The 55,538-nt window shown below is 70.7% G+C and carries 56 protein-coding genes and 2 tRNA genes (1 of these 58 running past the window's edge); 35 read left to right on the top strand and 23 right to left on the bottom strand.

All coding sequences use genetic code 11. From position 1 onward, the window contains the following. On the top strand, nt 1-472 hold the final stretch of the coding sequence (locus tag FDA94_RS20125; protein ID WP_137248622.1) for an ATP-binding protein. The gene continues 2,768 nt to the left of window position 1, outside the view; the window shows 472 of its 3,240 coding nt (coding positions 2,769-3,240); its start codon lies off the left edge, out of view; its stop codon occupies nt 470-472. Here FDA94_RS20125 and FDA94_RS20120 read toward each other — a convergent pair. Beyond that, nucleotides 459-1,076 (bottom strand): hemerythrin domain-containing protein, encoded by a 618-nt coding sequence (locus tag FDA94_RS20120; protein WP_137248621.1) that lies wholly within the window; start codon nt 1,074-1,076, stop codon nt 459-461. The genes FDA94_RS20125 and FDA94_RS20120 overlap by 14 nt on opposite strands. Before the next feature lie 171 nt (nt 1,077-1,247). On the opposite strand from FDA94_RS20120, the gene FDA94_RS20115 reads away from it, so the two are divergent. The 10 genes from FDA94_RS20115 to FDA94_RS20070 all read left to right on the top strand — a co-directional run bounded on the left by FDA94_RS20115 (nt 1,248) and on the right by FDA94_RS20070 (nt 6,767). Next, nucleotides 1,248-1,412, top strand: a complete 165-nt coding sequence (locus FDA94_RS20115; RefSeq protein ID WP_246060051.1) for a transposase — start codon at nt 1,248-1,250, stop codon at nt 1,410-1,412. Nucleotides 1,413-1,465: 53 nt separating this feature from the next. Beyond that, a complete protein-coding gene (locus tag FDA94_RS20110) occupies nt 1,466-1,903 on the top strand; it encodes a hypothetical protein (protein WP_137248619.1) in 438 nt (145 codons plus the stop codon). 81 nt (nt 1,904-1,984) lie between these two features. After that, nucleotides 1,985-2,060, top strand: a tRNA-Thr gene (locus tag FDA94_RS20105). A 191-nt stretch (nt 2,061-2,251) separates the two neighbouring features. Continuing rightward, nucleotides 2,252-2,325 (top strand) — tRNA-Met (locus FDA94_RS20100). A gap of 75 nt (nt 2,326-2,400) precedes the next feature. Then, on the top strand, nt 2,401-2,565 hold the full coding sequence (gene rpmG / locus FDA94_RS20095; RefSeq protein WP_030921771.1) for a 50S ribosomal protein L33: 165 nt from the start codon (nt 2,401-2,403) through the stop codon (nt 2,563-2,565). A gap of 418 nt (nt 2,566-2,983) precedes the next feature. Next, complete coding sequence (locus FDA94_RS20090; protein ID WP_137248618.1) at nt 2,984-3,433, top strand: MaoC family dehydratase N-terminal domain-containing protein; 450 nt, start codon at nt 2,984-2,986, stop codon at nt 3,431-3,433. Between the two features lie 2 nt (nt 3,434-3,435). After that, on the top strand, nt 3,436-3,864 hold the full coding sequence (locus tag FDA94_RS20085) for a MaoC family dehydratase (RefSeq protein WP_137248617.1): 429 nt from the start codon (nt 3,436-3,438) through the stop codon (nt 3,862-3,864). A gap of 20 nt (nt 3,865-3,884) precedes the next feature. Then, nucleotides 3,885-4,955: a glycosyltransferase family 2 protein gene (locus FDA94_RS20080; RefSeq protein WP_137248616.1), complete on the top strand. Its 1,071-nt coding sequence runs from the start codon at nt 3,885-3,887 to the stop codon at nt 4,953-4,955. A 10-nt stretch (nt 4,956-4,965) separates the two neighbouring features. Then, a complete protein-coding gene (locus tag FDA94_RS20075) occupies nt 4,966-5,994 on the top strand; it encodes a UDP-N-acetylmuramate dehydrogenase (RefSeq protein ID WP_137248615.1) in 1,029 nt (342 codons plus the stop codon). A 200-nt stretch (nt 5,995-6,194) separates the two neighbouring features. Further along, nucleotides 6,195-6,767: a TMEM165/GDT1 family protein gene (locus FDA94_RS20070; protein WP_137248614.1), complete on the top strand. Its 573-nt coding sequence runs from the start codon at nt 6,195-6,197 to the stop codon at nt 6,765-6,767. Here the strand turns inward: FDA94_RS20070 and FDA94_RS20065 are convergent. Continuing rightward, nucleotides 6,760-9,606, bottom strand: a complete 2,847-nt coding sequence (locus FDA94_RS20065; protein WP_246060050.1) for an ATP-binding protein — start codon at nt 9,604-9,606, stop codon at nt 6,760-6,762. The two genes, FDA94_RS20070 and FDA94_RS20065, sit on opposite strands and share 8 nt — an antisense overlap. A 102-nt stretch (nt 9,607-9,708) precedes the next feature. Then, a complete protein-coding gene (locus tag FDA94_RS39320; RefSeq protein ID WP_157520055.1) occupies nt 9,709-9,867 on the bottom strand; it encodes a hypothetical protein in 159 nt (52 codons plus the stop codon). Between the two features lie 219 nt (nt 9,868-10,086). Between FDA94_RS39320 and deoC the strand changes: the two genes are divergently transcribed. Genes deoC through FDA94_RS20050 form a run of 3 tightly spaced genes read left to right on the top strand, consistent with a single transcriptional unit; the run spans nt 10,087 to nt 13,305 of the window. Further along, complete coding sequence (gene deoC / locus FDA94_RS20060; RefSeq protein WP_137248612.1) at nt 10,087-11,016, top strand: deoxyribose-phosphate aldolase; 930 nt, start codon at nt 10,087-10,089, stop codon at nt 11,014-11,016. 1 nt (nt 11,017) lies between these two features. Further along, the gene (locus FDA94_RS20055; RefSeq protein WP_137248611.1) at nt 11,018-12,445 is read left to right on the top strand and encodes an aldehyde dehydrogenase family protein; all 1,428 of its coding nucleotides are present in this window, start codon (nt 11,018-11,020) and stop codon (nt 12,443-12,445) included. Next, nucleotides 12,442-13,305 (top strand): aldehyde dehydrogenase family protein, encoded by an 864-nt coding sequence (locus FDA94_RS20050; RefSeq protein ID WP_137248610.1) that lies wholly within the window; start codon nt 12,442-12,444, stop codon nt 13,303-13,305. The genes FDA94_RS20055 and FDA94_RS20050 overlap by 4 nt, the downstream gene beginning before the upstream one ends. 62 nt (nt 13,306-13,367) lie before the next feature. Here FDA94_RS20050 and FDA94_RS20045 read toward each other — a convergent pair whose 3' ends face one another. The 11 genes from FDA94_RS20045 to FDA94_RS19995 form a co-directional block, all read right to left on the bottom strand. Next, on the bottom strand, nt 13,368-14,678 hold the full coding sequence (locus FDA94_RS20045; protein ID WP_137248609.1) for an amidase: 1,311 nt from the start codon (nt 14,676-14,678) through the stop codon (nt 13,368-13,370). A 57-nt stretch (nt 14,679-14,735) separates the two neighbouring features. Continuing rightward, nucleotides 14,736-14,918, bottom strand: coding sequence for a type II toxin-antitoxin system antitoxin (locus FDA94_RS20040; protein ID WP_062338348.1), 183 nt, complete (start codon nt 14,916-14,918; stop codon nt 14,736-14,738). Next, complete coding sequence (locus tag FDA94_RS20035) at nt 14,911-15,762, bottom strand: SPFH domain-containing protein (RefSeq protein ID WP_137248608.1); 852 nt, start codon at nt 15,760-15,762, stop codon at nt 14,911-14,913. Before FDA94_RS20035 ends, FDA94_RS20040 begins: the two co-directional genes overlap by 8 nt. A gap of 31 nt (nt 15,763-15,793) precedes the next feature. Next, nucleotides 15,794-16,087, bottom strand: a complete 294-nt coding sequence (locus FDA94_RS20030; protein ID WP_137248607.1) for a hypothetical protein — start codon at nt 16,085-16,087, stop codon at nt 15,794-15,796. A 65-nt stretch (nt 16,088-16,152) separates the two neighbouring features. Further along, on the bottom strand, nt 16,153-17,064 hold the full coding sequence (locus FDA94_RS20025) for an SCO4651 family lipoprotein (protein ID WP_137248606.1): 912 nt from the start codon (nt 17,062-17,064) through the stop codon (nt 16,153-16,155). A gap of 136 nt (nt 17,065-17,200) precedes the next feature. After that, nucleotides 17,201-19,546, bottom strand: a complete 2,346-nt coding sequence (gene hrpB, locus FDA94_RS20020; RefSeq protein ID WP_246060049.1) for an ATP-dependent helicase HrpB — start codon at nt 19,544-19,546, stop codon at nt 17,201-17,203. Nucleotides 19,547-19,556: 10 nt separating this feature from the next. Beyond that, the gene (gene rho / locus FDA94_RS20015; protein WP_137248604.1) at nt 19,557-20,618 is read right to left on the bottom strand and encodes a transcription termination factor Rho; all 1,062 of its coding nucleotides are present in this window, start codon (nt 20,616-20,618) and stop codon (nt 19,557-19,559) included. Between the two features lie 163 nt (nt 20,619-20,781). After that, nucleotides 20,782-21,606 (bottom strand): helix-turn-helix domain-containing protein, encoded by an 825-nt coding sequence (locus FDA94_RS20010; RefSeq protein WP_212735406.1) that lies wholly within the window; start codon nt 21,604-21,606, stop codon nt 20,782-20,784. 57 nt (nt 21,607-21,663) lie between these two features. Further along, nucleotides 21,664-23,034, bottom strand: a complete 1,371-nt coding sequence (locus FDA94_RS20005) for a sensor histidine kinase (RefSeq protein WP_137248602.1) — start codon at nt 23,032-23,034, stop codon at nt 21,664-21,666. A 65-nt stretch (nt 23,035-23,099) separates the two neighbouring features. After that, complete coding sequence (locus FDA94_RS20000) at nt 23,100-23,678, bottom strand: LURP-one-related family protein (RefSeq protein WP_212735405.1); 579 nt, start codon at nt 23,676-23,678, stop codon at nt 23,100-23,102. 34 nt (nt 23,679-23,712) lie between these two features. Then, a complete protein-coding gene (locus tag FDA94_RS19995; protein WP_137248601.1) occupies nt 23,713-24,303 on the bottom strand; it encodes a TetR/AcrR family transcriptional regulator in 591 nt (196 codons plus the stop codon). A 72-nt stretch (nt 24,304-24,375) separates the two neighbouring features. Between FDA94_RS19995 and FDA94_RS19990 the strand changes: the two genes are divergently transcribed. Further along, nucleotides 24,376-25,284 carry a hypothetical protein gene (locus tag FDA94_RS19990; RefSeq protein ID WP_137248600.1) on the top strand — a complete coding sequence of 303 codons (909 nt, stop codon included), beginning with the start codon at nt 24,376-24,378 and terminating at the stop codon, nt 25,282-25,284. A 2-nt stretch (nt 25,285-25,286) separates the two neighbouring features. Then, nucleotides 25,287-26,264 carry a lysylphosphatidylglycerol synthase transmembrane domain-containing protein gene (locus FDA94_RS19985; RefSeq protein WP_246060056.1) on the top strand — a complete coding sequence of 326 codons (978 nt, stop codon included), beginning with the start codon at nt 25,287-25,289 and terminating at the stop codon, nt 26,262-26,264. Here FDA94_RS19985 and FDA94_RS19980 read toward each other — a convergent pair. Then, nucleotides 26,261-26,803 carry a TetR/AcrR family transcriptional regulator gene (locus FDA94_RS19980; RefSeq protein WP_246060048.1) on the bottom strand — a complete coding sequence of 181 codons (543 nt, stop codon included), beginning with the start codon at nt 26,801-26,803 and terminating at the stop codon, nt 26,261-26,263. The two genes, FDA94_RS19985 and FDA94_RS19980, sit on opposite strands and share 4 nt — an antisense overlap. An 80-nt stretch (nt 26,804-26,883) precedes the next feature. On the opposite strand from FDA94_RS19980, the gene FDA94_RS19975 reads away from it, so the two are divergent. The 3 genes from FDA94_RS19975 to lipB all read left to right on the top strand — a co-directional run bounded on the left by FDA94_RS19975 (nt 26,884) and on the right by lipB (nt 28,229). After that, nucleotides 26,884-27,297 carry a nuclear transport factor 2 family protein gene (locus tag FDA94_RS19975; protein ID WP_137248597.1) on the top strand — a complete coding sequence of 138 codons (414 nt, stop codon included), beginning with the start codon at nt 26,884-26,886 and terminating at the stop codon, nt 27,295-27,297. 86 nt (nt 27,298-27,383) lie between these two features. Next, nucleotides 27,384-27,578, top strand: a complete 195-nt coding sequence (locus tag FDA94_RS19970) for a PspC domain-containing protein (protein WP_137248596.1) — start codon at nt 27,384-27,386, stop codon at nt 27,576-27,578. 15 nt (nt 27,579-27,593) lie between these two features. Further along, nucleotides 27,594-28,229, top strand: coding sequence for a lipoyl(octanoyl) transferase LipB (lipB, locus tag FDA94_RS19965; protein WP_137248595.1), 636 nt, complete (start codon nt 27,594-27,596; stop codon nt 28,227-28,229). 4 nt (nt 28,230-28,233) lie between these two features. Here the strand turns inward: lipB and FDA94_RS19960 are convergent, their stop codons facing one another. Then, nucleotides 28,234-29,757, bottom strand: a complete 1,524-nt coding sequence (locus tag FDA94_RS19960; protein WP_137248594.1) for an amino acid permease — start codon at nt 29,755-29,757, stop codon at nt 28,234-28,236. Between the two features lie 30 nt (nt 29,758-29,787). Further along, complete coding sequence (locus FDA94_RS19955; RefSeq protein ID WP_137248593.1) at nt 29,788-30,693, bottom strand: protein kinase family protein; 906 nt, start codon at nt 30,691-30,693, stop codon at nt 29,788-29,790. Nucleotides 30,694-30,765: 72 nt separating this feature from the next. Here FDA94_RS19955 and FDA94_RS19950 point away from each other — a divergent pair, with 72 nt between their 5' ends. Continuing rightward, nucleotides 30,766-33,105: a GcvT family protein gene (locus tag FDA94_RS19950; protein ID WP_137248592.1), complete on the top strand. Its 2,340-nt coding sequence runs from the start codon at nt 30,766-30,768 to the stop codon at nt 33,103-33,105. Here the strand turns inward: FDA94_RS19950 and FDA94_RS19945 are convergent. Together FDA94_RS19945 and FDA94_RS19940 are read right to left on the bottom strand one after the other, a co-directional pair. Continuing rightward, a complete protein-coding gene (locus FDA94_RS19945; protein ID WP_137248591.1) occupies nt 33,088-33,963 on the bottom strand; it encodes a sugar kinase in 876 nt (291 codons plus the stop codon). The two genes, FDA94_RS19950 and FDA94_RS19945, sit on opposite strands and share 18 nt — an antisense overlap. 112 nt (nt 33,964-34,075) lie before the next feature. Further along, nucleotides 34,076-34,459 (bottom strand): hypothetical protein, encoded by a 384-nt coding sequence (locus tag FDA94_RS19940; protein WP_170991033.1) that lies wholly within the window; start codon nt 34,457-34,459, stop codon nt 34,076-34,078. 181 nt (nt 34,460-34,640) lie between these two features. On the opposite strand from FDA94_RS19940, the gene FDA94_RS19935 reads away from it, so the two are divergent. The 7 genes from FDA94_RS19935 to FDA94_RS19905 all read left to right on the top strand — a co-directional run bounded on the left by FDA94_RS19935 (nt 34,641) and on the right by FDA94_RS19905 (nt 41,444). Further along, nucleotides 34,641-34,844 (top strand): hypothetical protein, encoded by a 204-nt coding sequence (locus tag FDA94_RS19935; RefSeq protein ID WP_137248589.1) that lies wholly within the window; start codon nt 34,641-34,643, stop codon nt 34,842-34,844. Nucleotides 34,845-35,424: 580 nt separating this feature from the next. After that, entirely contained in the window at nt 35,425-36,732 is a 1,308-nt protein-coding gene (locus FDA94_RS19930; protein WP_137248588.1) for an ABC transporter substrate-binding protein, read from the top strand. Nucleotides 36,733-36,788: 56 nt separating this feature from the next. Continuing rightward, nucleotides 36,789-37,754 carry a carbohydrate ABC transporter permease gene (locus FDA94_RS19925; RefSeq protein WP_137248587.1) on the top strand — a complete coding sequence of 322 codons (966 nt, stop codon included), beginning with the start codon at nt 36,789-36,791 and terminating at the stop codon, nt 37,752-37,754. Beyond that, nucleotides 37,751-38,575, top strand: coding sequence for a carbohydrate ABC transporter permease (locus tag FDA94_RS19920; protein ID WP_137248586.1), 825 nt, complete (start codon nt 37,751-37,753; stop codon nt 38,573-38,575). Before FDA94_RS19925 ends, FDA94_RS19920 begins: the two co-directional genes overlap by 4 nt. Continuing rightward, nucleotides 38,572-39,945: a GH1 family beta-glucosidase gene (locus tag FDA94_RS19915; protein ID WP_137248585.1), complete on the top strand. Its 1,374-nt coding sequence runs from the start codon at nt 38,572-38,574 to the stop codon at nt 39,943-39,945. The genes FDA94_RS19920 and FDA94_RS19915 overlap by 4 nt, the downstream gene beginning before the upstream one ends. Next, complete coding sequence (locus FDA94_RS19910; protein WP_030456966.1) at nt 39,942-40,937, top strand: LacI family DNA-binding transcriptional regulator; 996 nt, start codon at nt 39,942-39,944, stop codon at nt 40,935-40,937. The genes FDA94_RS19915 and FDA94_RS19910 overlap by 4 nt, the downstream gene beginning before the upstream one ends. 105 nt (nt 40,938-41,042) lie before the next feature. Continuing rightward, nucleotides 41,043-41,444, top strand: a complete 402-nt coding sequence (locus FDA94_RS19905) for a hypothetical protein (protein ID WP_137248584.1) — start codon at nt 41,043-41,045, stop codon at nt 41,442-41,444. On the opposite strand, the gene FDA94_RS19900 is transcribed toward FDA94_RS19905, so the two are convergent. Continuing rightward, entirely contained in the window at nt 41,433-41,846 is a 414-nt protein-coding gene (locus FDA94_RS19900) for a CoA-binding protein (protein ID WP_137248583.1), read from the bottom strand. The two genes, FDA94_RS19905 and FDA94_RS19900, sit on opposite strands and share 12 nt — an antisense overlap. Nucleotides 41,847-42,006: 160 nt before the next feature. Between FDA94_RS19900 and lanKC the strand changes: the two genes are divergently transcribed. The 5 genes from lanKC to FDA94_RS19875 all read left to right on the top strand — a co-directional run bounded on the left by lanKC (nt 42,007) and on the right by FDA94_RS19875 (nt 49,955). Continuing rightward, entirely contained in the window at nt 42,007-44,517 is a 2,511-nt protein-coding gene (lanKC, locus tag FDA94_RS19895; protein WP_137248582.1) for a class III lanthionine synthetase LanKC, read from the top strand. 63 nt (nt 44,518-44,580) lie between these two features. Next, nucleotides 44,581-44,730 (top strand): SapB/AmfS family lanthipeptide, encoded by a 150-nt coding sequence (locus FDA94_RS19890; protein ID WP_137248581.1) that lies wholly within the window; start codon nt 44,581-44,583, stop codon nt 44,728-44,730. A gap of 88 nt (nt 44,731-44,818) precedes the next feature. Beyond that, entirely contained in the window at nt 44,819-46,423 is a 1,605-nt protein-coding gene (locus FDA94_RS19885) for an ABC transporter transmembrane domain-containing protein (RefSeq protein ID WP_137248580.1), read from the top strand. Further along, nucleotides 46,420-48,063 carry an ATP-binding cassette domain-containing protein gene (locus FDA94_RS19880; protein WP_246060047.1) on the top strand — a complete coding sequence of 548 codons (1,644 nt, stop codon included), beginning with the start codon at nt 46,420-46,422 and terminating at the stop codon, nt 48,061-48,063. Before FDA94_RS19885 ends, FDA94_RS19880 begins: the two co-directional genes overlap by 4 nt. Further along, nucleotides 48,060-49,955, top strand: a complete 1,896-nt coding sequence (locus FDA94_RS19875; RefSeq protein WP_137248579.1) for a prolyl oligopeptidase family serine peptidase — start codon at nt 48,060-48,062, stop codon at nt 49,953-49,955. Before FDA94_RS19880 ends, FDA94_RS19875 begins: the two co-directional genes overlap by 4 nt. Before the next feature lie 3 nt (nt 49,956-49,958). Here FDA94_RS19875 and FDA94_RS19870 read toward each other — a convergent pair whose 3' ends face one another. Beyond that, nucleotides 49,959-50,423, bottom strand: a complete 465-nt coding sequence (locus tag FDA94_RS19870; protein WP_137248578.1) for an ATP-binding protein — start codon at nt 50,421-50,423, stop codon at nt 49,959-49,961. Nucleotides 50,424-50,536: 113 nt separating this feature from the next. On the opposite strand from FDA94_RS19870, the gene FDA94_RS19865 reads away from it, so the two are divergent. After that, nucleotides 50,537-51,340, top strand: a complete 804-nt coding sequence (locus tag FDA94_RS19865; protein ID WP_137248577.1) for a PIG-L family deacetylase — start codon at nt 50,537-50,539, stop codon at nt 51,338-51,340. Beyond that, complete coding sequence (locus tag FDA94_RS19860) at nt 51,337-52,521, top strand: epoxide hydrolase family protein (protein ID WP_137248576.1); 1,185 nt, start codon at nt 51,337-51,339, stop codon at nt 52,519-52,521. Before FDA94_RS19865 ends, FDA94_RS19860 begins: the two co-directional genes overlap by 4 nt. On the opposite strand, the gene FDA94_RS19855 is transcribed toward FDA94_RS19860, so the two are convergent. Together FDA94_RS19855 and FDA94_RS19850 are read right to left on the bottom strand one after the other, a co-directional pair. Beyond that, on the bottom strand, nt 52,502-53,698 hold the full coding sequence (locus FDA94_RS19855) for an RNA polymerase sigma factor (RefSeq protein ID WP_281286602.1): 1,197 nt from the start codon (nt 53,696-53,698) through the stop codon (nt 52,502-52,504). The two genes, FDA94_RS19860 and FDA94_RS19855, sit on opposite strands and share 20 nt — an antisense overlap. Nucleotides 53,699-53,702: 4 nt before the next feature. Continuing rightward, on the bottom strand, nt 53,703-54,050 hold the full coding sequence (locus tag FDA94_RS19850; protein ID WP_137248575.1) for a YciI family protein: 348 nt from the start codon (nt 54,048-54,050) through the stop codon (nt 53,703-53,705). A gap of 110 nt (nt 54,051-54,160) precedes the next feature. On the opposite strand from FDA94_RS19850, the gene FDA94_RS19845 reads away from it, so the two are divergent. Continuing rightward, nucleotides 54,161-55,538 (top strand): nSTAND1 domain-containing NTPase (locus FDA94_RS19845; protein WP_484083252.1); only part of this gene is annotated, 1,378 nt, incomplete at its 3' end.

Here is a 55,538-nt window from a genome sequence, read left to right as displayed (position 1 = left end):
GGCCCGGCTGGCCATCGGGATCACCCGCGGCGACATCGGCACGCTCATGGACGAGTACGAGGCCGTCTGGAAGGACCTGGACACCGTCCACGAGATCTACTCGCGGGCGCTGGTGGCAGCCGGGCGGATCGAGGAGGCCCGGGCCCGCTGGCGGCCCGACGAGCTGCCCTTCCCGGGCGTCTACCAGTCGCTCGTGCTGACGATGCGGGCGCAGACCGCCATGGCCCTCGACCACAGCGAGGGCGTCCGGCAGACGTACGCGCAGCTGACGCCGCTGGCCGGTGAGATGGCGGGGCTGGCCAGCGGCTCGATCACCCACGGGCCGGTCGACCACTTCCTCGGCGAGCTGGCCCGCTACCTGGGCGACGAGACGGCCGCGCGGAGCCACTACGCGGCCGCCGTCGAGGTCGCCGAGAGGGTCGGGTCGGCGTTCTGGGCGGACAAGGCACGGGAGGCGCTCACCCGAAGATGAGCCGCTGCCGCCGCCGGTGACCGGGGCGCAGCAGGGCCAGCATCAGGGCGACCACGGGGCCGCCCATCTTCCTGATGCGCGCCATCTCCTCGGGGGTGGCGTACTGGCCGATCCAGCACAGGTCGAAGCGGATGTCGCCGCCCTTGCGGATCTTCGTCTCGGCGTCGGCCCAGTCCTTCTCGGTGACGTACTGGAGGACGACCGGGAAGATCCGCCGCTCCTCCTCCTCGATGTGCTCGTCGAGGAGCTCCGAGAGGCGCTTCAGGGCCAGGTGGAGGGGTTTGGCGTCGCCGCCGGCGGCGAAGGCGTTCGCGGCGGCGTCGGCCTCGTTCAGCAGCGGGTCGAGCAGCGAATGGTCCTCGGTCAGGTCGGACAGGTCGGCCGCGGCGCCCGCCGACCGCTCGATCAGCGGCCACACGATCTCGTCCTCGCGCGTGTGGTGCTGGTGGATGGTGTGGGTGATCCGGCCCACGAAGTGGGCGATCGCCTTCGCCCGCGTGGGCGTGGTGGCGGCGAGGTGCTCGGTGAGGGCGACCAGACGGTGCAGGTCGCCGCGCATGGCCCGGTGGATGATCCGGATGCCGGTCAGATCGGGGGTCGTCATGCCTCCGACGATGCGCCCCGGTACTTAGCGGAGACCTGGGGTCGACTTGGTGTGGCCGGTGGGGCGAAAAGCGAGACGCGGACGGCCGAAGGCCGGTCGTGGCTCGCGTTGCGAATCTGCCCAAAGTGACGGTGTGGGGCGCTAGTTTGTCGGGCTATGAGGAGTCGATGGGTGGGGCCCGACGGCTACGCGATCGTGCCCGGGTTGTTCGGTGACCGTCAAGTGCTCCGCGTCGAACGGCATGGCCGCCACCTCGCCGACTGCTTCTCCGTCGACGAGGTCGCCCGCTTCGTCGACCTGGCCGACCTCTGCGAAGTCGTCTCGCTGCGGCCATAACAAACACCCCCAGGTAACGGTGATTTCCCGACCCGGCCGTTTACCGTCGAGACATGCGCCTGGTCACTGTGCTCGCCTTCTGCGTCGCGCTCGTCGCCTGCGGCTCCGCGCCCGACGGCATCCCGAGCCCGACGCCGCCTCCCGCGTCCACATCGTCGGCTCAGGACGTCTACGTGCTGAACTTCTTCGGCGACGAACAGGGCTCACCCGCCCAGAAGCCTGCTGACCTGGTCATCTCCGAGTTCTCCACCATGAACAAGCTCCTGTGGGACAAGTGGGGTCCAGACACCGCGGTGGGCCGGGGCAAGCTGACCGGGAGCTGGTGCCTGCCCGACTGCCTGGAGCGGCCCTACGAGGCGAAGATCACCCTCACGACGCCCGTCGGCAAGGCCGGCCGCACCTACTTCACCAGCTACTCCATCGAGCCCGACGACGTGCAGTCGGCCCAGGAACAGGGCGCCGACCTCGTCGGGACACTCCAGACCCCATAGCCGTCCGATTGGATTTCGCATCCACTGCGGGGGACGTGTATGGTTTACCTGTCCGGGAGCGCGAGAGCGAACACCGGGCCCGCCCCTATAGCTCAGTCGGCAGAGCGTCTCCATGGTAAGGAGAAGGTCAACGGTTCGATTCCGTTTGGGGGCTCCAAAGCCAACAGGTCCTATCCGATGAATTCGGGTGGGGCTTTTGGCTTGGCGGGTGAAAAACCAATCCCCGCGAAAGTGATTTGAGGATTCACCCGTGAATTCTCAAACCCGTTCCCCGGCGAAATACCGCGTGTGTGGCACTCGCATGGGTCGGGTATCCTTGCGTGGCCGGTCAGTTTTGGTCGGCCTCCAGGCGGAGTAGCTCAGTCAGGCAGAGCAAACGGCTCATAATCGTTGTGTCGCCGGTTCAAGTCCGGCCTCCGCTACTACCCTTCCGGGCACCCTTCACAGGGACCGGTTCGGGTTGTCCAGTAGTCCCAGACGTAGAAAGGCACTCCCACGTGGCTGCCACCGACGTTAGGCCGAAGATCACGCTGGCCTGCCAGGAGTGCAAGCACCGCAACTACATCACGCGGAAGAACCGGCGCAACGACCCGGATCGGCTTGAGCTGAAGAAGTACTGCCCGAACTGCAAGACTCACCAGGCTCACCGCGAGACCCGCTAGTTCACGATGCCCGGCGGCCCCCCAGCCGCGGGCGCGACGTGCTTGAGGCAGATGTACAGCGCGAGCGACGTTCGGCCTTCGGCCGTTCGCGTCTCTTGTCTGTGAGGCAAGTTCAAAGCGCGAGCCACGACCGGCCTTCGGCCGTTCGCGTCTCCTGTCTGTTGGGCAAGTTCAAAGCGCGAGCCACGACCGGCCTTCGGCCGTTCGCGTCTCCTGTCTGTTGGGCAAGTTCAAAGCGCGAGCCACGACCGGCCTTCGGCCGTTCGCGTCTCGCTTCTCACGCGAAAACCGGCGACGCCACTCAGGGCCGCCGGTTAGTCGCGTTTCCATCGGCGACACCTCCTCGGTTATCGGCCCGTTCCGCCGTACGGTAGAACTGGTCGTCCAGCAGCACTGATCAACGACGAGGAGCGCCCCGATGGCGTTGAATCGCGACTTCATTGGGCGGGCGTACTCGTCGCCGGCGCCCTACGAGGTCAGCCGCCTGAAGATCAAAGAGTTCGCCGCCGCGATCGGCGACGCGAACCCGATCTACCGTGACGCCGAGGCCGCCAAGGCCGCCGGGCACCCCGACGTGGTCGCCCCGCCCACCTTCCCGATCGTCTTCGCCCTGGCCGGCGCCGGCGAGGGCCTCAACGACCCCGAGTTCGGGCTCGACTGGTCGATGGTCGTCCACGGCGAGCAGCGGTTCACCTACGACCGGCCGATCTACGCCGGCGACCGGCTCCTGTGCACCTCGACTATCTCCGAGATCCGCTCGGTCGGCCGCAACGAGTTCATCACCGTGCGGGGCGACGTGACCACGGTCGACGGCGAGCCCGTCTGCACCAGCTTCAACATGCTCGTCGAGCGCGGAGGGGCGAAGTAACCATGGGCGCAACCATCAAGTGGGACGAGGTCGAGCAGGGCCAGGAACTGCCCGCCGCCGAATACCAGGTCCACCGCGTCAACCTGGTCATGTACGCCGGCGCCTCCGGCGACTTCAACCCCATCCACTGGAACGAGCGGCTCGCCAAGTCCGTCGGCCTGCCCGACGTGATCGCCCACGGCATGTACACGATGGCCCAGGGCGGCCGTTACGTCACCGACTGGGCCGGCGACCCGGCCGCCGTCGTCGACTACGGCGTGCGGTTCTCGTCGATGGTGGTCGTGCCCGACGACGACAACGGCGCCACGATCAGCATCTCCGGGACCATCGAGGAGAAGCTGCCCGACAAGCGGGTGATCGTCGTGCTGACCGCCAAGTCGGGCGACGCGCGCGTGCTCTCCAAGGCCAGGGCCGTAGTTCAGCTCGCCTGAGCCTGGGTAGCGCTCCCTAGGTGAGCAAACCACCGCCGAATGTCGTCGAAATCGCCGAACGCCGTGCCGCCGCCCGAGCCGACAACGACTTCGAGGCGGCCGACCGGCTGCGCCACGAGCTCGTCGAAGAGGGCTGGGACGTCTACGACACGCCCGCCGGCGGCTTCGAGCTGACCGAACGCCCCCGCTACGAGATCTGGCCGAGCGTCCGGTCGATCCCGGTGTCGTCGATCGTCGAGGGCCGCCCGCCCGGCGAGCCCGACGTGAAGTCGACCGTGCCCTACCCGGGCTCGATCACCGAGACCGCGCTCAACGACGCGGGCACCCCGTCGATGGCCGCCTCGCAGGCCCTCTGGGACGGCGCGCTGGCCACCTCCCGGGTCGACCGGCAGATCGACATCCCGAAGCTGACCGCGTCGGTGGCGCTGCTGGTCGACGGGTGGCCCGACGACGTGCGGGCCTGCGTCTCGGCGGTGCTCGCGCACAGCGACGCCGGGATCATCGCGCTCGACCTGGGCAACGTCGAGGGCGCCGGCGACGTCCTGCACGAACTGGCCGAGGCCAACCCCGACCGGATCAGGGTCTGGCACGTCGCCGAGAAGCCCCACTGGCGTGGCGGCACCGCCGAGTGGGGCCCGGCGCGGACCAAGCTGCTCCAGCTCGACACCGCCGACGTCCACGTGGTCATGGACTCCTCGACGATCCTCGAAGGCGACGCCATCAGGCCGCTGCTGCGGGCGCTGGAGGTGCCCGACGTGGTCGGGGCCGGGTGGAAGGGCGTCGAACCCGAGCCGGGCGGCACCGAGTGGCGCGACGCGGGGGCCGGCGAGGTCCCGGCGCTGCTCGGCTACCTGTTCGCCGTCAACCGGGCCAAGGCCCTGCGGATCGGCGGATTCCCGGAGCACGCCCGCTTCTACCGCAACGCCGACCTGGAGTTCTCCCTCATGCTGCCGGGGCGTCTGGTCGTACCGGAGAAGGACCTGCCGGTGCGTCAGGCCCGGCACCGGGGCTATTTCGACACCGAGGCCGGATACCGCGACGAGGAGTCGAAGCGGACCTACGACAGAGTGCTCGCCCTGCTGCGCCGTTAGGCTGGCGGCCATGGAAGAGGGGGTACGGCTGGCGCCGTACACGACGTTGCGGCTGGGCGGGAACGCGCGGGCCTTTGTCATCGCCGAGACCGAGGAGCGGCTCGTCGAGCTGGTCTCCGAGGCCGACCGGCGGGGCGAGCCGGTGCTGATCCTGGGCGGGGGGAGCAATCTGGTGCTCTCCGACGCCGGGTTCGACGGCCTGGTGGTCAAGGTCGGCACACGCGGGATCGTGACCTACGGCGGCCTGGTGACGGCCGCCGCCGGGGAAGACTGGGATCCGCTCGTCGAGCGCTGCGTGGCCGAGGGGCTGTCGGGCGTCGAGTGCCTGTCGGGGATCCCCGGCCTGGTCGGGTCGACCCCGATCCAGAACGTCGGCGCCTACGGCCAGGACGTCTCCCAGACCATCGTGGCCGTACGCGTCTTCGACCGCCGCCGCCGGGAGATCCTCGACCTGGAGGCCGCGGAGTGCGGGTTCGCCTACCGCGACAGCGCCTTCAAGGGCGCCCTCGACCGGTTCGTGGTGCTGTCGGTGACGTACAACCTCGAGAACGACGAGCTCTCGCAACCGCTGGCGTACGCCGAGCTGGCCAAGAGCCTGGGCGTCGCGCCCGGCGAGCGGGTGCCGCTGGCCCAGGCCCGCGCGCGGGTGCTGGAGCTGCGCCGGGGCAAGGGCATGGTGCTCGACCCCGCCGACCCCGACACCGTCAGCGCCGGGTCGTTCTTCACCAACCCGATCCTGGGCCGGGCGCAGGCCGACGAGCTCGAGAAGCTGGCCCCCGGCTATCCGCGCTGGCCCGCCGGCGACGACGCCGTGAAGGTCCCGGCGGCGTGGCTGATCGAGAACGCCGGGTTCCACAAGGGCTACGCGAAGGGCCCGGTCAGGGTGTCGACCAAGCACACCCTCGCCCTCACCAACCCCACCGGTGAGGCCACGGCCGAGGAACTACTGGAGCTTGCCCGAGAAGTCCGAGATGGGGTCAAAGCGAAGTTCGGGGTGACCCTGGTGAATGAACCCGTGATGATAGGCGTTAGTCTGTGAGACAGCCCGAAGGGGAGTAGTCCACAACACCGCCGGTCGACACACTGACGCACGCGTTCGATGAAAAGCGTGCGTCCGGCCGCGGAGGCCCGTGTGGCGGACGAGACCTTCGGCCCGACAGTGTTCCAACGCTGCCGGGCCGAAGCGATGCTCCCCGGCAGAACTCGGCCCGGTCGCGCTGATGCGAAAGGCGACCCCGAGTGGAAGCGTTCTGGATCTCCCTCGCCGTGATCTTCGTGGCGGAGCTGGGCGACAAGAGCCAGCTCATGGCCATGACCTTCGCCACCAGGTTCCGGCCCCTTCCGGTCCTGGCCGGCATCACGATCGCGACGACCGTCGTCCACCTGTTCTCCGTCGCACTCGGCGGTCTCATCGGCGACCACCTCCCGACCACCGCGATCTCCATCGTGGCCGGCATCGCGTTCCTCGGCTTCGCGGCCTGGACGCTGCGCGGCGACTCCCTGACCGACGAGGAGGCCGAGAAGGCCAAGCGGGCCACCAAGTCGGTGCTGCTGGCCGTGACGGTCGCGTTCTTCCTGAGCGAGCTCGGCGACAAGACCATGCTCGCCACGATCACCCTGGCCACCCAGTACGGCTGGGTCGGCACCTGGATCGGCTCCACGGTCGGCATGGTGGCCGCCGACGCCCTGGCCATCGTGGTCGGCGGGCTGCTCGGCAAGCACCTGCCGGAGAAGTGGATCAAGTACGGCGCCGCCGGCGCGTTCGCGGTCTTCGGGGTGCTCCTGCTGCTGGAGCCGCTGTGGGCTAGTTGAGCAGCGACATCCGGTGGGCCGCCGCGGCGGCCTCGCCCCGGGTCGAGACGCTGAGTTTGGCCAGGATGTTCGAGACGTGGACGCTGGCGGTCTTCGCCGAGATCGTCAGCGTCTGGGCGATGTCGCGGTTCGACCGGCCCTCGGTGAGCAGCCGCAGCACCTCGACCTCGCGCGGGGTCAGCAGGGCGGCCGTCTCGGCGGGGGTGTCGGTCAGGGCGATGCCCGACCGGCGGGCCAGCGCCTCGATCTGCTCTCTCATCGGGGCGGCGCCCAGGTCGGTCGCGATGGCGTGGGCCTCCCGCAGCCGCAGGGCGACGCCGTCGCGGCCGGGGCCGGCGGCGGCCATGATCAGGTTGCGGGCCCGCTGGTAGGGGCGTTTCAGTACGGCCCAGCAGGCCGCCGCGCCGTCGAAGTCCTGCCGGCACTCCCGCTCGTAGGCCTCGCTGACCGGGCCCTTGGCGATCATGGCGGTACGGAACTCCCCGGCCCGCTCGCGCAGGGCCCTGGCCCGGTTGGGGCTGACGGGCAGCGCGGCGTCGCTCACCCGGTAGATCATCGCCAGCAGGCGCCAGCCCAGCATCGGCTTGCGCGACAGCGGGATCGCGCCGAGGGCGATCTCGGCCCTGGTCAGGGCCGCCTCCGGGTCGCCCGTCAGCAGGTGCCACTGCAGGGCCAGCCGGGTGTTGAGGGTGCGCTCCTGCGTCCAGTCTTCGGGACGGCCGGTCAGCGCCCCCACCTCGGTCAGGTCGGCGAGGGTCTGTTCCATCTTGCCCCGGGCCATGCCGATCTGGGAGCGGACCCGCAGCAGGTGCCAGCGGTTGAGCGGGGACGGGTCGAAGATCAGTGACCGGGTGATGACGTCGAGGGCCTCGTCCCAGCGGCCCAGCGATTCGAGCGCCTCCGCCCGGTTGTTGGCGATGAAGACGCCCTGGTTGCGGTAGCGGCCGTACTTCCTGGCCAGTTTCTCGCCCTCGACGGCCAGTGCGACGGCCTCTTCGGAGCGACCCAGGTTCTCGAGCGCGTCGACGTTGTTGGCCAGGGCCCGCAGCACCACCTGGCCCGACTTCATCCGGGTGCCGATGGCCTGGGCGCGGGAGTTGGTGGCGATCGCCGCCTCCAGGTCGTCGCTGATGGAGTGGCCGAGCGCGAGGTTCATCAGGAGGTCGGCCTCGCGGCACTCGTCACCCATCTCGCGGGCGTTCCTGAGCGCCTCCTGGGTCAGCGCGGTGCCCTCGACGATCTCGTCGGCCATGATCAGCAGCGTGCCGAGCCGGGTCAGGACCAGCGTCCGGGTCTCGCTGGGCAACGGGACCAGTCGTTCGGCCCGGCGCAGGTCTTCGATCGCGCCGGGGCGGCCCCGGTGCTTCTTGCAGTTGGCCATCCGGACCAGCAGCCCGGCGACCCGTTCGGGCGCGGTGTGGTCGTCGAGTTCGGCCAGCGCGGCCTTCGCGTACTTGCGCGCGCGGTCGATCTCGCCGGCCGCGTAGGCGCCCTCGGAGGCCCGCTCCAGCACGGCGGCGTGGTCGGCCCCGATACGCTGCGCGGCGTCGGGGACCTTGTCCCAGAGCATGAGCACCCGTTCGAGGAGCTGCACCTTCTCGGTGTACGCGAACGCCATGTGCGCCTTCGCCGAGGCGTCCCAGGCCGAGATGAGGGCCCACAGGTCGTTCCTGGCCGAGTGCCAGTGGTGGGCGATCTCGATGGCCGCCCGTCCCTGCGGGACCAGGGTGCGGTCGCGGTCGATCTCCTCGGCGAAGCGGGAGTGGAGCCGGGTGTGCTCCCCGGGCAGCAGTTCGTCGTGGACGGCCTCGCGGATCAGCGCGTGCCGGAAGGTGTAGGCGCGGCCGTCGCTGATCTGGATGACGTTGCCCGCCACGGCGGGCCTGATCGCGTCCTCCAGATCGGCCGCAGGCAGGCCGCTGACCGCGCAGAGCAGGTCGTGGCCGACCCGGTTGCCCCCGGCGGCGGCGATCCGCAGCACCCGCTGGGTCTCCTCGGGCAGCCGCTCCACCTGGCCGATGATCAGGTCGTGCAGCGACTCGGGGAGGGTCTCGCCGCCGATGCAGTCGAGCAGCGCCTCCACGAACAGCGGGATCCCCGCGCTGCGGTCGAAGACCGTCGAGACCCGGCTGTAGGCGGGCGTGGTGCCGAGGATGCCGGCCATCTGGCGGGCCACCTCGTCTTCGGTGAAGCGGGGCACCTCGATCTTGGCGATCCCGCCGACCCGGTTGAGCTCGGCGAGCACCGGCCGGAGCGGATGGGTGCGGTGAAGTTCGTCCGACCGGTACGTCAGCACCATGAGCATCGGAATCGCCGAGACGTTCCGGCTCAGGAAGGCGATGAGGTCACGGCTCGACCGGTCGGCCCAATGGATGTCCTCGATGACCAGGACCATCGGGCGGCGCTCGGCGAGCCGTTCCAGCAACGTCAGTATCTGTTCGAACAGGCGGGCCCTGGCCGTGTCGGTCTCGACGTCGCCGCTCGGCTCACCGAACTCCGGCAGCAGCCGGGCCAGGTCTCGGGCCGCGCCCTCGGGCAGCAGCGCCGCGACGTCCGCGGCCCCCATGTCGCGGACGAGCTGGCGCAGCACCGCCGTGAACGGCGCGTACGCGAGACCCTCTGTTGACAGCTCGACACAGCCGCCGACGAAGACCTGCGCTCCCACGGCGGCGGCCTGCTCGGCGAACCGCGTGACCAGCCGGGTCTTGCCGACCCCCGCCTCGCCGCCCACGAGGACGGCGGCGGCGGCCTGCTCACGGGCCTGGTCGAAGATCTCGCCGAGCGACTTCAGCTCGGTCTCCCGTCCGACGAAGACGGGGCTCACGGCCCGACCCATCATGTCGTCCAGCATGTCACGCCTACTCGGTGGGATTCGCGCCTATTTACGGGGGTTGAGATGCCAGGCCGGGAGGGAGGTTCCGGCCTGGCATCTTGACGCGCGTCACTGGGAACGGAACTTGCCGAGGCTCGCCCGGAGCCGGTGATGCCCGCCCCGCTCGCGCGCCTTCTCCGCCTCACGGACGCGGCGGTAGGTGGTCGCCTCGTTCTGGAGCTCGGCGACCCGGTTGATGATGATCTGGTAGTGCAGCTCGGGAGCCATCTGGCTTCTCCTTGTTCTTGTACGTCTTGCTTACACACTCAAGATTCGTCCTAAGACCCCCTCCGTCACATCGGGCGGATGCCTTATCTCCCGTGGGTGGGGTGTGGATTCGTACCTAAGACCCTTCTTAGGCCGGTTGTGAGATGTGCCAAAAACGGACCCGCAGTGTGGTGAGCACCCGGTTTGGCATCGTTCGGCCAGGTCGGCGATGCTGGGGTGGTGTCAATTCCGACTGCCTCGTCCAACGCCTCGCTCCGGGCGTCCCTGCACGGACTGCCCGGTGTCGACCGGGTCGGCGCCGACGCCAGGGCCGCCGGGCTGGGCACCCGATCGATCAAGACCACCGCGAAACGCCAGGCCATCGACATGGCCATCTCCATGGTCGACCTCACGACCCTGGAGGGGGCCGACACCCGGGGCAAGGTCCGGGCGATGTGCGCCAAAGCCGTCCACCCCGACCCGACCGACCCCACGGTGCCGAGGGTCGCGGCGGTCTGCGTCTACCCCGACCTGGTGGCCGAGGCCCGTGACGTCGTCGGCTCGTCGGGGGTGAAGGTGGCCTCCGTCGCCACCGCGTTCCCCAGCGGGCGCTCCTCTCTTGAGGTGAAGGTCGCCGACACCGCCATGGCGGTCGCCGCCGGGGCCGACGAGATCGACATGGTCATCGACCGGGGCGCGTTCCTGTCGGGCGACTACCTGAAGGTCTTCGAGGAGATCCAGGCGATCAAGGAGGCCTGCGGCGAGGCCCACCTGAAGGTCATCCTGGAGACCGGCGAACTGGCCACCTACGACAACGTGCGCCGGGCCTCGTGGCTGGCCATGATGGCCGGGGGAGACTTCATCAAGACATCCACCGGCAAGGTCCAGCCCGCCGCCACGCTGCCGGTGACCCTGGTCATGCTGGAGGCGGTCCGCGACTTCCGCGACCGTGAGGGCCGCATGGTGGGGGTGAAGCCAGCCGGCGGGATTCGTACGACCAAAGACGCGATCAAGATGCTCGTGCTGGTCAACGAGACCGCCGGGCCCGACTGGCTCGACCCCGACTGGTTCCGGCTGGGCGCGTCGTCGGTCCTCAACGACCTGCTGATGCAGCGCCAGAAGCTCACCACCGGCCGTTACGCCGGCCCCGACTACTTCACCCTGGACTGAGATGATCTTCGAGTACGCACCGGCGCCCGAGTCGCGCGATGTCGTCGACATCAGACCGTCGTACGGGCTGTTCATCAACGGCGAGTTCGTGGACGGGTCGGGAACCCCCTTCAAGACCGTCAACCCCGCCTCCGAGGAGACCCTGGCCGAGGTCGCCTCGGCCACCGAGGCCGACGTCGACCGGGCCGTGCAGGCCGCCCGCAAGGCGTTCGGCGTCTGGTCGGCGCTGCCCGGCTCCGAGCGGGCCAAGTACCTGTTCCGGATCGCCCGGATCATCCAGGAGCGCGCCCGCGAGCTGGCCGTCCTGGAGTCGCTCGACAACGGCAAGCCGATCAAGGAGTCGCGCGACGTCGACCTCCCCCTGGTCGCCGCCCACTTCTTCTACTACGCCGGCTGGGCCGACAAGCTCGCATACGCCGGCTACGGCACCACCCCGCTCGGCGTCGCCGGGCAGGTCATCCCGTGGAACTTCCCGCTGCTGATGCTGGCCTGGAAGATCGCGCCCGCGCTGGCCTGCGGCAACACCGTCGTGCTGAAGCCCGCCGAGACCACGCCGCTGACCGCGCTGCTGTTCGCCGAGATCTGCCAGCAGGCCGACCTGCCCCCGGGCGTGGTCAACATCGTGACCGGCGCGGGCGAGACCGGCGCCGCCGTCGTCGGCCACCCCGACGTCGACAAGGTCGCCTTCACCGGCTCCACCGAGGTCGGCCGGCTGATCGCGAAGTCGGTCGCCGGCACCAACAAGAAGGTGACCCTCGAACTCGGCGGCAAGGCCGCCAACATCGTGTTCGACGACGCCGCCATCGACCAGGCCGTCGAGGGCATCGTCACCGGCATCTTCTTCAACCAGGGGCACGTCTGCTGCGCCGGGTCGCGCCTGCTGGTGCAGGAGTCGGTCGCCGAGGAGCTGCTGTCGTCGCTGAAGCGGCGGCTGTCCACCTTGCGGCTCGGCGACCCGCTCGACAAGAACACCGACATCGGCGCCATCAACTCGGCCGCCCAGCTCGCCAAGATCCGCGAACTGTCGGACACGGGCGAGGCCGAGGGCGCTGACCGGTGGTCACCGGCCTGCTCCCTGCCCGACAAGGGGTTCTGGTTCCCGCCGACCGTGTTCACCGGCGTCTCCCAGTCCCACCGGATCGCCCGCGAGGAGATCTTCGGCCCGGTCCTGTCGGTCCTCACCTTCCGCACCCCCGCCGAGGCCGTGGAGAAGGCGAACAACACGCCCTACGGCCTGTCGGCCGGCGTCTGGACGGAGAAGGCGTCGCGGATGCTGTGGACGGCGTCCAAGCTGCGGGCCGGGGTCGTGTGGTCGAACACCTTCAACAAGTTCGACCCCACCTCGCCGTTCGGCGGTTACAAGGAGTCCGGCTACGGGCGTGAGGGCGGTCGCCACGGTCTCGAGGCGTACCTGAAGGAGATCTCGTGAGCGAGCGGCTGTCGGTACGGAAGACGTACAAGCTGTACATCGGCGGTGCGTTCCCACGGTCGGAGAGCGGGAGGTCATACGTCGTGACCGGCGCCAAGGGCGAGTTCCTCGCCAACGCGTCCAAGGCATCCCGCAAGGACGTCCGCGACGCCGTCACGGCGGCGCGCAAGGCCTTCCCGGGCTGGTCGGCCGCCACCGCCTACAACCGGGGCCAGATCCTCTACCGGATCGCCGAGATGCTCGAAGGCCGCCGCTCCCAGTTCGTCTCGGAGGTCGCCGAGGCCGACGGGGTGTCGGGCAAGAAGGCCGGCGAACTCGTCGACGCGGCCGTCGACCGGCTGGTCTGGTACGCGGGGTGGTCCGACAAGATCTCCTCGCTCCGCGGGTCGTCGAACCCGGTCGCCGGGCCCTACTTCAACCTGTCGACGCCGGAGCCGACCGGGGTGGTCGGGATCGTGGCTCCTCCGATGGGCCCGCTGTTCGGGCTCGTCTCGGTGATCGCGCCGGTGATCGTGACGGGGAACACGTGCGTCGTGATCGCCTCGGAGCGGGCGCCGCTGCCGTCGATCACGCTGGCTGAGGTGCTGGCGACCTCCGACCTGCCCGGTGGGGTGGTGAACATCCTCACCGGGTCGTCCGCGGAGATGGCGCCGTGGCTGGCCGGTCACATGGACGTGAACGGGATCGACCTGACGGGGGCGGACGCGGAGCTGGCGCAGAAGTGCGAGGAACTGGCGGCGGAGAACCTCAAGCGGGTGCTGCGGCCCAACGGGAAGACCGACTGGGCGGCTGATCCGGGGACGGGCCGGATGACGGCGTTCCTGGAGACGAAGACGGTCTGGCACCCGATCGGGATCTAGCCGGGCAGTCCAGATTCCTGAGGTCGGGCGGCCTGTCGTGTCGCTCGGCCTCTTGAGGTCGGTCAGTGGCCGGGTGCGTGCCTCGACCAGGGCTGCGCGCGTTCCAGATAGCCCGCCAAACTCAGCAGCAGCCCCTCCCCGTCCGGCGGTGCGATCAGCTGCACCCCCATCGGCAGCCCCGAGCTGTGCCTTCCGAACGGCAGCGTCATCGCCGGCCAGCCCGCCATGTTCCACGCCCCCGTCAGCGGCGCGAACGTGATGTCGGCATAAGCGTTCCGGGCCATCCCCTTCGACGCCCACCCCTCGGCCGAAGGCGGCAGGTGGGCGATGGTCGGGGTGATCAGGACGTCGATGTCGCCGAACCACTGGTCGGCGCCGTAGGCGCGCCAGTCGTCGCGTCTGCGGGAGCCGTCCCGTCGGGTTCGTTGCAGGAAGCGGCCCAGGCGGGCCATCGAGCGGGTGCGGGGTTCGAGCTTGCTCTCGTCGAGGTCGTGGGAGTCGGCGGCGGCGCAGGAGTACCAGGCGGCGATCGTCGACCAGCCCAACGACATCGGGAAGCGGCGGCCGTGGTCGACCACGGTGTGGCCGGCTTCGCGCAAGGTCGCGCCGGCGGCTCTCGCCGCTTCCTGGAACTCCGCGTCGACCGAGAAGCCGGGCGGGAGGGGGTTGGTGGCGACGGCGATGCGGAGGTCTTCGGCCTCGGGGAGGATCGGGGTGCCGGTCATCACCGTCAGGGCCAGGATCGTGTCGTTCACGGTCGTCGTCAGCGGGCCGTTCTCGGACATCGCGAACCAGTCGTGCGGCGGGGGCTCCAGGAGGCCGTGGCCGGGTTTGAGGGCGACCACGCCGCACGCCGCGCCGGGGATGCGTAACGAGCCCAGGCCGTCGTTTCCCAGGGCCAGGGGGACCATTCCGGCGGCCACGGCCGCGGCGCTTCCGCCTGACGATCCGCCGGCGGTTCGCTGGGGATCCCAGGGGTTGCGGGTGTCGCTGGTGGCGTACAGGCAGAGTTCGGGGCACTTCGTCAGGCCGAGCACGATCGCGCCCGCCGCGCGCAGGCGGGCGACCACGGGGTGGTCTTCGGGCGCCGGCTCGGGCGAGGCGGCGCGGGTGCCGTTGGTGGTGATCTGGCCGGCCACGGCGACGTTGTCCTTGATCGCGACCGGTACGCCCGCCAGGGGCAGGTCGGGGCGGTGCCCCAGGGCCTTCGCGTCGGCCATCGCCGACTCGGCCAGGACGGCGCGGAAGGCGCCGATCGCGCCGTCACGTGCGGCGACGGCCTCCAGGTGGTCGGCCACGACCTGTTCCGCGGTCGCCTCGCCGGCGCGCACGGCGTCGGCTATCTCCACGGCGGTTCGTCCGGCCCACGACATGTCCAGAGTGTGGACCGGACGTACCTGCCATTAGAAGGCTCGTAACCAAGACGATGCCTAGTCGGACCTTTTCGGCGCCCGTCCCGCCTGAGTCAGCGCCATGCGGAGCGCGTATTCGATCTGCGCGTTGACGCTGCGGAGGTCGTCGGCCGCCCACTTGGCTATCGCCTCGTGGACGGCCGGGTCGAGCCGCAGCAGGAGCTTCTTGGGCTCCTTCTTGGCGGGACGTTCGTCAGGCATACAGACTGCCGGTGTTGACCACCGGCTGGGTCGCCCGGTCGCCGCACAGGACGACCAGGAGGTTGGAGACCATCGCGGCGCGGCGCTCCTCGTCGAGTTCGACGACGTGCTCGGCGCTCAGCCGGTCGAGGGCGAGCTGGACCATGCCGACCGCGCCCTCGACGATCTGCCGCCGGGCGGCGACGACCTGGGCGGCCTGCTGGCGGACCAGCATGGCCTGGGCGATCTCGGGGGCGTAGGCCAGATGGGTGATGCGGGCCTCCAGCAGCTCGATGCCGGCCAGGTCGGTGCGCTCGCGGAGCTCGGTGGTGAGCTCCTCAGCGACCGTCGCGCCGTCGCGGAGGCTGGTGCGGTCTTCGATGTGGCTGTCGTAGGGGTGGGAGGTCGCCAGGTGCCGCACGGCGGCCTCCGACTGGATGGCGACGAAGTTCTCGTAGTCGTCGACGGAGAAGGACGCCTTGGCGGTGTCGACGACCCGGTAGACCACGACGGCCGCGATCTCGACGGGGTTGCCGTCGGCGTCGTTGACCTTGAGCTTGGTGGTCTCGAAGTTGCGCACCCGGAGGCTGATGCGGTTCTTGTCGGTGAACGGGACCGTCCAGGTGAACCCGGCGGTCTTGATGGTGCCGATGTAGCGGCCGAAGAACTGCACGACCTTGGCCTCGTTGGGGTTGACCACGGCGAAGCCGGACGCCGGCAGGAACACGATCACCGCCGCCACGACCACGCACACGATGAAGAACGCCTCGTCCTGGGTCATGCCGAACAGCACCAGCGCGGCCGCCACGACGAGCAGCGCGACCAGGATGACGAATCCGTTCATCCGGAAGGCCTCTCGCTCCATGCCCTTCCTCCTGACTATCGAAGTGATATCACTAAGATAGCTCCTCGCTAGCATCCAGCGTCAAGAGCTCGGCCACGACGACTCTGTAGTGATATTTCGCGGTCGCCCCTTTGATGGTGGTCAGGTACTCGTCGTCGCTGATGCGGTAGACACTGCGGGTTCCCTGGTTCATCGGGTGCTGCGGCTGGTGCCGCACGGCGAGCTCGTACGCGATCGACCGCGCCTCCGCCCGCTCACCCTTGACCTCGTAGATGTCGGAGACCCGCCACTCCTTGCCGTTGGCGCTGCCGACGTTCTCCTCGATGAGGACTCTCCACTGGCTCATGACCGGTGATCATGCCAAAACGCGCCCTCCCCGTAGGGAGGACGCGTCTAGGCCGGGTTGCCGGGCTACTCGCCCAGGAGGTTCTTCAGGGTCTGCTGGTCGACCTCCTTGACCTGGCCGGCCGGCGGCGTCTGCACGGTGACCGGCTTGTCGTACTCCTTGACCGTCAGGTTCAGGTTGAACGGCCGGCCGCCTTCCTCGTTGCGGAACTGCTGTCGCTTGACCATGCCCGAGGAGTCGACCCAGGTGTCCACCCGCAGGGTCTTGGGCCAGTTGGTGGGCGACGGCGTCGGCGCGGGCAGACCGGCGGCCTCCGCCGCCTCCTGCGTGTCGAGGGTGGAGCTGTAGTGGGTGACGGTCTGGCCGCCGACCTCCTCCTCGCCCTCGTTCTCGACGTCCTTGTGCGCGCCCGCGATCTGCTTGATCGTCGCGGGGTCCTGGAGGCGGCCGCTGGTGAGCAGATCGGAGATCATCTTCCCGCGCTCGCCGGGCAGGTTGTTCAGCGGTACCTTCCACCACGTGTTGCCCTGGTTCGGGATCAGGCCGTCGCCGTTCACGAAGGCGGTCTCGCCGTTGACGATGATCTGCGGCTTGGCGGAGTTGGCCTTGCCGTCGAGCGTGAGCTGGTTGACCTTCGCGGTCAGGAGGTTGGGTTTGTTCTGGCGCGCCCAGGTGCCGCGCGCGTCGATCTTGCCTTGACTGCTGAAGTGCATCGTGCCCGACGCCGTGTTGGCCTCGGCGCTCTTCGTGAGAGCGTCCTGCAGGGCCGTCGCCGGTTCGGCGGTCGTCGTGGGGCTGGCGGACGGACTCTCCGAGCCTGTTGGGCTCTGGGTCGGCTCAGGACTCCCCGCGGGTGCGGATGAGGGGACGTCCGGGACGGGTGTTGCCCATGCCGCCGTCGTCCCGGCCCAGGCGGCGGCGGTCACCACTGCCGAGGCCGTGCCGAGAGCGGCGAGCCGAAGACGAGCGTGTCGCATTTGTCCCCCTGGTATGCGATTTGTGCTGTCTCAAGCACCGTAAGTGGACAAATGGGGCGAAAAGTAGAGGTATGTCCTTTTGGGGAATAACGCGGATGATCGCTTGACCGAAATGGACATGATCTTGACTGATCGTCTAGCGACGCCGGGGATTGGTCCGGGACGTCGGCGCCGCGGCGAGCGGATCCTCCGGCCAGGGATGTTTCGGATAACGCCCCCGCAGCTCGGCCCGGACCTGCCGATAGCCTTCCCGCCAGAACGACGCCAGATCCCCGGTGACCGCGACCGGCCGCCCCGCCGGCGAGAGCAGGTGGATGGTGACCGGAACGCCCGCGACGACCGGGGTGGCCGTCCACCCGAAGAGCTCCTGCACCTTGGCCGCCAGCACCGGGCGCTCGCCGCTGTAGTCGAGGCGGGCCTGCGAACCGCTGGGGATCTCCAGCCGTTCGGGCACGACCTCGTCGAGCCGCACCTGCCACGGCACCAGCCCCCGGAGCGCGGCGGCCACGTCGAGCGCGGCCAGATCGGCCCGCCGGCGGACCCTGGACAGATCGAGCCCCTCGACCAGCGCCTTCTCCACGTCGGGCCACGGATCGCCGAGCGCCCGGCGGGCGAACTCCATCCGCTCCCTGAGCGCGCGGGCGGCCGGCGTCCAGGTGAGCAGTCCCACCCCCTCCTGCCGCAGCCCTTCCTTGACGGCCGCCGAGACATCGGTCTTCAGGGCCCTGGACGACAACTCGATCGCCCCCAGCCTCCGAACGCGCCGGGCCACGACGTCGCCGTCGCGCCAGGCGATCTCGTCGTCCTCCACGACGGGGCCCGACATGAGGGCGACGCCCTCGTCGATGACGGCGGCCTGGCGAACCCGCGCGGCGGCCCGGCCGGTGGCCCGGTCGGCGACCGCCACGGCCAGCCACTCGGCCTCGGCCAGCCGCGACCCCTGCCCGACCTCGGCCCCCGTCCCGGACGCCATGACGAACCCCGACCCGGCCCGCCGCCGCGCCACCCTCTCGGGATAGGCCAGCGCGACGACGATCCCGGCGGCCTGGTCGTCGGAGAGGCCGCGCCCCTCCGCCTGCGACGGTGCTTCGCGGGCGAGCCGGTCGGCCTCGCGCCGCAACTCGGGGGTGCGGCCGGCCCGCCAGGCCGCGACGAGATCGTCGGAGGCGTCGCGGGGGAGCTGCCCGCCCAGCAGCGCCACCACCTCGGCCGCCTGCCGGACCCCGGTCAGCGGCGCCGCGTCGAGCAGCGCCCGCGCCAGCCGGGGATGGACGCCGACGCCCGCGATCCGGCGGCCTTTCGCGGTCACCCTGCCGTCGTCGAGGGCGCCCAGCAGCGTGAGCGTCTCGCGGGCCGCCTTCAACGGCCCGGCCGGCGGCTGGTCGAGCAGAGACAACTGGTCGGAGCCCCAGCAGGCGGCCTGAAGGGCGAAGGACGTGAGGTCGGCCAGCGCGATCTCCGGCTGCGGGTGGTCGGCCCGCCGCTCGGCCTCCGGCCAGCACCGATAGACGGCTCCCGGCGCCTCACGGCCCGCCCGCCCGGCCCGCTGGGTGGCCGCCGCCCTCGACGCCGGAACCGTCACCAGGGACCCCAGGCCCCGGGCGTGGTCCATCCGGGGTTCCCGGGCCAGCCCGGAGTCGACCACGATCCGCACCCCGGGCACGGTCAGGCTCGACTCGGCCACCGACGTGGCCAGGATGACGCGCCTCTCCTCACTGGGGGAGAGCACCGCGTCCTGGACGTGGGAGGGCGACCCGCCGTGCACCTGCAGCACGTCGAGATCACCCAGCCGGCGGCCGACCGCCCCGAGTTCGGCCACGCCGGGGAGGAAGCAGAGCACGTCGCCCTCGCGCTCCCGCCAGGCGCGGCGGACCGTGGCGGCGACGTGGGAGAGGAAGGCCGCGTCGACCCGGGGCCAGATCACGGCGGGCCGGGGCGGCGGCGCCCACACGACGTCGACGGGATGCACCGCGCCCTGGGCCTCGACCACGGGCCCCTCGATCAGGGACGCCCACCGGGGCGCGTCGGCGGTGGCCGACATGGCCAGGATGCGCAGGTCGGGGCGGAGCGCGGCGCGTACGTCGAGAAGAAAGGCCAGGGTGGTGTCGGCGTCGAGATGGCGCTCGTGGCACTCGTCGACGATGACCACGTCGACCCCGGTGAGTTCGGGGTCACGCTGGAGCCGCTGGAGAAGGACGCCGGTCGTCACGACCTCGATCTGGGTCCGCGCGGAGACCCGGCGTTCGCCGCGGATCGTGTAGCCGACCCGTTCGCCCGTCTTCTCGCCCAGTGACCAGGCCATGCGTCGCGCGGCGGCCCGCACGGCGATCCGCCGGGGCTCGGCCACCACGACCTTGCGTGGGGCCAGCGCGAGCGGCACGAGCGTGGTCTTGCCACTGCCCGGGGGCGAGGTCAGCACGGCCGCGCCGGCGTCGTCGAGGGCGGCCAGCAGCCGCGGCAGGGCGTGGGTGACCGGGAGCACGCCCGTCAGCTTAGGCGGCCCGGGTGAGACCGAGGAGAAGCTCGGCGTTGGAGCCGGTGTCCTTCAGCTTGGACAGGAACGGCTCGAAGCTCTCGTCCGCGCGTAGAGCCTTGCGGAGCTGCCAGACCAGCGGCAGCTCGGCGGGATCGAGGAGGAGCTCCTCGCGGCGGGTGCTCGACCCGGTGACGTCGACGGCCGGGAACACCCGCCGCTCCGACAGGGCGCGGCTGAGCCGCAGCTCCATGTTGCCGGTGCTCTTGAACTCCTCGAAGAGGTTGTCGTCCATCTTCGACCCGGTCTCGACCAGGGCCGTCGCGATGATCGTGAGGGATCCGCCCTCACGCAGCTTGCGCGCCGCGCCGAGGATCCGCTTCGGCGGATGCACGGCCCGCACGTCGATCCCGCCGCTGAGCGTCTTCCCGCCGCCGGGCAGGGTCATGTTGTACGCCCTTCCGACCCGGGTGATCGAGTCGATGAGCAGCACGACGTCCTGCCCGAGCTCGACGAGCCGCTTGGCCCGCTCGACCGCGAGCTCGACGACGGCGATGTGATCGGCCGGCGGCCGGTCGAAGGTCGAGGCGATGACCTCGCCCTTCACCGACGCCCGCATGTCGGTGACCTCCTCGGGCCGCTCGTCGACGAGCACGACCATGAGGTGGACGTCGGGATGGTTGGCGCTCACCGCGTCGGCGATGGCCTTGAGGATCAGCGTCTTCCCCGCCTTGGGCGGCGCGACGATGAGCCCCCGCTGCCCCTTGCCGATGGGCGTCAGCAGGTCGATGACCCTGGTGGACAGCACGCCCTTGCTGGTCTCCAGCCGGAGCCGTTCCTCCGGGTGGACGGGCGTGAGATCGGCGAAGTGCGGCCGGTGGCCGGGCGGCGCGGAGTCGACGGACACGAGCCTGCCGCCCTGGGCCGTGCCGTGGACGACGTCGCCCTGCCGGAGCCCTTTCAGCAGCTCAGGCGGGACGACGACGTCGTTGGGTGATGTGAGATAGCCGTCGACCCGCAGGTGACGACCGTCGAGGATGCCGCGCACGTTCCGGGCACGGCGAACGAGGGGGGTTGCCATGGTGGGCTCCTTGGGAGCACGGGAAGGCAGGCCACGGAAGGCCCAGTGGACGCCTTCGGTGAATCAGAGAGTGAAGTGTGGGGAGCGTGTGCCCGAGAAGGGGCCAGAAACACGCAATCCCGATAACACGGTAACACGGGGAGCGCCGCCGATGTTCCCCCGATCAGCCGGCTTTCGCGTGGGCGAGCGTACGCAGGACGCCCAGCGCCACCTCGGTGGGGCTGCCGGGCTCCGCCTGTGCGGTCCAGAGGCGCTGGCCCGGGGCGCTGTCGATGGGGAACGACTCGTGCCAGAGGGTGAGGTCGCCGACCAGGTGATGGCGCAGGAGGACCGGGTCGCGGCGCTTGAGCCGCACGTCGTGGCGCCCCCACATCCGCCGGAAGTCCTCGCTCGCCTCCGAGAGCTCCGCGACCAGCGCGTTCAGGGAGGGGTCGTCGTGGTTCGCCCCCAGGCTGGCGCGAAGGTGGGCCACCATGGCCCCCGCCTCCGTGTCCCACTCCACCCAGCGCTCACGTGCCCGGGGATCGAGGAAGAGGATGCGCAGGAGGTTGCCGGTGCGCCCGAAGTCGCCGGTGATGGCGTCCCAGAGCGCGTTGCAGGCCAGCACGTCGGTCCGGTGGTTCACCACCGCGGCCGCCACGTCGTGCCACTGGTCCATCAGCCGCAGCACCTGGGGGTTGACGTCGTGGTCCGGGTCGGCGGCCTCGGATCGGCTCTGCGGGGGATGGGCGAGCGCTCGAAGGTGGCCGGTGGCGTCACCGTCGAGCCGGAGCACCCGCGCCAGGGCGTCGAGCACCTGGTCGGACGGACGGCGTTCGATGCCCTGCTCCAGTTTCGTGTAGTAGTCGGTGCTGACCTTGGCCAGGAACGCCACCTCCTCCCGGCGCAGTCCGGGTGTGCGGCGGTGGGCACCGCTCGGCAGGCCCACCTGGCCGGGTGACACGATCTGCCGCCGGGCGCGAAGGAAGTCACCGAGTGGGGTACGCATACGTGACATCGTAAGAAACCGCAGGGTAAGAAACCGCAGGTGAACGGCCTAATGAGGCTAGCGGTCGACGGGCAGGCGCAGGACGAAGCGGGCCCCGCGGTCGCTGTCGCGGATGGTGAGGGTGCCCCGGTGGGCTTCGGCGATCTCCCGGGCGATCGCCAGACCCAGGCCGGTTCCGCCGGCGTCCCGGTTGCGCGCGGCGTCCAGCCGGGCGAAGCGGGTGAAGACCACCTCCCGGTCCTCGGCGGCGATCCCGGTGCCGTCGTCGAGCACCTCCAGCGTCACGGCCGACTCATCGGCCCGCACGCTGACGGTGATCCGCGAGGTGGCGTGGCGTTCGGCGTTGTCGACCAGGTTGATCAGCAGGCGCGCGATGCGCAGCGGGTCGCAGTCGGCGACGACGTCCGGCTGAAGGTCCTTGACGACGGCCACCCGGCGGAGGCGCCGGTCGAGTTCGGTGTCGACGAGCCGGGTCAGGTCGGTCCGCTCGGGGGCGAGGGGGGCACGGGCGTCCAGCCGGGCCAGGGTGAGCAGGTCGGTCACGATCGCCTGCAGCCGGTCCACCCCGGCCAGCACCGCCGCCGTCATTTCCGGCCAGTCGGTGTCCTGCGGATACGCGAGCGCGTCCTCGAGGCGGGTCCGCACGGCGGTGAGAGGGCTTCGCAGGTCGTGGGAGGCGTCCGCGGTGAAGCGCCGCAACTGGTTGTAGGCCTGCTCCAGGCGGTCGAGGGTGTCGTTGACCGTCACGGCCAGCAGGTTGATCTCCTCCTGGTTCGGGGCGGCGAGGGGGACCCGGCGGTCGAGGGCCGTCGCGTTGATCTCCGCCAGCTCCGCGCGGATCGCGTCGATCGCGGTCACGTCCCTGTTGACCACGTAAAACGTGCCCGCCGCCACTGTCGCCGTCAGCAGCAGGGACGCGCCGGTCACGAAGGCCAGCACGGTGGTGCTGCCGTACCAGGAGCTCTGGGGGACGGCCACGTGCAGCAGCCAGACCCCGTCCGGCCGGTCGACCTTGTACGAGTCGGCGATCATGCAGCCCCTGAGCCCGGCCGGAGGACACAGCACCTGTTCGGCGTGTACGGGGTGGCCGGTCGCGGGGAAGGCGGCTATCGGCGGGTGGCCGAGGAGCCGCGGGGAGGCCCCGACGGTCCGGCCGCGGGGGTCGAGGACCTGTATCGCCAGGTCGTCTCCGCCCGGCAGCACGGCGGGGATTTCCCCCTCTCTGATGAGGGGCAGCAGGCCCTCCACCGCATGGGTGACGCGGGCCCGGGCGGCCTCGGCGTCCTTGTGGCCGGTGAACATGAGGAAGAGCACACTTGCGCCGATGAAGACCAGGGCCGAGACCACGCAGAACTGCAGTGACCGACGGGCCCTGATGGAGTTCGGGAACGGGCCCGCCCGGGAGAACCTTCTCAGAACATTGTCCACATTTGGACGTTATGTTCTGTTTTTCGGCCAAGGGAGTGTGTGACGCACCCTGTCTCGGCGGCGCCTTATCTCGACTGCAGCGCGTCGAGCGCCACCGCCATCGCGATCACCAGGCGCCGGTCGAGTCTCGGGTCGTTGATCTCGATCGCGTACCTGTCGCGCAGGCCCCACTTGCGGTCGACAGAGAAGGCGATCGACGCCCCCACGCTGAAGTCGAAGTGGTAGGGCAGCCACTCCAGCGAGTCGGAGAAACGCCTTAACAAGGCCACTGACAGCCGCCGTTCCGTGCCCGTGTACGTCGGCAGGCCCGGCTGCTGCACGTGCCAGGTCGAGCGCAGCAGCGACTTCCCGAAGTCCTTGCGGAACATGCCGATCGAGGTGCCCGACGCGTCGACCACGTCGTAGCCGCTCGCGAGGTCGATGATCTTGCGGGCCTTGAAGGCGGCCAGGGCCTCGGCGCGGCTCTCGTCGGTGTAGAACGTCACCTGTTCCTTCAGGGCCAGGCGTTTCTGTTCGGCGAACGCGACCACCGGGCCCTCGGAGCCGTCGGGTGAGGCAGCGCTCACCACATAGCGGTTGACCATCGGGGTGATCTTCTGACGAAGGATCAGCTTCGACTGGGTCTGGAGGGCCGCCGCGTCCACAAGAACCTCCGTTTTCAGGGCCTTTCCCACCCTATTACCCAAGATCCCCTGTCAGATAGCGCTGGACGGACGGGCCTACGGAGATCACCAGTTCGTCGGTCGTCATCGAGGCCATGGGCTCGACGGCGAGCAGGTAGCGGGCGAAGGCCATGCCCATGAGCTGGGCCGCGGCCAGGATCGCGCGGCGCTCGGGCTGGTCTCCGGGCAGGCTCTTGGCCAGCGGGGTGGCCAGTTCGCCGCTCATGAAGTCGCGCATGATCTGGGCGGCGGCCGGCGTCGAGGCGATGGAGCCGACGATGGCGCGGATCCTCGGGCCGGTCTCCGGGCTCTCCCAGACCTCCAGGTAGCGGCGGGTCAGGCGGGCGCCCAGAGAGGAGACGTCGCCCGACAGTGCGACCGCGAGTTCCCGGACGGGCATGGCGCCGCGCAGGGCGGCGTCGAAGAGGCCGTCTTTCGAGCCGAAGAAGTGCATGACCAGGGCCGGGTCGACGTCGGCGGCGCGGGCTACGCCGCGGATGGTCGTGGCGGCGTAGCCCGATTCGACGAACGACGCGATGGCGGCGTCGAGGATCGCCTCTTTCGTCTGCGGGGTGCCCGGCCGGCGGCCCGTCTTGCTGCTTTCCATGGGGGCTATTCAACCACGTTGAATTCATCTATGTTGAACTCAACAGCGTTGAAGTCATCAAGGAGAGAAATCATGAAGAGGCTGATCCCGGCGGTGGTCCTGGCCACCCTCATCGGGATGTTCTTCGTCGGCTCGTTCGTCGGCGCCCTGCACTCGCCCGAGCCGCACGACGTGCCGGTCGCGGTCGTCGGGCCCCCGCAGGCCGCCGCGCAGATGGGCGGGAAGCTGGCGGGCAAGTTCGAGATCACGGCCTACGCCGACGAGGCCGCGGCGCGCGCGGCGCTGGCCGACCGCGAGGTCGAGGCGGTCGTGCTGCCGCAGCAGCAGAAGCTGGTCGTGGCCAGCGCCGCCGGGCGGGCGGCGTCCACGGTCATCACCTCGGTGTTCACCCACGCCGCGCCGCTGACGGTGGAGGACGCGCACCCGCTGCCGCCCGGCGACCAGGGCGGCATCGCCGGCATGTTCTTCGTGCTCGGGCTGGTCATCCCCGGCATCGCCATCGGGGTCGCGGCCGCGAAGGAGAGGCCGCTCGCCGGCATCGGGGCTGTGGTGCTCGCGGGCGTCACCATCGGGCTGGCCAACGCCTGGCTCGGCGACGTCGTGTTCGGGGCGCTGCCCGGTGCGTTCCTCGGGCTCGCGGGCGTCTCGGCGGCCATCGTGATCACGCTCGGGCTGGTCGTCGCGGGGCTGGTGCGGCTCATCGGCACGCCCGGCGCGGGGCTGGCCGGTCTGCTCTTCGTGCTGATCGGGGTGCCGGCCAGCGGCGGGCCGCTCGGGGCGCGGTTCATTCCGGAGTGGTACGCGGCCGTCGGCCACGTGCTCCCGGTCGGGCAGGGGTCGGCCGCCATCAGGAACGTCGTCTTCTTCGACGGGGCCGCGCTCGGGCTCCCCCTGCTGGTCCTCGCCGGGTGGGCGGTCGTGGGTTTGACCCTGACCCTCTCAGCGGCGTCTCAGGTCAAACGTGCATCATTTGCGGAGTGAGGATGATTCGCCGGTTGAAGTGGCCGGCCATGGCGGGACTGGCCGTGCTGGCGTACCTCACCTTGAGGAACGCGCTCCCCGCACCGTCCGAGGTGTGGGATGTGATCACCGCCGCCGACGTCGACTGGCTGCTGGTCGCGGCCGGGTTCCAGATCCTCGCGATGATGGTGTTCGCCCGGTTCCTCCGCCGATTGCTGGCCCTGGGCGGGGTCCGGGTCTCCCGGCCCCGCATCCTGGCGGTGACCTTCGCCCGCAACGCCGTGGCGGGGTCGCTGCCGGCCGGGCCGGTGGTGTCGGTGGCGTACACGACGCAGGTCTTCACCAAGCTCGGGGCCGGGAAGCGGCTGATCGCGGCGGTGCTGGTGCTGGCGGCGGCCTACTCGGGCGGCACGTTCGGGGTGCTGGCGCTGGTGGCGCTGGTCATCTCGCCGGAGACCCGGCTGGTGACGCTGGTCGCGCTCGGCTGCCTGGTCGTGGCGGGCGTCCTGCTCTTCAGGGCCGGTCACCTGCTCGACCGGCTGCCCAAGGTGTCGGGGCAGCTGAAGGCCACCTTCAACACGGTCGGCGGCACCCGCCGCGACCATCTGCGGCTGGCCAACCTGGCGCTGCTCAACTGGGTGCTCGACGTGATCAGCCTGGGCGCGGTCTGCTGCGCGATCGAGGCGACCGCCACCCCCCACACCGTGCTGCTCGGCTTCGTCGCGGCCAAGACGGCCGCCGCGCTGGCGGTGGTGCCCGGCGGGCTCGGGGTGGCCGAGGTCGGGATGGCGGCGACGTACATCGCGGCCGGGATGTCGGCGGAGCAGGCGGCGGCGGTCGTGCTGCTCTACCGGCTGGTGTCGTACTGGATGAACCTGGTCCTCGGATGGTTCGCGTGGCTGCTGCTGCAAGAGCCCTTCCGCCGGGCGACGATCGGGGCGCTCAGCCGCCTGGGGGCCTCGCTCAGTCCTTTCGTGTACGACCGGCACCCAGCCCCTTAGGGGCGCAGGCCGTCGAGCAGCCGGGCCACGGCGCGATGCCGCAGGTCGGGCGTCCACCCGGCGGCCAGCGCGCCGTGACAGGCGGCGGCGAGCAGCGCGGTGACCTCGTCGGCCCGCACGCCGGCCCTGACCGTGCCCGCCTCCCCGGCCCGCGCGAGCAGGACCTCGACGGCCGCGCCGAGGGCCGCCACCTGGCGGTCCACCCCGACGTCCACGGCCAGCAGGTGGACCACCGTGCGGGCGCCGGCGGCGTACTCGACGACCTCGGCGAAGAAGGTGAACAGCGCCGTCCCGTCGCCCTCCTCGGCGAGGGCGGCCGCCCGGCCGGCCAGCCGTTCTTGCAGGTCCTTCATGAGCGCGGTGAGCAGATCGGCCTTGGTCGGGAAGTGCCGGAAGACCGTGCCGATCGCGACCCCCGCCGTACGCGCCACCTCCTCGGTCGACGCGGACGTGCCGTGGGCGTCGAAGACCTCGGCGGCGGCGGCCAGGATGCGGGCCCGGTTGCGGCGGGCGTCGGCACGCAGGGGCGGATCGGACACGGCGCTCCGTTGACAAGATGAGTGATGACTCATAATTTAGCCGGGACATAGTGAGTCGCCACTCATGTTAGGGGTGCGCCGTGTTGCTGACCGGACCGCTGGATGCCTTCGAGCGTTTCCGCGACCACCTCCTGACCGGCACGTCCGCCGGCCTGGAAGAGTTCCTGGCCGACGACGGGGTGGTGGAGAGCCCGTTCGCCCCGCCGGGCGCACCCCGGCGCATCGAGGGCCGGGCGGCGTTCGCGGCCAGGGCCGTGCCGCAGCGGGAGGCGCTGCGGTCCCGCGTCACCTTCACCGAGGTCCGTGACGTGGTCGTGCACGAGACCGCCGACCCTCGGGTCGCCGTCGTCGAATACGAGATCGAGGGGGTGCGCACGGCCGACGGCCTGCGGGCGGCCGCGCCGTTCGCGGTGGTCGTGCGCGTGGAGGACGGGCGGATCACCCTCTGGCGGGAGTACCAGGATCCGGCGGCGATGGCCCTGCTCATCACCTAGGGGTTTTCTCAGGGTTCGTGGTGGAACGGGGGTTAGTCACCGGTTCGTTGAACCGGTAACCGATCCACACGATGGAGGAACTCCTGATGCACCGATCCCGTCAGCACAAGATGATCGCCGGGGTCTGCGGCGGTATCGCCGAGCGGTTCAACATGTCCCCGACGGTCGTCCGGCTCCTGTTCCTCGCCTCCTGCATCCTCCCTGGTCCGCAGTTCATCGCGTACCTGATCATGTGGGTGGTCTTTCCCAAGGCACCGGCGCGGAACTACGCCCACCACTGACCTATCCTCGGTTTCATGGACGCACGGCCGCTGACCTTGATCCACGACGAGCTGGTCGACTATGAGAAGGCCATGGTCACCATGGACGAACTCATCGCCGACCGGCAGGAGGATCGCCGCCCCGACACCCTGTGGCTGCTCAGCCACCCGAAGGTGTTCACGGTCGGCCGGCGGACGCTCACGGAACACCTGCCCGACCCCTCCCACGGGATCCCCGTGGTGACGACCACCCGGGGCGGGCAGCTCACCTATCACGGCCCCGGGCAGCTGGTCGGCTATCTGATCGTCAAGCTGCGCACCGGCGAGGGGGTCGTCGACTACATCCGCGAGGTGGAACTCCGGCTGGTCGAGGCCCTCGCCGCGGTGGGCGTCGCGGCCGAGCGGCGGGACACGCCGCCCGGTTCCGAACTGCTCACCGGGGTCTGGACCCGCGACACCGGCCGGAAGATCGTCTCGATCGGCATGCGCGCCTCCAAGGGCGTGACCAGCCACGGGTTCGCCATCAACGTCGACGGCGACCTCACCCCGTGGGACCTGGCGGTGCCCTGCGGGATGCCCGACGTCGACATGACCTCGGTGTCCCGCGAGACCCACTCCGGCGACATGACCTCGGTGGCCGCCGCCGTGGCGGCGGCCTTCGAGGCCCAATAGGTTTCTACGGCTTGACGAAGGGCTCCGGCTCGTCGACGGTCCGGCGCGGGCCGCTGAACCAGTGGCGGGCCGACAGCGCCCACCACAGCCCGACGCCGAGCACCATCAGGCCCACCACGATCGGCGCGTAGTTCACGGCCGTCCAGGTGAAGTCGGCGGTGAACGGCACCCCGGCGGGGGCCAGCGGCATGATGAAGTAGATCGACACGACGACGATCTCGATGATCGCGATCCAGCCCATCACCTTGTACTTGCGCCCGAGCGTCCACGGTCCGGGCTGGAACCGGTCGCCCATGCGCAGCCGCAGGTAGATGGGGATCGCGAAGGCGATGTAGAGGCCGATGACCGCGACCGAGACGACCGCGTAGAACGCGAGCGGGGTGCCCGTCGGGGCCTCCCACAGCGCCGGCAGGGTCAGCACCAGGGCGGCGACGCAGCCCAGGATGATCGCGTTCACCGGTGTCCGGTTCCGGTCCACCTTGGACCAGAGCCGCCACCCGGGGACGGCGCCGTCCCGGGAGAACGCGTAGGTCATCCGCGACATCGAGGTCACGCAGCTCATGCCGCAGAAGAACTGGCCGATCGTGGAGATCGCGAAGATCGCGTTGGCCAGGTTCCCGGGCACGGCCGTGTCGAAGATGGCTCCGACGAAGCCGAACTGGTTGTTGATCTCGTTGACGTCGGTGGCCGCGAACAGGAACGCCAGGAGCAGGACCCAGCCGCCGATCGCCGAGTAGAAGATCGACTGCCACAGGCCGCGCGCCGCCGCGGTTGACGCGCCCTGGGTCTCCTCCGACACGTGGGCGCAGGCGTCGAAGCCGGTGATCGTGTACTGGGTGAGCAGGAAGCCCAGCGGCAGCACGAAGAACCAGAAGCTGTTGTCGCTGAAGCCCGAGTTGTTGATCGTCTCGGTGAAGACGAACGACATCGACTGGTGCGAGTCGGGCCCGAAGATGAGGATCAGCACGACCACCGCCGCGCCGAAGACATGCCACCACACCGAGACGTTCTGCAGCAGGGAGATCAGCCGGTGGCTGTAGATGTTGATCAGCGCGTGCAGCGCCAGGATGATCGCGAACAGGATGAAGGTGTTGGTGAGTGACACCTCGTAGCCGAAGAACCGGTCGAGGGTGATGTTCATGAAGGTCGCGCAGCCGTAGTCGACCGACGCGGTCACCGCCACCAGGCCGATCAGGTTGAACCAGCCGGTGAACCAGCCGTGGATCGGCTTGCCCATCTTGGCGGCCCACCAGTAGATGCCGCCCGCCGTGGGATAGGCCGACACCAGCTCCGACATGCACAGGCCGATGATCAGGATGAAGATCGAGATGATCGGCCAGCCCCACGAGATCGCGATGGGGCCGCCGTTGTTCCAGGCCTGGCCGAACGTGGTGAAGCAGCCGGCCAGGATCGAGATGATGGAGAAGGAGATCGCGAAGTTGGAGAAGCCGCTCCAGGTTCGGGACAGCTCCTGTTTGTAACCGAGTTCCGCCAGGCGCTTGGCGTCGTCGTCGAGGGATTGCGCCATCGAGGCCTCCTCATGCCGTGCAGTGGGGGGTTACCGGCCAGCGGCGTCCATGAGGGATCCGAAGCCGGGGTCCGTGAGATCGCCCGTCGCCTTGGCGTACTTCGTGGCGGCTTCGGCGTTGTAGTCGAAGTCGCGCTGCTGGGCCACCAGGCCGTGGTGTACGACGAACCAGAGCGTCCAGGTCAGGTTGGACATGATCACGTTCAGTCGTACGCGGGCGATCAGCGCCTCGTCATGGGTGCCGAAATAGGCTCGCGTGAGCCGTTCGACGTCGTCGGGGTCGAAGGAGGCCTCGGCGGCGATGTCGCCCAGTTCGAAGCAGGGGTCGTTGTTGCCGGAAAGCTGGTAGTCGACGATTCTGACCCGGTCCTGCGCCTCGATGAAGTTCTCGGGGAGCAGGTCGTTGTGGCAGGGTACGTCCGTTATGTGACGTTTCGCCAGGGTTTCTTTGATGGCCCGGACGGCGCCCGTCCAGTCGGTGAAGCCGTCGGGCATCGGCAGGTCGTGCTCCCGGCAGAGGGCGACGAAGCCGTCGTACTTGCGGAAGATCGAGAAGTCGTTGGCGAAGCGCGGGCCCGCGTGCAGGGCGCGGGCGGCCTGCGCGACCTGGGGGATCCGGGCCCGGACGGCCGGCGCGTCGAGGGTGAGGCCGTCGATGTACTCGAGGATCAGCGCGCCCGGCAGCTCGTGCAGCACCCGGGCGCCCACACCGGTCCCGGCGGCGACCACGGTGTTGGCGATCTCCTGGTTGAGAGGGAGGCCCAGGCCGGTCGCGGCGATCTTCGGGTCGAGCACCCGCAGCAGCCAGCGGTCGCCGTCGTCGGTCTCCACGCGGGCGATGTAGTGGCTCAGCCCGCCCTTGATCCTCGTGTGGGTGACCGGACGGCCCGCCCAGGACGCGACCAGACCCAGCGCGGACGCGACGGGATCTGGCATGCGCTGCTCCTTTTGGTCTACGTTTAGACCATTGATCGCATTTTGGGCGTCAGTTGTTACAGGACGGTACCGATGGTGCAACTTCCCGCAGACGCCCGAGCGGTCGTCATCGGGGGCGGGGTGGCCGGGTGTTCGGTCGCCTACCACCTGGCGCGGCTCGGCTGGCAGGACGTCGTCCTCGTCGAACGGCACGACCTGACCGAGGGCACGACCTGGCACTCGGCGGGCTTCGTCGGGCAGCTGCGCTCGACGGTCACCCAGACCCGCATGATCATGTACTCGGCCGGTTTGTACCCCGAACTCCGCGACCTCACCGGCCTCGACCCCGGCTGGCACGGCGTCGGCGGGCTCCGGCTGGCCACCACGCCCGAACGTCACGAGGAGCTGGTCCGGCAGGCCGGCGCGGCCGAGACCTACGGCCTTGACCTGGAACTTCTGACCGGCGACCAGACCAGAGAGCGTCTGCCGCTGCTGGAGACCGGCGACGTCGTCTCGTCGCTCTGGCTGCCCGGCGACGGCTGGCTCGACCCGGCGCGGCTGGCGGAGGCGCTGGCCGAGGGCGCCCGGAAACTCGGCGTGCGGATCTTCACCGGCGTCGCCGTGACCGGGCTGGAGACCGCGAACGGCGCGATCACCGGCGTCCGGTTCGGCGACCACGTGATCAGGACCGAGACGGTCGTCAACGCGGCAGGGGCGGCGTCCGGGGTGATCGGGCGGATGGCCGGCGTCGACCTGCCGGTCGTCCCGATCAAGCACCAATACGTCGTGACCGAATCGACCGGTGTTTCGGTCGACACGCCCACGGTCCGCGACCCCGACAACATCGTCTACTTCCGCGAGGAGGGCGGCGGCATCCTCGTCGGCGGCTACGTCCGCACGCCGCAGGTCTGGGACGAGCCGAACCCGCTGGCCACGCCGCGCCACCTGTTCGAACCCGACATGCCGAAGTTCGAGGAGTCGTGGACGTCCGCCGTCCACCGCCTGCCGCACCTGCGCGACCGCGGGGAGATCGTCAAGGTCGTCCACGGGCCCGAGGCGTTCACCCCCGACGGGGAGTTCCTGCTGGGGGAGACGTCGGTACGCGGCCTCTGGGTCGCCGCCGGGTTCTGCGTGCACGGCCTGGCCGCCGCCGGGGGCGTGGGCAAGGTGACGGCCGAGTGGATCGTCGACGGCGCCCCCGAATACGACATGTTCGCCATGGACGTCGCCCGCTTCGGGCCGCACGCCCGGTCGGCCTCCTGGGCGCGGGCGAAGGTGCTGGACGCGTACAGCGCCTACTACGACATCGTCTACCCCGGTCAGGAGCGCACCGCGGCCCGGCCGCTGCGCAGGTCGCCCGCCTACGCCCGGCACGCCGAACGGGGCGCCGAGTTCGGGGAGAAGGCCGGGTGGGAGCGGGTCAACTGGTACGCGCCCACCGGCGACGACGCGCCGCGCCCCAAGGGCTGGGCCGGGCGGATCTGGTCGCCCGCCGTCCGCGAGGAGTGCCTGGCCACGCGCGATTCGGCCGGGCTGTTCGACCAGACCTCCTTCGCCAAGTTCGACCTGCGCGGCTTCGAGCGGCTCCAGGCCCTGGCCGGGGCCGACCTCGACCGCCCGGTCGGCACGGTCGTCTACACCCAGCTCCTCAACGCGCGCGGCGGCATCGAGGCCGACGTCACGGTCACCCGCCTCGGCGACGACCGGTTCCGGCTGGTCACCGGCACCGCCTTCGGCGGCCACGACGCCGCGCTGCTGCGCCGGCACGGCGTCGACGTCACCGACGTGACCTCGGCCTACGCCTGCTACTGCCTGTGGGGACCGGACTCCCACGACATCCTGAGCAGCCTGACCGACGACGACCTGAGCTTCGGCTACATGCGCTCGCGGGAGATCAGCGTCGGCTCCGTGCCGGTGCGGGCCCAGCGGGTCACCTTCGTCGGCGAGTACGGGTGGGAGCTCTACACGCCGGTCGAGTTCGGGCTGACCCTGTGGGACCTGCTGGCGGAGACCGGCGTGCGGCCCGGCGGCTACAAGGCGATCGACTCGATGCGCCTGGAGAAGGGCTACCGGGTCTGGGGGGCCGACATCACCCCCGAGACGACCCCGTTCGAGGCCGGCCTGGGCTTCGCGGTCCGGAAGTCGGTGCCGCGCACCGAATCGGAAGTGGAACTCGCCTGCCTCGTCGTCGACGACCCCGCCGAGGTCTGCCTCGGCGGCGAACCCGTACGGGTCGACGGCGTCCCCACGTCGCGGGTCACCTCGGGCGGCTACGGCCACCGGGTCGACCGGTCGATCGCCTACGCCTACCTGCCCAAGGGCACCGCCAGGGCGGAGGTCGGCGTGAACGGCGGCTGGGTCGGCGCCGACGTCGTCAAGGGCCCGGTCTACGACCCGCAGAACCTGCGGGTCAGGTCACGGGGGAAGCTCTGACCTGGTCGGCAGGCCCTGCCAGGTCGAGTGGGCGGCCACCGCGAACGCCGCCACCGAGATCCCCCGCTTGAGCCGGTCGGAGGGGTGCACCCCGTCGAGCAGCGCGCTCAGGTATCCGGCCACGAACGCGCCGCCGACCTCGGTGGCGTCGACGACGGTCACGGGGGCGGCCTGGGTGTCGTACCGGAAGCCCTCGACCGTGGCGCTGGCGCCCTTGGAGCCGCGCATCACGACGAGTTCGGGCACCCGGGAGAGGGCGGGCTCGACCAGGCTGAGTTCGTCCTGGTTGGCGAACAGGACGTCGGCCGACGCCGACAGCTCCCGCAGCCCCTCGCGGGCCTCCTCGACGCTCTCCCACAGGTTCGGCCGGTGGTTCACGTCGACCGAGACGAGCACCCCGGCGTCCTTGGCCAGCTTCACCGCGTGGTGCACCGCGCTCCACGCGAACCCGCTCAGCGCGGGGGTGATGCCGGTGACGTGCAGGATGCGGGCGTCCTGGACCTCCGTCGGCACGTCGCCCGTCGACACCCGCGACCCGGCCGAGCCGCCCCGGTAGAAGACGGCGTGCGCGACCCGGCCGATCCGGCGCTGACGCAGCGCCAGGCCGCTGGCGGCGGTCTCGTCGACCCGCATGTGGGAGACGTCCACGCCCTCGCCACGCAGCACCGTGGTGGTGCGGACGCCGATCTCGTCGTCGCTGACCCGGCCGACGTAGGCCACCGAGTGCCCGAGCCGGGCCAGGCCGACCGCCACGGTCAGTTCCGGGCCCTCCAGGTCGAGCCGGGCGGACATGTCGTGCCGGATTCGGTCGGCGGTCACGACGCCCAGCACCTCGCCGAGCGTGAACAGATCGGTCATCGCACTCTTCTCCGCAGCTGATCGGGAGAAGCATGGCAGAACCGTTCCAATGGGGAAAAGCCGATCGGCCCCCGCCTTGTGTTCAGGCAGGGGCCGATCGGTGTGCCGCCGGTCAGAAGCCGTCCTCGCGGCGCGAGTGGCGTCCACCGGCCACGAGCCGGTCGCCGTCCTCCACCCGGTCGGCGGGCGGGGTCTCGTCGCGGTCGTCGACGCCGTTGTGGTTCCGGTCGACGAGCTGCTGCTCCAGATCCCGCTTCTCGCTCTCCAGCCGGGAGACCCGGTCGCGCTCGGCCAGCCGCTCCTCACGCATCTTGCGGCGCTTGGCGACGCCGCGGCGCATGCCGCCGCTGACCATCGCCAGGCCGATGAGGACTCCCGCGGCGGTGGCCGCGCCGAGCAGGAACATCTCGAAGGAGGTCAGCGTGAAGTTCCAGTCGAGCACGGTGATGGGGGTGGTGGCCGTCGCGGTCGTGTCCTGAATGGAGATTTCGATCAAGACTGCACCCGCGACCACGATCAGGAGAAGGCCCAGAAGAACCATGTGTTCTCACCTCGAATGCAGATGTGGCGTGGCCCACTTGTCTGCCCCGGATTCGGCCCTTCATGTCGCCCTGGCGCGTTTCGGAGTTTTACATGCGGTCGTCCATGATCTCCAATTGCTTGGGTATGGGGCCGTTATGAGTGAGCTGCAGCAGGTGGAAGAGGAGATCGCCCGCATCCGCGCGGAGGCCCGTTCCCTGCGGGAGCAGATCGGTGACCGGGCGGGTGACGGCCCGGCCGACTCGGCGGAGCTGGCCACCCTCATCGCCAACGCCGATCAGCTCGACACCCTCGCGGAGGAACTGGAAGGCCGGCGCGAGGCCCTGAAGGCCCGGGGCTGACGCCCGCCGCCCGGATCCGAGGTCGGCTCCGCGGGCGGCCGCCCGGGTTCGCCAATCGGGCGAACCCGGCGGTCGTCGGCGCCGGTCGGGTCCGGCGCGACCCTTCCGGCACCGACGGCCTGCACCTTCTTGCCACGTACCCGGCGGGCGCCCAGAGGGGCCTCCCGCCTCGGGCCCTGCCCTAGGCCCTGTCGAAAGCTCTGTTCCCGGCCGGCGCACGCCCGCTCACCTGGGTCGATCCCCACGTGGAACCTCCTCGGCGGAAGACGGCGTCGAGCCGTACCCGAGAGAACAGAAAGCGCTCTCGCGATCGGATCGTCCTGCGACTTCTGGACTTTTGTCAAGACTAGGTTTAACTTGCAGGAAACTAGCGAGACTTTTGAGAAAGCGCTCTACCTGATTCAGGAGATCCCCGGATCAAGTCTGTGAGCTGCTGAAACGTGTGAAAACTCCAGGGAACGTTCCCTGGAGGTCACGACGATCGTTATCTCTCAGCCCATTGACAACCCCACGGGCCCAGCTCGACCCTCACTCCAGGGAACGTTCTCTTCATGATCAAAAATAGGAAGGTTCCATCGGCATGTCTCACCCCCCTCGCCGCCGTGCCGCGCGGCTGCTGGTGCCCCTGATCGCCGCTTCCCTCCTGGCCGCCGCCTGTGGTGGCGGGGAGAGCACGCCGGCCCCCGGAGCCGCCAGCGGCGGCGCCTCCGCCCCCGCCGAACCGGTCAAGCTGACCGTCGCCCTCTTCAGCGACTTCCACTACGGGCCGCTGTACGAGGAGTTCAAGAAGACCCACCCGAACGTCGAGATCACCGAGCGCCGGGCGCAGTTCAACGACCACCACAACAACCTGGTCACCCAGGTCGCCACCGGGGCGGGCGCCGCCGACGTCGTCGCCGTCGAGGGCGGCTTCATCGCCACCTTCCGCGAGGTCGCCGACAAGTTCCACAACCTGGGCGACTACGGCCTGAGCTCGCGCCAGTCCGAGTACCTCGACTGGAAGTGGCAGCTCGGCCTGTCGAAGGACGGCTCCCAGCTCATCGGCCTCGGCACCGACGTCGGCGGCCTGGCCATGTGCTACCGGCCCGACCTCTTCAAGGAGGCCGGCCTGCCCACGAACCGCGACGAGGTCAGCGCCCTGTGGCCGACCTGGGAGCAGTACGTCGAGACCGGCAAGAAGTTCGTCGCCGCGGGCGGCAAGGCCGCCTTCACCGACGGCCCCGGTGAGCACTTCCGCGCGATGGTCGAGCAGGCCCCCGTCGGCTTCTACGACACCAGCGACAAGGTCGTCGTCGGCAGCAACCCCGACGTGCGCAAGGCCTGGGACATCTCGGTCTCCATGATCCAGAACAAGCTGTCGGGCAAGCTCGTCGCGTTCACCCCCGAGTGGACCACCGGCATCGCCAAGGGCACCTTCGCCACGATGGTCTGCCCCGCCTGGAAGACCGGCGTGATCAAGGACCAGAAGCCCGGCGAGGGCACCTGGGACATCGCGGCCGTGCCCGGCGGCGGCGGCAACCAGGGCGGCACCCACCTGCTCGCCCCCAAGCAGGGCAAGCACCCCAAGGAGGCCGCCGAGCTGATCAACTTCCTGACCAGCAAGGAGAGCCAGCTCACCCTGTGGAAGGACGCCTCGGCCCTGCCGTCGCTGCCCGCCCTGTACACCGACCCGGCCGTCGCCGAGTTCGTGAACCCCTACTTCGGCGACGCCCCGATCGGCAAGATCTTCACCGACGCCGCCAAGGCGCTAAAGCCGCAGTACACCGGCCCCAAGTCCGGTGACGTGAACGTCGCCATGGGCAACGGCCTCGGCCGCATCGAACTCCAGGGCCAGGACCCCGAAGAGGCCTGGAAGCAGGCCGTCGCGGACTCCGAGAAGATCAAGTAGCCGTACGCCGCGGGGTGGCCGGTCCGGCCACCCCGCTTTCCCTCGAAAGGAGCGCCATGGCCACGCGTGCCCCGGAACGCGCAGCGCCGCCACGGCGACCGGGAGGCAAGCGCCGGCTGACCGGCCGCCACTGGCGGCACATGGTCGACGTCAAAGCCTCGCCGTACGCGTACGTCGCACCGTTCTTCCTGCTGTTCTGCGCCTTCGGGCTGTTCCCCATCGGCTACACGCTCTGGGTGAGCCTGCACGAGTGGACGCTGCTGGACGACGAGCACACCTTCGTGGGCCTGGAGAACTTCAGGGTCCTGCTGGCGGACTCGTACTTCTGGAACGCCACGTTCAACACGCTGTCGATCGGCCTGCTGTCGATGCTGCCGCAGCTGCTGCTGGCGCTGTGGCTGGCCCACCTGCTGAACCGGCCGCTGCGGGCCCAGAACTTCTTCCGCATCACCCTGCTGCTGCCCAACGTCACCAGCGTCGTGGCGGTCGTGGTGATCTTCTCGCAGATCTTCGGCCGCGACTTCGGCCTGATCAACTGGGTCATCACCAGCTTCGGCTTCGAGGGCGTCGCCTGGCGTGACGGCACCCTGAGCTCCCATGTGGCCATCTCGACGATGATCATGTGGCGGTGGACGGGCTACAACGCGCTCATCCTGCTGGCCGCGATGCAGGCCGTACCGAGAGAGCTGTACGAGGCCGCCACCATCGACGGCGCGTCGAGCTTCACCCAGCTCCGCAAGGTCACGGTGCCCATGATCCGGCCCACCATCGCCTTCGTGGTGATCACCTCGACCATCGGCTCGATGCAGATCTTCGCCGAGCCGCTGCTGTTCGGCGCCTACACCCTCACCGGTGGACAGGACCGGCAGTACCAGACGCTCTCGCTGTTCTTCTACGAGAACTACATGCGCCTCGACTTCGGCTTCTCCTCGGCCATCTCCTGGATGATCTTCGTCTTCATCCTGATCATCGCAGGGATCAACTACCTGCTCACCAACAGGATGAAGGGAAGCATCCGATGACCGGCCGTCGGGTCAACAACCGGCTGACCTACCTCACCCTGACCGCGGTCGCGTTCTTCTTCACGATCCCGCTCTACTACTCGATCGTGGTGGCCTCGCGCGACAACGCGTCGCTGGCGTCGGTGCCGCCGCCGCTCTTTCCCGGCGGCAACTTCTTCGAGAACGTCAGCCGCGTCTTCGACACCGTGCCGTTCGGCCTGGCCATGCTCAACTCGGTCTTCGTGGCGGGCTCGATCTCGATCTCGGTCATGTTCTTCTCGACCCTGGCCGGCTTCGCCTTCGCCAAACTGCGCTTCCGCGGCCGCAACATCCTGCTGCTCATGACCGTCGGCACGATGATGGTGCCGACCCTGGCCGGGATCATCCCGCTCTACATCCTCATGGTGAAGCTGGAGTGGGTCGGTTCCCTGTACGCCGTCGTCGTGCCCGCCCTGGTCAACGCGTTCGGCGTGTTCTTCATGACGCAGTACCTGTCCCGGGCGCTGCCCACCGAACTCCTGGAGGCCGGCCGCGTCGACGGCTGCACCACCTGGGGCCTGGTGTGGCACGTCGTCTTCCCGGCGGCCCGCCCGGCGGCGGCCGTACTCGGCATGCTGACCTTCATGACGGCCTGGAACGACTACATGTGGCCGCTCATGGTGCTGACCCCGGAGAACCCGACGGTCCAGGTGGCGCTGTCGACCCTGGCCGCCGGTTACGTCAACGACTACGTGATGGGCCTCGCGGGGACCGCCCTCGGCACACTGCCGCTGGTCATCGTGTTCGCCTTTCTCGGCAAGCACATCATCGGAGGAATCATGCAGGGGGCGGTCAAGGGATGACGCCGGACATCGAGTTTCCCGAGGGGTTCATCTGGGGCGCCGCGACGGCGTCGTACCAGGTGGAGGGGGCCGCTCGGGAAGACGGGCGCGGCGTCTCGATCTGGGACACCTTCGCGCGCACCCCCGGCAAGGTGGCCGACGGCCACACCGGAGACGTCGCCTGCGACCACTACCACCGCTATCCGGAGGACGTGCGTCTGATGGCCGATCTCGGCCTGGACGTCTACCGCTTCTCCACCGCCTGGCCCCGGGTCGTCCCCGACGGCTCGGGCCCGGCCAACCCGCGCGGCCTCGACTTCTACGAGCGCCTGGTCGACGAACTGCTGGGCGCCGGGATCACGCCGTACGTGACCCTCTACCACTGGGACCTGCCGCAGAACCTCGAAGACCGCGGCGGCTGGGCCTCCCGCGACACGGCCTACTACTTCGCCGACTATGCGGCGGCCGTGCACGCCCGGCTCTCCGACCGGGTCTCGACGTGGACGACCCTGAACGAGCCGTGGGTCTCGGCGTTCCTCGGCTACGGCAGCGGCGTGCACGCCCCCGGCGTCACCGACGCCTCGGCCGCCTTCAAGGCCGCCCACCACCTGCTGCTCGCCCACGGCCTGGCCGCCCAGAACCTCACGGGCACCCTGGCGCTGACGCTGAACATGGCCCCGGTCGTCACCCCCGCCCAGATCCTGGACGCGGGGATCGCCCTGTCGGCGGAGGACGCAGGCGCCGTCGGCCTGGTGGACGCGCTGCTGAACCGCCAGTTCCTCGACCCGGCGCTGAAGGGCGTCTATCCGAGGGAGGTCCTGGAGATCGTGGAGCGGCACGGCGGCCTCGACCACATCCGCGACGGCGACCTGGAGATCATCTGCCAGCCGATCGACCTGCTCGGGATCAACTACTACAACCCGTGCGTGGTCCAGGCGTCCGCGGGCGCGGTGGCGCCCCTGGCGTGGCCCGGCGCCGACGGCGTCGACTTCGTCTCCATCGAGGGCCCGCAGACCGCGATGGGCTGGCCGATCATCCCCTCGGGCCTGTCGCGCCTGCTGGTCCGGCTGTCGCGCGACTACCCGGACGTCGGCCTGCTGGTCACCGAGAACGGCGCCGCCTTCCACGACAAGGTCGTCGGCGACCGGGTGCCCGACACCGACCGGGTCTCCTACCTGGACGGTCACCTGCGCGCCTGCCACGAGGCCATCGAGGCGGGGGCCGACCTGCGCGGCTATCTGGTGTGGTCGCTCTTCGACAACTTCGAGTGGGCGGAGGGATATCACCAGAGGTTCGGTATCGTGCGGATCGACTACGCCACGCAGCGCCGTCTGCCCAAAGACAGCGCTCTGTGGTACCGGGATGTCATCCAGCGGAACGGCATCGAGTGAAACGTCCAACCTTGGAGGCGGTCGCCGCCCGCGCCGGCGTGTCCAAGTCGACCGTCTCAAGGGTGGTCAACGGCGACACGACCGTGACGCCGAACTTCCGCGAGCTGGTGCTGCGGGCGGTGAACGAGCTGGGCTACGTGCCCAACTCGGTCGCCCGCAGCCTGGTCACCCAGCGGACCAACTCGATCGCCCTGGTGGTCTCCGACCCGCCCGCCGGGCTGTTCTCCGACGACCCCATGTTCTCGGCCGTGGTGCGCTCGGCGTCGCGGGCCCTTGAGGCGGCGTCCAAGCAGGTCGTGCTGATGCTCGCCGGGTCCGACGAGAGCCGGGTGCGCGTCCAGGAGTACGTCGCGGCGGGGCACGTCGACGGCGTGATGCTGGTGTCGTTCTACGGGGCCGACCCGCTGCCGGCGGCCCTGATGCGGATGGGCCTGCCGATGGCGTCCTTCGGCAAGCCCGTCTCGGCCCCCTCGGTCCCCTACGTCGACAACGACAACCTCGGGGGAGCGCGGCAGGCGGTGGAGCACCTGCTGAGCCGGGGCCGGCGGCGGATCGCCACCATCTCGGGCCCGCTCGACATGATCGCCTCGCAAGATCGCCTGACCGGCTACCGCGAGACCCTGCGCGACACCGGCCGCCGGTCGATCATCGCGGTCGGCGACTTCACCCGGGTCTCCGGCGACCAGGCGATGTGCCAGCTCCTCGAAGACGACCCGGGCCTCGACGCCGTCTTCGCCGCCAACGACCTGATGGCGATCGGCGCCCTGCACGCCCTGCGCCGGGCCGGGCGGCGGGTCCCCGACGACGTGGCCGTGGTCGGGTTCGACGACATAGAGGCCGCGCTCTACACCGATCCGCCGCTGACGACCGTACGCAGCCCCATGGCCGACCAGGCCCTCGCGGTGGTCAGCCTGCTGCTCGGGCTGTTCGAAGACGGGCGCACCGACCCGGTGATACTGCCGACGGAGCTGGTGGTCCGCGAGTCGGGCTGAGCCGGGTCGTCACGTCCCGGCGAAGTCGGGACCGTCGCCTCACGACACCCGCCCGCTCCGGCGTGGATCCTCGGAGGGTCGTCACCCTGAACGAGGAAAACCCCCATGTCACCGCCTACGAAGAAACCCGTCGCCGGCACCGTCGGCGTCCTGCTCGTCATGGACGTCGCCGGTGCGGCGATCTCGCTGTCGACCGGCCTCAACCCCACGTTCCTCGACGCGCTGGGCCCGCAGGCCCTCCTCTCGGCGCCGCTCCCGATGATGGCCGCCCAGGCGGTCTTGGCCTTCGCGGTCACCAGGGACCGCCGCGCCGTCGCGATCCCGGCCGCCGCGCTCCTGGTCGTCGCGGGGGCGCTGGCGTTCGTCTCCGGCTTCTTCGACGGCGGCTACGCGGCCGAGCTCACCCTCGGCCAGCGCGCGTTCCAGATCGCCCTGATCACGGGGCACCTGGCCTTGAGCGCGCTGGCCGGCCGCCACCTCGTGCGGCTGCTCCGGTCAGCGGCGTAGCGCCCACTCGACCGCCGGGCAGCGGTTCATGACGACGTCGAGGCCGGCCGCCAGCGCGCGGTCGCCGGCCGCCTCGTCGTACACGTCGAGCGGCAGCCACACCGCGCCCGCGCCCACGGCGATCGCCTCGTCGATCACGCCGCCCGCGAAGGCGGTGCGCCGGTAGACGGCCACCACGTCGATCGGGACCGGCACCTCGGCGAGGGTCCGGTGGGTGGTCTCGCCCAGGACGGGCCTGCCGTCCGGATGCACCGGGATGATCCGCTTGCCGCGCCGCTTCATGAGTTGGGCCTGGTTGAAGACGGTTCGACCGGGATCGCCGGAAAGGCCGACGAAGGCCCAGGTCGTCGTGTCGTTCAGCAGGCGCCTGATGACCGTCAGGTCGGCGAAACGATCTCCCATGTCATGGTGCAACAAGCCGATCACCGGGTCTCTTCCGGCACAGGTCAGGCCGCATTTCACGACGACACCCGTGACGTTTGCCCACGGAGGATTGATTGAACTTGTAACTAGAAGCTCCTGGGGTTATCCGGAATTCTTCCTGTTAGCAGAAAGCAGGGAGATGGCAGTGAATGACCAGTATGAGCTTTATTGCCTCGCGGACCGGCTTTTCTACGACACCGCCGACCGGCGCGGAATCGAAATTCCGGATTTCGCCGTGGCAGGACGTGAGGTTCCGCGTGGCTGGTCCCACCAGCCGTCCGACACCTGGTTCCACTACGCCCCGACCGGCCACGATGTTCCGCCGCAGGGCTGGAAGATCCACGTGTCGGCCGGGCTGGCCGACGCGGCGCGGGTGCTGGAAATCGTCTGGGATTATTGCGTCGAACGTGATATCCCCTTCAAATTCCTGCGCAGCCGGTCTGTCGTCACGATGCTCAACTCAAAAGGGGCCGCGCGGGGCGCGAGCGGCAAACTGGTCACCATCTACCCGAGGCAAGACTGTCTGGAGCTGACGCTCAAGGAGCTCGACGGCCTGCTGGCGGGGGTGCGGGGGCCCTACATCCTGAGCGATCTCCGCTACGGAGACGGGCCCCTCTTCGTCCGCTACGGCGGGTTCGTGGCCCGGCGCTGCGTGGCCGCCAACGGCGACCTCGTGCCGGCGATGGAGAACGACCGGGGCGAGCTGGTGCCCGACGTCCGGGGGCCGTCGTTCACGGTTCCCGACTGGGTCGAGCTGCCCGGCTTCCTGACGCCCCACCTGGAGGCCAGGAACGCGGTCACCACGACCGAGCTGCCCTACGCGGTCGAGTCGGTCATGCACTTCTCCAACGGCGGTGGCGTCTACCTCGCCACCGACAGGCGGAGCGGTGAGCGGGTCGTGCTCAAGGAGGCCAGGCCGATGGCGGGGCTCGACGCGGCCGAACGCGACGCGGTGGCGCGGCTCCAGCACGAGCGCGAGGTGCTGCGGCGGCTCGACGGGCTCGACTGCGTGCCCGGCTACCGCGACTACTTCGTGCTCGGCGACCACCACTTCCTGGTGATGGAGTTCGTCGACGCCACGCCGCTGCAGCGCACCCTGGTCCGCACGTTCCCGCTGACCAAGGCCGACGCGACCGCCGAGTCGATCGCCGAATACACCGTCTGGGCGCTCGACACGCTGCCCAAGGTGCGGGCCGCGATCGAGGCGCTGCACGAACGCGGGGTCGTCTTCTGCGACCTCCACCCCAACAACATCCTGGTCACGCCCGAAGGGCGGCTCGTCCTCATCGACTTCGAGGTCGCGACCTTCGTCGAAGACCGCGGGCGGTCGGTGCTGGCCCACCCGGCCTTCCAGGCGCCGGCCGACCGCCGGGGCGCCGACGTCGACCACTACGCCCTCGCCTGTCTGACGCTGGGCCTGTTCGCGCCGCAGCTCACGATCACCGTGCCGCTGGCGCGGGCCAAGGCGAGCCAGCTCGGGCGGCTGATCGTCGACACGTTCCCGGTGCCGCCCGAGCTCGTCAAGCGGGCCGTCCACACGATCAGCGGGCCCATCGGGGGCGGGCCGACGGCCAGCGTGACCCTGGGCGACCCGATGGCGGCGATGGCGCGGGCGATCCTGGCCAGTGCCACGCCCGAGCGGGCCGACCGGCTGTTCCCCGGCGACCCCGCCCAGTTCCGGCCCGGCGGCGGCGTCAACCTGGCCCACGGCGCGGCCGGGGTGCTGTTCGCGCTCGACGCGGCCGGGGCCGGGCGCTTCCCCGACCTCGAAGAGTGGCTGCTCCGGCAGCGGCCGGAGTCACCGCCCGGCTTCTACGACGGCCTGCACGGCGTCGCCTACGTCCTCGACCGGTTCGGCCACGTCGACCGGGCGCTCGACCTCGTCGACCGCGCGATGGCGGGCCGGTGGCGCGAGCTCGACCTCGGGCTGTGGTCGGGGCTGGCCGGCATCGGGCTCAACCTGCTCCACCTGGGGCTCGACGCCCGCCCGCTGGTCGAACTCTGCGCCGAGCGGCTTCCCGACGACGTACCCGAGACGTCGGGCGGCGCGAACCCCAGAGCCGGTCTCCTCTACGGCCTGAGCGGCCCCGCCCTGCTGTTCCTGCGCGCCTACGACCACACCCGGGATCCGGCGCTGCTCGATCTGGCCGAACGGGCGCTGCGCCTCGACCTGAAGCGCTGCGTCCTCACGTCCGACGGATCGCTGCAGGTCAACCAAGGCTGGCGGACCCTTCCCTACCTCGACGAGGGCTCGGTCGGCATCGCGATCGTGCTGGCCGACCTGCTGCGCCAGCGGCCCGGTTCATCGCTGGCCGCCGCCCTGCCCGACCTGCTGAAAGTGGGCCGCTGCCGGTTCTTCGTGCAGCCCGGCCTGTTCGCCGGGCGGGCCGGGATGGTGATGGCCGACCGGACCCTGATCCCCGGCCTCGACTGGCATGTCCTGCCCTACCGCGACGGGATCGCCTTCCCCGGCGACCAGCTGCTCCGGCTGTCGATGGACTTCGCGACCGGCACCGCCGGCGTCCTCTACGCCCTCAGCGGCACGCCGTTGCCCTTCACACATCCACTTGGCGCGGAACCCTACGCCGTGCCTGGTGGCGTCCCCCTTCGCCCACCGGCCAAGGAGGTGATCGGGGCCCCGAACAGCTAGCTCCACCTTTCTAAAGATCTCGAATTTCCTCCCGATAGAGAAACTTCGTAAAGGAGCATCACCATGGTTCTTCTCGACCTTCAGGCGATGGAGCTTCCCGGCGGCGGCAGCGGCCACGGTGGCGGCGGCCACGGCGGCGGCGGCAGCACGCTGACCCTGCTCGGCTGCGCGTCCCAGACGCCCAGCAACCTGAGCCTGCTGCTCTGCCACTAGGCACCCGATCGGGGCCCTGGGCTCGCGGGAGCCCAGGGCCCTCCCCGTTTTTCGAAGTCTCCGCCCACGTGAAGAGAGGGACTCGGCGTTGCGGACGGCCGACCGGCTGACAACCGAGGCGATCAGGCGTAGCGGGCCCGCGGCGGGCGTGCTCGCCGCTGTCGCGCTGGTCGGCGCCGGCCTTGAGCTGGCACTGCCGTTCGTGCTCGGCCGCGCCGTCGACACCTTCTCCGCGGCGTGGGTGGTCTGCGCCGGGGCCGTCGTGGTGCTCCTCGTCGCCTGCGACGGTCTCGGTGTCCATATGAGCGCCACCGGTGGCGCGCGGGCGGCGGCCTGGCTGCGCCACCGGGCGCTCTCCCATCTGCTCGGCGCCGGACCCGGCGTGACCCGGCGGATCCCCGAGGGCGACCTGGTGACCCGGCTCGGCCTCAACGCCGAAGAGGCCGGGCGCGCGGCCGACGCCGCCGTCGCGTCGGTGGCGATGGTGGTGCCGTCGGCCGGGGCGCTGGTCCTGCTCGTGCTGATCGATCCGTGGCTGGCGCTGACGCTGGCGGGCGGGCTGGTCGCGATCGCCTTCGTGCTCAAGCGGTTCCTGAAGGTCTCCACGGTGATCGCCGGCGGCTACCAGGAGGCGCAGGCCGACATCGCCGCGCGCCTGGTCGAGGCGGTCGGCGGCGCCCGTACGATCGCGGCGGCCGGAACCGCCGAACAGGAGACCCGGCGGGTGCTGACCGCGCTCCCGGTGGTGCGCGGCCACGCCATGGCGCTGTGGCGGGCCAACGCCGACGCCGGAGTGCGGGCCGCGATCGTGGTGCCGCTCCTGGAGGTGCTGGTGCTGGCCGTCGGCGGCTGGCGGCTGGCGGCCGGTGAGCTGTCGGTCGGCGAGCTCTACGCCGCCGCCCGCTACGTGGTCATCGGAGCGGGTCTCGGGCCCGCGATCGGTTCGCTGGGCCGGCTTGCCCGCGCCCGCGCGGCCGGCGCCCGGCTGGCCGACGTCCTCGACGAATGCCCGAGGGTCCACGGGGTGCGGACGCTGCCCCCCGGCCCCGGAACACTGACCTTTCGCGGCGTCCCCGGCCTCGGGCTGGAGATCCAGGGCGGCGCCTCGGTGGCCGTGGTCGGCACGGGGGCGTCGCGGTTCGCGCGGCTCGCGGCGCGGCTCGACGACCCGGAGACCGGTGAGGTCCTGCTCGACGGGGTCCCGCTGCGGTCGCTGACCCGCGAGTCGCTCCGCACCGCCGTCGGGTACGCCGTCGCCAGGCCCCACCTGGTCGGAGACACGGTCGCCGACGCGACCGGCGGCTCCCGCCCCGCGGCCGTGGCCGCCGGGGCCGACGACTTCATCCGCCGCCTGCCCCACGGCTACCGCACCCCTCTGTCCGAGGCCCCCATGTCGGGCGGCGAACGCCAGCGGCTGGGCCTGGCCAGGGCCTTCGCGAAGGGAAACCGCCTGCTGGTGCTCGACGACGCCACCTCCAGCCTCGACACCATCACCGAACGCCAGGTCTCCACGGCCCTGTCCGCCGACACCCGCACCCGCGTCATGGTGACCCACCGGGCCGCCGTCGCCGCGCGGGCCGACCGGGTGATCTGGCTGCACGACGGGCGGCTGCGCGGCTTCGACCGCCACCTCGCGCTGTGGCACGACCCGGCCTACCGGGCCGTCTTCCAGGGCGGGGAGGCGCGATCGTGATCTCCTTCGGGCACCGGACCCGCGTCGGGGTGTTCCTCTGGCGTTCCTTCCACGCGCAGCCCGGGCAGGTGCGGCGGTTCGTCCTCTGGTCGCTGGTCGAGGCCGCGCCGGCGTTCGTCATCGGGCTGGCCGTCGCGCGGGCCGTCGACGCGTTCGCCGCGCACCAGGCCGTCGCCGGGCTGTCCTGGACCTTCCTCCTCGGGGTCTCCTGGATCTTCGCCGCCGTCGGCGCGCGGCAGGTGGTCGTCACGCTGGCGGGCATCGTGGAGCCTGTCAGGGAGGAGCTGCTGACGGCGACCATCCGCGGGGCGCTCGAAGCCGGGAGAGACGACCCGGCCGCCGTCACCCGGGCGAACCTGCAGGTCGAGGTGGCGCGCGACGCGTTCACCGGGGTGATCGGGTCGGTGAAGGCGTTCGTGTTCGCCTTCCTGGGGGTCGTCGCCGGCGTGGCGGCGCTGATGCCCGAGCTGCTCCTGCTGGTGCTGCCGCCGCTGCTGCTCGGGCTGGGGGCGTTCCTCTTCTCGCTGCCCGAGCTGGCCAAGAGGCAGCACGCCTACCTGCTCGCCGACGAGGCCACCGCCGAGAGCCTGGTCAAGGTCACCGCCGCGCTCGGCGACATCGCCGCGTCCGGCGACGAAGACCACGCCGCCCGCTACGCCGGCGCCCGCTTCGACGGCCAGCGGCTCGCGGCCGGAAGACTGGCGACGGTCACGACCCTGCGGACCGTCGTGCTGGGCGTGGGGGCCTGGGCGCCGATCCTGCTGGTGCTCGCCTACGCGCCCCGGCTGGGGGCCACCCCGGGGGTCGTGCTCGGGACCCTCGCCTATGTGATGCAGTCGCTCACGCCCGCGCTGTTCAACCTGGCCAGTGGGCTGGGGGAGAGCGGGGTGCGGCTCTGGGTCACGCTGGCCCGGCTGCGGGCCGCGCTGCCGCCGCCCCCGCAGGAGACCCGCAGGGCCGAGGGGGTGCACACCGAGCTGAAGGGGGTCACCTTCGCCTACGGTCCCCGGGCGCTGCCGGTCGTCGACCGCCTCGACCTGGTCATCCCCGAAGGGGAGCACCTCGCCGTGGTCGGGCCGAGCGGGATCGGCAAGTCCACCCTCGCGGCGCTGATCGCCGGGCTGATCGTCCCCGGTCAGGGGCGGGTGACCGTCGGCGGGGTGCCGGCCGCCCGGCTCGACCGGGGGCAGCGGACGCTGATCCCGCAGGAGGCGTACGTCTTCCGGGGGACCGTCGCCGAGAACCTCGGCGGGCACGACCAGAAGAAGATGCGGCAGGCGCTCGACGCCATCGGGGCCGGGCACCTCAGCCTCCAGGCCACCGAGCTCGGCCCGGCCGACCGGCAGTTCGTCGCCCTGGCCAGGGCCTATCTCGCCGACGCGCCGCTGGTCATCCTCGACGAGGCCACCTCCTGCCTCGACCCGGCGGCCGAGGCCCGCGTCGAGCAGGCCTTCGCGGAGCGGGGCGGCACCCTCGTCGTCGTCGCCCACCGCATCAGCTCGGCACTGCGGGCCCGGAAGGTGCTGGTCATGGACGGCGCCCGGGTCGTCGCCGGCACCCACCAGGAACTTCTCGCCGCCTCGCCCCTGTACGCGGATCTGGCCGGGCATTGGGACCCCCGACTCAGGCAGGTGTCATGATCGAGATCATTCACGGGCACGTCGTCTCCGACCCCTACCGCTGGCTCGAAGACCCCGCCTCCGACGAGACGCGGGCCTGGCAGGCGCAGCAGGAAGTGGTCTGGCGCAGCCAGCTCCTCCCCGACCGCGACCGGTTCCGGGTCAGGATCGACGAACTGAGCGACACCGGCGTCGTGGGCGCCCCGGTCTGGCGGGCGGGCACCGCGTTCCGCGTCCGCCGCGATCCGGGCCGCCGGCTGCCGGTCCTCTACGCCGACGACCGGGTCGTCCTCGACCCCGAGGCGATCGACCCCGGCGCGACCACGCTGCTCGACGCCTGGCATCCCTCGCCCGACGGCAAGCTCGTCGCCTGCCAGCTGTCGCGGGGCGGCGACGAGCGTTCGGAGCTCTACGTCCTCGACGCCCAGACCGGCGCGCTCGTCGACGGCCCGATCGGGGGGCTCCGCCACTCGCCGGTGGCCTGGCTGCCGGGCGGCGACGGCTTCTACTACGTCCGCGACCGGCGGGCCCGCGTCCACCGCCTCGACGGCGACGACCTCGACGTGGCCGCCGCCGACGGCATCGCCCTCAGCGCCGACGGCCGCTGGCTGACCCTCTCGGTCAACCGGGGGCCGGGCAACGACGTGTGGCTGTGCGACCTGGTGACCCCGGCCCGGCGGGTGGTCCAGCAGGACGTCCCGGCCCGGTCGGCGGTGGCGGTGGGGGGCGACGGGAGGGCGTACATGATCACGACCCTCGACGCCCCCCGGGGCCGGCTGCTCGTCGCCGATCCGGCCGCGCCCGGCGACTTCCGCGACCTCGTCCCCGAAGACGGGGAGGCCGTGATCGCCGACTTCGCCCTGCTCGACGGGGTCCTCCTGGTGGCGTGGGTGCGTCACGCCATCGGGGAGATCTCCGTCCACGATCCCGAGACCGGGGAGCGTCAAGGAGCGGTCCCGCTCCCCGGTCTCGGCTCCATCGGGCGGATGTCCGCCCGTGACCACGAGGTCTGGTTCACCTACTCCGACTACGTCACGCCCGAGAGCGTCTACCGCTACGACGCCCGCACCGGCGAGACCACGCTCTGGGAGGCGGCCCCCGGCCGGGCCGAGCTGCCCGAGATCGAGTCGCACCAGGTCGTCTACCAGTCGGCCGACGGCACGCCGGTCCGGATGGTCGTGCTCGGCAAGGGCCTGCCGGGGCCCCGGCCGTGCATCCTCTACGGCTACGGCGGGTTCGGGGTGCCGCTCACGCCCTCCTACTCCTCCTATGTGCTCCCTTGGCTGGAGGCGGGCGGCGTCTTCGCGTTCGCCCAGGTCAGGGGTGGTGGCGAAGAAGGGGAGGCGTGGCATCGGGCGGGCATGCGGGGGCGGAAGCAGAACTCCTTCGACGACTTCGCCGCCGCCGCCGAGACCCTGATCGCGGCGGGCTGGACGACCCCCGGCCTGCTCGGGGTCACCGGAGAGTCGGGCGGCGGGCTGCTCGTCGGGGCGCTCGTCACCCAGCGCCCCGAGCTGGTCGCCGCCGCCGTGTGCTCGGCGCCGGTGCTCGACATGATCAGGTTCGAGAAGTCGGGGCTCGGGAGCTCGTGGGTGCCGGAATACGGGTCGGCCGACGACCCCGAGCAGTTCGCCTGGCTGCTGGCCTATTCGCCCTATCACCACGTCAAGGAGGGTGTCGACTACCCCGCGACGCTGTTCACCGTCTTCGACGGCGACAGCCGCGTCGACCCCCTGCACGCTCGCAAGATGTGCGCGGCCCTGCAGGGCGCGACCTCGGGCGTGCGCCCGATCCTGTTCCGCCACGAGACCGGGGTCGGCCACGCGGGCCGCTCGGCCGACCGGGCGGCGGGCCTGGCCGCCGACATGCTCGCCTTCCTGGCCCGTGAGCTCGGCGGCCTCGACGACGACTAAGGCTCAGGCCGATCGGGGCAGCGGGAGGGCCAGGGCCGACGGCGGGGCGGTGGTGAGCGAGATCTCGAACCAGACCTTGTTGCGGCCGCCCTCCCTGACGATGCCCCAGCGGTCGGCCAGGGCGTCGAGCAGCGGGAGGCCGCGGCCGTTCGTGGCGGTGGAGGTCGCGTGGCGGGCGCACGGGGGTTCGGGCGAGCCGTCGTCCTGGACGCACACCCGCACCTCGTCGGCCGAGAACCAGACCGTCACGGTGAACACGCCGCCGTCGCCCGATCTGGAGTGGACGACCGCGTTCGTGGCGATCTCACTGGTGAGCAGCACGGAGTCGTCGTGCAGCGGGTGGTCGCGGCCGATCGTGGCCGAGACCAGCCGGCGGGCCGAGACGACCTGGTCGCGGCCGCCCGCGAGGCGGGCGACCCTCGTCGTGTCGATGGAGTCGAGTGTGGTGACGTTCCCCGAACCGTTCATGCGTCCTCCTCGATGACTGCGCAAAGAAGACGCGCCGGTACGTGATTCGAGATGTCACGCGAAGGTGCGACTGTGCTTCCCTGGGGGAACCGGCGCTGCCGTAGCGTTGGAGCATGCTGACGCTGATGGCGGTGCACGCCCACCCTGACGACGAGGTCATGGGCACCGGGGGGAGCTTCGCGAAATACGCCGCCGACGGGGTGCGTACGGTCCTGGTGACCTGCACGAACGGGGAGCAGGGCGACGGGCCCGGCGGGGTGAAGCCGGGGGAGCCGGGGCACTCGGAAGACGACGTGGCCAAGCAGCGGCTGGCCGAGCTGGCCGAGTCGGTGGGGCACCTGAACATCACCCACCTTGAGCTGCTCGGATACCACGATTCGGGCATGGACGGCTGGGCGGGCAACCACAGCCCCGACGCGTTCGCCAACGCCGACTTCGACCAGGCCGTGGCCAAAGTGGCGGCGCTCATGGAGAAGTACCGGCCGGAGGTCGTGGTGACCTACGACGAGAACGGCAACTACGGGCATCCCGACCACATCCAGGCCCACCGGGTCGCGGTGGCGGCGGCCGAGGCGACCGGGATCCCCGCCAAGCTCTACTACACGGCCGTGCCGAGGCGGGTCATCCAGGCGGCGTACGCCGCCATGAAGGAGCAGGGCATGGACCCGGGATGGGACCTGCCCGACGACTTCGGCACCCCCGACGAGCTGATCACCACGGTGGTCGACACCCACGAGCAGGCCGACGCGAAGCTGGCCGCGCTGCGGGCGCACGGCAGCCAGGGCGACAGCATCTCGCTGCTCTCGATGCCGCCGGAGACGCAGCGGCTGGCCATGTCGACCGAGCACTTCATCCGGGTGGTCAGCAAGGTCCCGGCGCCCGACCACGAAGACGACCTGTTCGCGGGGCTGCGATGAAGATCTACGTGCCCGACGAGGTGCTCGGCGACCTGCGCCGGCGGCTCGAACTGACCCGGCTGCCCGCCGACGAGGGCAACGACGACGGGTTCTACGGGGTGCCCGTCGCCAGGTTGCGGCCACTGGTCGACCACTGGCTCGACGGCTACGACTGGCGCAAGGCCGAGGCGGCCATCAACGCCTACGACCACGAGCAGGTCGAGGTCGACGGCGTGCCCGTCCACTACATGCGCCGTCCCGGCGTCGGCCCCGACCCGACGCCGCTGATCCTCACCCACGGCTGGCCCTGGACGTTCTGGCACTGGTCGAAGGTGGTCGACGCCCTCGCCGACCCGGCCGCGCACGGCGGCGACCCGGCAGACGCGTTCGACGTCATCGTGCCCTCGCTGCCCGGCTTCGGGTTCCCGGGCCCGCTGCGGAACCGGCCCGAGCTGAACTTCTGGATGGTCGCCGACCTCTGGCACACGCTGATGACCGAGGTGCTCGGCCACGAGCGCTACGCGGCCGCCGGATGCGACATCGGCGCGCTGATCAGCGGGCAGCTCGGCCACAAGTACGCCGACAGCCTCTACGGCATCCACATCGGCTCGGGCCAGAAGCTCACCCTGTTCAACGGCGACCGGGGCTGGGACCTGGCCCAGGGCCAGGTGCTCCCCGACGACCTGCCGCCGGAGATCAGAGACCGGATCATCGCGCTCGACCGGCGGTTCGCCTCGCACCTGGCCGTGCACGTGCTCGACTCCTCGACGCTCGCCCACGCCCTGTCCGACTCCCCGGCGGGCCTGCTGGCCTGGCTGCTCAAGCGGTGGGACTCCTGGAGCGACGGCGATGCCTTCACCCCCGACGACCTGCTCACCCACACGATGATCTACTGGGTGAACAACTCGATCGGCACGTCGATGCGCTACTACGCCAACGCCAACCGGCACCCGTGGACCCCCTCCCACGACCGCGTGCCGGCCGTCGAGGCCCCCACGGGCATCACGTTCGTCGGCTACGAGAACCCTCCCGGCGTCACCACCGACCAGCGCGTGGCCGCCTTCGCCGCGAGCGACCGGGGCGGCTGGTACAACCACGTGAATCTGACCGCCCACGACCGGGGCGGCCACTTCATCCCGTGGGAGATCCCGGACGAATGGGTCGACGACCTGCGGCGGACCTTCAGGAAGGCCCGGGGTTAGCCCTGCGCTCGTAGAGGGCCTTCTCTTGGGCGTTCCCGCTGAGGTCGGCCGCCTGCCGGAACGCCGCCCTGGCCTCCTCCGGCCGTCCACTGCGTTCGAGGAGATCGCCCCGGACGGCCGCGAGGTGGGGATTGCCCGTGAGGGTCAGGCCGTCGAGGACGGCCAGCCCGGCCTCGGGCCCCTCGGCCATGCCCACCGCCACGGCGCGGTTGAGTTCGACGATCGGCGACGGGGCCACGTGGGCGAGGAGGCGGTAGAGGGCCGCCATCCGGGCCCAGTCGGTGTCGGCGAAGGTCAGGGCCCTGGCGTGGACGGCGGCGATGGCGGCCTGGAGGCCGTACGGGCCGAGGACCCCGGTCGACTCGGCGCGGGCCAGCGCTTCGAGACCCCGGCGGATCAGCAGGCGGTCCCACCGTGAGCGGTCCTGGTCGGCGAGCAGGACCGGCTCGCCGCCGGGGCCCACGCGGGCGGCCAGGCGGGAGGACTGGATCTCCAGCAGCGCCTGCAGGCCCGACGCCTCGGACGAGCCGGGCATCAGCGCGGCCAGCACGCGCGACAGCCGGAGCGCCTCGAAGCACAGGTCGTCGCGGATCCAGGACTCGCCGGAGGTCGCCGCATAGCCCTCGTTGAAGATCAGATAGATCACTTCGAGGACCGAGGCCAGGCGGGCGGGCAGCTCCTCGGCGGGCGGCAGCTCGATCGGGACCTTCCGCAGCGCCGTCTTGGCCCGATAGATCCGCTGCCCCACGGTCGGTTCTGGCACCAGGAAGGCGCGGGCGATCTCGGCCGTGGTCAGCCCGCCGAGCAGCCGCAGCGTCAGCGCCAGCCGCCCTTCGACGGGCACCTGCGGATGGCAGGCGGTGAAGATCAGCGTCAGCAGTTCCGGCTCGGGCGCGGCGGGCGGCAGCAGGGCGAGTTCGCGGAGTTTCTCCTCGTAGACGCCCTGCCGCCGCAGCTGGTCGATCGCCTTCCGCTTGGCCGTCGTGGTCAGCCAGCCGCCTGGGTTCGCCGGCACGCCCTCGGCCGGCCAGGTCTCCAAGGCCAGCACGAAGGCGTCCTGGGCCGACTCCTCGGCCAGGCCGAGGTCACCGGTCATCCGGGCCACGGTCGCGATGACCTTGGCCGACTCGATGCGCCAGACGGCCTCTACGGTGCGGATCGGATCGACGGAGCCCACGCCCTCAGAATGTCATCAGCGGGAAGACCCGGGAGACGCCCTCCCAGCCGGGCCACATGTCGCGGTGCAGCCGCATGAACCGGTTGGCCCACTCGACCGCCTCGGCCTCGTCGCGGACCTCGTAGATCGCGTAGCTGATCAGTTCCTTGGCCTCGGCGAACGGGCCGTCGGAGACGGTCAGCTTGCCGCCGACGAGCTCGACCTCGGCGGCCAGCCCGCGCAGGCCGCTCTGGTCGACCAGGACGCCCGCCTCGGTGGCCTCCTGGCCGAGCCGCATGATCGCCGACATGAGCTCGGCGGGCGGCGGGGTCTCGGGCTGGGCGGTGCGGGTCAGCGTGATCAGGTAGCGCATGGGTGTTCTCCATTCGTTCTCGTGCGAACCTACGACCCCTCCACGAACAGCCGGCCGGTGTTTCGACAGCCGCCGGTTACTTTTTTCGGATTTCCGGCCATGCTGGTCAGGTGAGCAGCAGGCCTCCCTATCCGGGGCTGGCGCCGTTCGAGGCGCCGGACGCCGCCGTGTTCTTCGGCCGTGACGACCTCCTGTCCGACCTGCGGCGGCGTACCGAGAGCGAGCAGCTCCTCGTGGTCACGGGCGCTTCGGGGGCGGGGAAGACCTCGCTCGTCGACGTCGGGCTGGGCGGGCTGCGCCTGCGGCCCGGCGGCGATCCGGTCGGCGTGCTGCTGGCCGCGTACGGGGCCACGATGGACCACGAACGGCTGGCCGCCGCGCCCCATCACCTCGACGAGTTCGGCGATCCCGGCCTGATCGTGGTCGACCGGTTCGAGGAGGTCTTCGCGGCCTGCCGCGACCTCGACGCGCGGCAGACCTTCGTCGGGGCGCTCGCCGCCACCCGGGCCCGCGTGGTGCTCGTGCTGCGGGCCGACTTCACCGGCGACGCCGCCGCCTACCCCGAGCTGGTCGCGGCCCTCTCCCGGCCGCTCCTGGTCTCACCCCTTTCTCCGTACGACCTCCGCACCGCCGTCGAGCAGCCGGCTCTGGCTCACGGGGTGACCTTCGAAGAGGGCCTGGTCGACGAGATCCTGGCCGACCACAACGGCGACCTGCCGCTGCTGGCCCACACGCTGCGGGTGATGTGGGACCGGCGCGGGGGCGGCCCGCTGACGTTCGAGGGCTACCGGGCCACCGGCCGGGTGACCGGGGCGATCCCCCGCAGCGCCGAACGGGCGCTGGTACACAACGACGCCAGGACGGCGTTGTCGGCGCTGGCCGGGCCCCACGGCACGCTGCGGCCGGGCCCGATGACGCCCGAGCTCGAACCCTTCGTGGCGGCCGGGCTCGTCCGGACCGACGGCGAGACGGCCGAACTGGCCCACGAGGCGGTGATCCGGGCCTGGCCCCGCTTCACCGCCTGGACGGAGGCCGATCGGGCCGCCGGTCAGGTGCGGCGCGAGTTCGCCGCCGACGCCGACCGGTGGGTGCTCAGCGGGTTCGCCGCGCCCCACCTCTACACGGGCACCCGGCTCGCGGCGGCGCGGGCGGCGGTGCGGCGGATCCGGCGGGAGCTGACCCCGGCCGAGGTGGCGTTCCTGGAGGCGAGCGCGGCCCAGGAGTTCGAGGGCCGGCAGGCGGACGACAAGCGCACGTTCGTGCGGGGCCTGGTCTCGATCGCGGCCGTGGCGCTGCTCGTGCTGAGCTTCGGGGCCACCGGCGCGCTGGCGCTGCTGGTCAACGGGGCCACCCGCGACCGCGACGCCGCGGTCGGCCGCAGCACGGTCGCGGTGGCCCGCCATCTGCTCGCCCAGGGCGACGCGCTGGCCGACGACCAGCCGGTGCTGGCCCGGCTGCTGCGGCTGGCCGGGGCCGAGATCGCGCCCG

This window comes from Herbidospora galbida, assembly GCF_005233835.1.
Lineage (GTDB): Bacteria > Actinomycetota > Actinomycetes > Streptosporangiales > Streptosporangiaceae > Herbidospora > Herbidospora galbida.
The sequence above is the reverse complement of the archived record's forward strand: the minus strand, read 5'-3'. Positions and strand labels throughout refer to the sequence as shown.

Bases quoted from the DNA above. Each gene is read 5' to 3' on its own strand.
- FDA94_RS20120 (WP_137248621.1), bottom strand. From the start codon at position 1,076: ATGACGACCCCCGATCTGACCGGCATCCGGATCATCCACCGGGCCATG.
- FDA94_RS20110 (WP_137248619.1), top strand. From the start codon at position 1,466: ATGCGCCTGGTCACTGTGCTCGCCTTCTGCGTCGCGCTCGTCGCCTGC.
- FDA94_RS20090 (WP_137248618.1), top strand. From the start codon at position 2,984: ATGGCGTTGAATCGCGACTTCATTGGGCGGGCGTACTCGTCGCCGGCG.
- FDA94_RS20085 (WP_137248617.1), top strand. From the start codon at position 3,436: ATGGGCGCAACCATCAAGTGGGACGAGGTCGAGCAGGGCCAGGAACTG.
- FDA94_RS20075 (WP_137248615.1), top strand. From the start codon at position 4,966: ATGGAAGAGGGGGTACGGCTGGCGCCGTACACGACGTTGCGGCTGGGC.
- FDA94_RS20065 (WP_246060050.1), bottom strand. From the start codon at position 9,606: ATGATGGGTCGGGCCGTGAGCCCCGTCTTCGTCGGACGGGAGACCGAG.
- FDA94_RS39320 (WP_157520055.1), bottom strand. From the start codon at position 9,867: ATGGCTCCCGAGCTGCACTACCAGATCATCATCAACCGGGTCGCCGAG.
- FDA94_RS20055 (WP_137248611.1), top strand. From the start codon at position 11,018: ATGATCTTCGAGTACGCACCGGCGCCCGAGTCGCGCGATGTCGTCGAC.
- FDA94_RS20045 (WP_137248609.1), bottom strand. From the start codon at position 14,678: ATGTCGTGGGCCGGACGAACCGCCGTGGAGATAGCCGACGCCGTGCGC.
- FDA94_RS20040 (WP_062338348.1), bottom strand. From the start codon at position 14,918: ATGCCTGACGAACGTCCCGCCAAGAAGGAGCCCAAGAAGCTCCTGCTG.
- FDA94_RS20035 (WP_137248608.1), bottom strand. From the start codon at position 15,762: ATGGAGCGAGAGGCCTTCCGGATGAACGGATTCGTCATCCTGGTCGCG.
- FDA94_RS20030 (WP_137248607.1), bottom strand. From the start codon at position 16,087: ATGAGCCAGTGGAGAGTCCTCATCGAGGAGAACGTCGGCAGCGCCAAC.
- FDA94_RS20025 (WP_137248606.1), bottom strand. From the start codon at position 17,064: ATGCGACACGCTCGTCTTCGGCTCGCCGCTCTCGGCACGGCCTCGGCA.
- rho (WP_137248604.1), bottom strand. From the start codon at position 20,618: ATGGCAACCCCCCTCGTTCGCCGTGCCCGGAACGTGCGCGGCATCCTC.
- FDA94_RS20010 (WP_212735406.1), bottom strand. From the start codon at position 21,606: ATGCGTACCCCACTCGGTGACTTCCTTCGCGCCCGGCGGCAGATCGTG.
- FDA94_RS19995 (WP_137248601.1), bottom strand. From the start codon at position 24,303: ATGGAAAGCAGCAAGACGGGCCGCCGGCCGGGCACCCCGCAGACGAAA.
- FDA94_RS19990 (WP_137248600.1), top strand. From the start codon at position 24,376: ATGAAGAGGCTGATCCCGGCGGTGGTCCTGGCCACCCTCATCGGGATG.
- FDA94_RS19985 (WP_246060056.1), top strand. From the start codon at position 25,287: ATGATTCGCCGGTTGAAGTGGCCGGCCATGGCGGGACTGGCCGTGCTG.
- FDA94_RS19970 (WP_137248596.1), top strand. From the start codon at position 27,384: ATGCACCGATCCCGTCAGCACAAGATGATCGCCGGGGTCTGCGGCGGT.
- lipB (WP_137248595.1), top strand. From the start codon at position 27,594: ATGGACGCACGGCCGCTGACCTTGATCCACGACGAGCTGGTCGACTAT.
- FDA94_RS19960 (WP_137248594.1), bottom strand. From the start codon at position 29,757: ATGGCGCAATCCCTCGACGACGACGCCAAGCGCCTGGCGGAACTCGGT.
- FDA94_RS19955 (WP_137248593.1), bottom strand. From the start codon at position 30,693: ATGCCAGATCCCGTCGCGTCCGCGCTGGGTCTGGTCGCGTCCTGGGCG.
- FDA94_RS19950 (WP_137248592.1), top strand. From the start codon at position 30,766: ATGGTGCAACTTCCCGCAGACGCCCGAGCGGTCGTCATCGGGGGCGGG.
- FDA94_RS19945 (WP_137248591.1), bottom strand. From the start codon at position 33,963: ATGACCGATCTGTTCACGCTCGGCGAGGTGCTGGGCGTCGTGACCGCC.
- FDA94_RS19935 (WP_137248589.1), top strand. From the start codon at position 34,641: ATGAGTGAGCTGCAGCAGGTGGAAGAGGAGATCGCCCGCATCCGCGCG.
- FDA94_RS19930 (WP_137248588.1), top strand. From the start codon at position 35,425: ATGTCTCACCCCCCTCGCCGCCGTGCCGCGCGGCTGCTGGTGCCCCTG.
- FDA94_RS19925 (WP_137248587.1), top strand. From the start codon at position 36,789: ATGGCCACGCGTGCCCCGGAACGCGCAGCGCCGCCACGGCGACCGGGA.
- FDA94_RS19920 (WP_137248586.1), top strand. From the start codon at position 37,751: ATGACCGGCCGTCGGGTCAACAACCGGCTGACCTACCTCACCCTGACC.
- FDA94_RS19915 (WP_137248585.1), top strand. From the start codon at position 38,572: ATGACGCCGGACATCGAGTTTCCCGAGGGGTTCATCTGGGGCGCCGCG.
- FDA94_RS19905 (WP_137248584.1), top strand. From the start codon at position 41,043: ATGTCACCGCCTACGAAGAAACCCGTCGCCGGCACCGTCGGCGTCCTG.
- FDA94_RS19900 (WP_137248583.1), bottom strand. From the start codon at position 41,846: ATGGGAGATCGTTTCGCCGACCTGACGGTCATCAGGCGCCTGCTGAAC.
- lanKC (WP_137248582.1), top strand. From the start codon at position 42,007: ATGGCAGTGAATGACCAGTATGAGCTTTATTGCCTCGCGGACCGGCTT.
- FDA94_RS19890 (WP_137248581.1), top strand. From the start codon at position 44,581: ATGGTTCTTCTCGACCTTCAGGCGATGGAGCTTCCCGGCGGCGGCAGC.
- FDA94_RS19875 (WP_137248579.1), top strand. From the start codon at position 48,060: ATGATCGAGATCATTCACGGGCACGTCGTCTCCGACCCCTACCGCTGG.
- FDA94_RS19870 (WP_137248578.1), bottom strand. From the start codon at position 50,423: ATGAACGGTTCGGGGAACGTCACCACACTCGACTCCATCGACACGACG.
- FDA94_RS19865 (WP_137248577.1), top strand. From the start codon at position 50,537: ATGCTGACGCTGATGGCGGTGCACGCCCACCCTGACGACGAGGTCATG.
- FDA94_RS19860 (WP_137248576.1), top strand. From the start codon at position 51,337: ATGAAGATCTACGTGCCCGACGAGGTGCTCGGCGACCTGCGCCGGCGG.
- FDA94_RS19850 (WP_137248575.1), bottom strand. From the start codon at position 54,050: ATGCGCTACCTGATCACGCTGACCCGCACCGCCCAGCCCGAGACCCCG.